This window comes from Rhizobium sp. BK456 (assembly GCF_014194045.1).
GTDB classification, from domain to species: domain Bacteria; phylum Pseudomonadota; class Alphaproteobacteria; order Rhizobiales; family Rhizobiaceae; genus Rhizobium; species Rhizobium redzepovicii.
The window spans coordinates 224,944-281,239 of the sequence record NZ_JACIAO010000011.1; the positions used below are offsets into that span (position 1 = coordinate 224,944).

50 protein-coding genes and 3 tRNA genes (1 of these 53 cut by a window edge) are annotated in these 56,296 nt (G+C 61.9%); 29 read left to right on the forward strand and 24 right to left on the reverse strand.

The annotated features are described in order from the left end of the window. From nuoG to FHX03_RS27395, 15 genes are all read left to right on the forward strand, one after another. Window positions 1-316 carry the final stretch of an NADH-quinone oxidoreductase subunit NuoG gene (nuoG, locus tag FHX03_RS27325; protein ID WP_183856355.1) on the forward strand. Its footprint begins 1,766 nt before the window's first position, so 316 of the gene's 2,082 nt are visible here — the last part of the coding sequence; its start codon lies beyond the left edge, outside the window; its stop codon occupies window positions 314-316. A 12-nt stretch (window positions 317-328) separates the two neighbouring features. Further along, window positions 329-1,372, forward strand: a complete 1,044-nt coding sequence (gene nuoH, locus FHX03_RS27330) for an NADH-quinone oxidoreductase subunit NuoH (protein WP_003587271.1) — start codon at window positions 329-331, stop codon at window positions 1,370-1,372. A gap of 40 nt (window positions 1,373-1,412) precedes the next feature. After that, the gene (nuoI, locus tag FHX03_RS27335; RefSeq protein WP_003587270.1) at window positions 1,413-1,904 is read left to right on the forward strand and encodes an NADH-quinone oxidoreductase subunit NuoI; all 492 of its coding nucleotides are present in this window, start codon (window positions 1,413-1,415) and stop codon (window positions 1,902-1,904) included. A 140-nt stretch (window positions 1,905-2,044) separates the two neighbouring features. After that, window positions 2,045-2,659 (forward strand): NADH-quinone oxidoreductase subunit J, encoded by a 615-nt coding sequence (locus FHX03_RS27340; RefSeq protein WP_003573901.1) that lies wholly within the window; start codon window positions 2,045-2,047, stop codon window positions 2,657-2,659. 22 nt (window positions 2,660-2,681) lie between these two features. Further along, a complete protein-coding gene (gene nuoK, locus FHX03_RS27345; RefSeq protein ID WP_183856357.1) occupies window positions 2,682-2,990 on the forward strand; it encodes an NADH-quinone oxidoreductase subunit NuoK in 309 nt (102 codons plus the stop codon). Window positions 2,991-2,997: 7 nt separating this feature from the next. Then, window positions 2,998-4,998 carry an NADH-quinone oxidoreductase subunit L gene (gene nuoL / locus FHX03_RS27350; protein WP_097627210.1) on the forward strand — a complete coding sequence of 667 codons (2,001 nt, stop codon included), beginning with the start codon at window positions 2,998-3,000 and terminating at the stop codon, window positions 4,996-4,998. Then, on the forward strand, window positions 4,998-6,509 hold the full coding sequence (locus FHX03_RS27355) for an NADH-quinone oxidoreductase subunit M (protein ID WP_097627212.1): 1,512 nt from the start codon (window positions 4,998-5,000) through the stop codon (window positions 6,507-6,509). Before nuoL ends, FHX03_RS27355 begins: the two co-directional genes overlap by 1 nt. Window positions 6,510-6,527: 18 nt before the next feature. Then, entirely contained in the window at window positions 6,528-7,973 is a 1,446-nt protein-coding gene (gene nuoN / locus FHX03_RS27360; protein ID WP_003587266.1) for an NADH-quinone oxidoreductase subunit NuoN, read from the forward strand. Continuing rightward, a complete protein-coding gene (locus FHX03_RS27365) occupies window positions 7,973-8,737 on the forward strand; it encodes a biotin--[acetyl-CoA-carboxylase] ligase (RefSeq protein WP_097627213.1) in 765 nt (254 codons plus the stop codon). The genes nuoN and FHX03_RS27365 overlap by 1 nt, the downstream gene beginning before the upstream one ends. Window positions 8,738-8,754: 17 nt before the next feature. Further along, window positions 8,755-10,425 carry a ribonuclease J gene (locus FHX03_RS27370; protein WP_097627215.1) on the forward strand — a complete coding sequence of 557 codons (1,671 nt, stop codon included), beginning with the start codon at window positions 8,755-8,757 and terminating at the stop codon, window positions 10,423-10,425. A gap of 2 nt (window positions 10,426-10,427) precedes the next feature. Further along, window positions 10,428-10,832, forward strand: coding sequence for a methylmalonyl-CoA epimerase (mce, locus tag FHX03_RS27375; RefSeq protein ID WP_097627217.1), 405 nt, complete (start codon window positions 10,428-10,430; stop codon window positions 10,830-10,832). 131 nt (window positions 10,833-10,963) lie between these two features. Further along, complete coding sequence (locus tag FHX03_RS27380) at window positions 10,964-11,239, forward strand: DUF1467 family protein (protein ID WP_097627219.1); 276 nt, start codon at window positions 10,964-10,966, stop codon at window positions 11,237-11,239. 593 nt (window positions 11,240-11,832) lie between these two features. Next, window positions 11,833-13,155, forward strand: coding sequence for a proline--tRNA ligase (gene proS / locus FHX03_RS27385; protein WP_064838076.1), 1,323 nt, complete (start codon window positions 11,833-11,835; stop codon window positions 13,153-13,155). A gap of 15 nt (window positions 13,156-13,170) precedes the next feature. Continuing rightward, a complete protein-coding gene (locus tag FHX03_RS27390; RefSeq protein ID WP_097627221.1) occupies window positions 13,171-14,475 on the forward strand; it encodes a lipoprotein-releasing ABC transporter permease subunit in 1,305 nt (434 codons plus the stop codon). 14 nt (window positions 14,476-14,489) lie between these two features. Then, window positions 14,490-15,173 carry an ABC transporter ATP-binding protein gene (locus tag FHX03_RS27395; protein WP_097627223.1) on the forward strand — a complete coding sequence of 228 codons (684 nt, stop codon included), beginning with the start codon at window positions 14,490-14,492 and terminating at the stop codon, window positions 15,171-15,173. Between the two features lie 8 nt (window positions 15,174-15,181). Here the strand turns inward: FHX03_RS27395 and FHX03_RS27400 are convergent, their stop codons facing one another. Further along, window positions 15,182-15,646, reverse strand: a complete 465-nt coding sequence (locus FHX03_RS27400) for a DUF5680 domain-containing protein (protein WP_183856359.1) — start codon at window positions 15,644-15,646, stop codon at window positions 15,182-15,184. 503 nt (window positions 15,647-16,149) lie between these two features. Between FHX03_RS27400 and dnaE the strand changes: the two genes are divergently transcribed. Next, a complete protein-coding gene (gene dnaE / locus FHX03_RS27405; protein WP_097627228.1) occupies window positions 16,150-19,647 on the forward strand; it encodes a DNA polymerase III subunit alpha in 3,498 nt (1,165 codons plus the stop codon). A 58-nt stretch (window positions 19,648-19,705) separates the two neighbouring features. On the opposite strand, the gene FHX03_RS27410 is transcribed toward dnaE, so the two are convergent. Together FHX03_RS27410 and FHX03_RS27415 are read right to left on the reverse strand one after the other, a co-directional pair. Further along, complete coding sequence (locus FHX03_RS27410; RefSeq protein ID WP_097627230.1) at window positions 19,706-20,962, reverse strand: L,D-transpeptidase family protein; 1,257 nt, start codon at window positions 20,960-20,962, stop codon at window positions 19,706-19,708. A gap of 92 nt (window positions 20,963-21,054) precedes the next feature. After that, window positions 21,055-22,347: a DNA polymerase IV gene (locus FHX03_RS27415; protein ID WP_097627284.1), complete on the reverse strand. Its 1,293-nt coding sequence runs from the start codon at window positions 22,345-22,347 to the stop codon at window positions 21,055-21,057. A gap of 75 nt (window positions 22,348-22,422) precedes the next feature. Between FHX03_RS27415 and FHX03_RS27420 the strand changes: the two genes are divergently transcribed. After that, window positions 22,423-23,010, forward strand: a complete 588-nt coding sequence (locus FHX03_RS27420; RefSeq protein WP_097627232.1) for a GNAT family N-acetyltransferase — start codon at window positions 22,423-22,425, stop codon at window positions 23,008-23,010. Here the strand turns inward: FHX03_RS27420 and FHX03_RS27425 are convergent. Together FHX03_RS27425 and FHX03_RS27430 are read right to left on the reverse strand one after the other, a co-directional pair. Beyond that, window positions 22,985-23,653: a hypothetical protein gene (locus FHX03_RS27425; protein ID WP_097627289.1), complete on the reverse strand. Its 669-nt coding sequence runs from the start codon at window positions 23,651-23,653 to the stop codon at window positions 22,985-22,987. The genes FHX03_RS27420 and FHX03_RS27425 overlap by 26 nt on opposite strands. An 11-nt stretch (window positions 23,654-23,664) precedes the next feature. Next, a complete protein-coding gene (locus FHX03_RS27430; RefSeq protein ID WP_097627234.1) occupies window positions 23,665-23,973 on the reverse strand; it encodes a DUF3572 domain-containing protein in 309 nt (102 codons plus the stop codon). Window positions 23,974-24,105: 132 nt separating this feature from the next. Here FHX03_RS27430 and FHX03_RS27435 point away from each other — a divergent pair, with 132 nt between their 5' ends. Both FHX03_RS27435 and FHX03_RS27440 read left to right on the forward strand, forming a co-directional pair. Next, window positions 24,106-24,477, forward strand: a complete 372-nt coding sequence (locus FHX03_RS27435) for a response regulator (protein WP_003547430.1) — start codon at window positions 24,106-24,108, stop codon at window positions 24,475-24,477. A gap of 18 nt (window positions 24,478-24,495) precedes the next feature. Continuing rightward, window positions 24,496-25,869: a PleD family two-component system response regulator gene (locus FHX03_RS27440; protein ID WP_097627236.1), complete on the forward strand. Its 1,374-nt coding sequence runs from the start codon at window positions 24,496-24,498 to the stop codon at window positions 25,867-25,869. Between the two features lie 746 nt (window positions 25,870-26,615). Here the strand turns inward: FHX03_RS27440 and rpmG are convergent. From rpmG to FHX03_RS27485, 9 genes are all read right to left on the reverse strand, one after another. Then, window positions 26,616-26,783: a 50S ribosomal protein L33 gene (gene rpmG, locus FHX03_RS27445; RefSeq protein ID WP_003587245.1), complete on the reverse strand. Its 168-nt coding sequence runs from the start codon at window positions 26,781-26,783 to the stop codon at window positions 26,616-26,618. A gap of 92 nt (window positions 26,784-26,875) precedes the next feature. Continuing rightward, the gene (locus tag FHX03_RS27450; protein ID WP_054181885.1) at window positions 26,876-28,060 is read right to left on the reverse strand and encodes an MFS transporter; all 1,185 of its coding nucleotides are present in this window, start codon (window positions 28,058-28,060) and stop codon (window positions 26,876-26,878) included. A gap of 254 nt (window positions 28,061-28,314) precedes the next feature. Further along, window positions 28,315-28,767, reverse strand: coding sequence for a DUF983 domain-containing protein (locus FHX03_RS27455; RefSeq protein WP_183856361.1), 453 nt, complete (start codon window positions 28,765-28,767; stop codon window positions 28,315-28,317). A 71-nt stretch (window positions 28,768-28,838) separates the two neighbouring features. After that, window positions 28,839-31,211 (reverse strand): ribonuclease R, encoded by a 2,373-nt coding sequence (gene rnr / locus FHX03_RS27460; RefSeq protein ID WP_131711060.1) that lies wholly within the window; start codon window positions 31,209-31,211, stop codon window positions 28,839-28,841. A gap of 1 nt (window position 31,212) precedes the next feature. After that, a complete protein-coding gene (topA, locus tag FHX03_RS27465) occupies window positions 31,213-33,867 on the reverse strand; it encodes a type I DNA topoisomerase (RefSeq protein WP_183856363.1) in 2,655 nt (884 codons plus the stop codon). A 171-nt stretch (window positions 33,868-34,038) separates the two neighbouring features. After that, window positions 34,039-35,181 (reverse strand): DNA-processing protein DprA, encoded by a 1,143-nt coding sequence (dprA, locus tag FHX03_RS27470; protein WP_183856365.1) that lies wholly within the window; start codon window positions 35,179-35,181, stop codon window positions 34,039-34,041. Further along, window positions 35,181-35,801, reverse strand: a complete 621-nt coding sequence (gene plsY / locus FHX03_RS27475; protein WP_183856367.1) for a glycerol-3-phosphate 1-O-acyltransferase PlsY — start codon at window positions 35,799-35,801, stop codon at window positions 35,181-35,183. Before plsY ends, dprA begins: the two co-directional genes overlap by 1 nt. Window positions 35,802-35,860: 59 nt before the next feature. Continuing rightward, window positions 35,861-37,150 carry a dihydroorotase gene (locus FHX03_RS27480; protein ID WP_183856369.1) on the reverse strand — a complete coding sequence of 430 codons (1,290 nt, stop codon included), beginning with the start codon at window positions 37,148-37,150 and terminating at the stop codon, window positions 35,861-35,863. Continuing rightward, window positions 37,147-38,103: an aspartate carbamoyltransferase catalytic subunit gene (locus FHX03_RS27485; protein WP_003587231.1), complete on the reverse strand. Its 957-nt coding sequence runs from the start codon at window positions 38,101-38,103 to the stop codon at window positions 37,147-37,149. The genes FHX03_RS27480 and FHX03_RS27485 overlap by 4 nt, the downstream gene beginning before the upstream one ends. 179 nt (window positions 38,104-38,282) lie before the next feature. Here FHX03_RS27485 and FHX03_RS27490 point away from each other — a divergent pair, with 179 nt between their 5' ends. Then, on the forward strand, window positions 38,283-39,941 hold the full coding sequence (locus FHX03_RS27490) for an acyl-CoA dehydrogenase family protein (RefSeq protein WP_183856371.1): 1,659 nt from the start codon (window positions 38,283-38,285) through the stop codon (window positions 39,939-39,941). Between the two features lie 284 nt (window positions 39,942-40,225). Here the strand turns inward: FHX03_RS27490 and FHX03_RS27495 are convergent, their stop codons facing one another. Both FHX03_RS27495 and FHX03_RS27500 read right to left on the reverse strand, forming a co-directional pair. Continuing rightward, window positions 40,226-40,435 (reverse strand): type II toxin-antitoxin system VapB family antitoxin, encoded by a 210-nt coding sequence (locus FHX03_RS27495; RefSeq protein ID WP_183856373.1) that lies wholly within the window; start codon window positions 40,433-40,435, stop codon window positions 40,226-40,228. A 141-nt stretch (window positions 40,436-40,576) separates the two neighbouring features. Further along, complete coding sequence (locus FHX03_RS27500; protein WP_183856375.1) at window positions 40,577-43,474, reverse strand: ribonuclease E/G; 2,898 nt, start codon at window positions 43,472-43,474, stop codon at window positions 40,577-40,579. A gap of 625 nt (window positions 43,475-44,099) precedes the next feature. Here FHX03_RS27500 and FHX03_RS27505 point away from each other — a divergent pair. The 3 genes from FHX03_RS27505 to prfB all read left to right on the forward strand — a co-directional run bounded on the left by FHX03_RS27505 (window position 44,100) and on the right by prfB (window position 49,431). Beyond that, window positions 44,100-45,374, forward strand: a complete 1,275-nt coding sequence (locus tag FHX03_RS27505) for an N-acetylmuramoyl-L-alanine amidase (RefSeq protein WP_183856377.1) — start codon at window positions 44,100-44,102, stop codon at window positions 45,372-45,374. Window positions 45,375-45,739: 365 nt separating this feature from the next. Then, window positions 45,740-48,199 carry a penicillin-binding protein 1A gene (locus tag FHX03_RS27510; RefSeq protein WP_097627261.1) on the forward strand — a complete coding sequence of 820 codons (2,460 nt, stop codon included), beginning with the start codon at window positions 45,740-45,742 and terminating at the stop codon, window positions 48,197-48,199. 100 nt (window positions 48,200-48,299) lie between these two features. After that, a protein-coding gene (prfB, locus tag FHX03_RS27515; protein WP_165503911.1) for a peptide chain release factor 2 occupies window positions 48,300-49,431 on the forward strand; the annotation gives its coding sequence in 2 pieces (ribosomal slippage) (window positions 48,300-48,368 and window positions 48,370-49,431; 1,131 coding nt in all). Between the two features lie 55 nt (window positions 49,432-49,486). Here prfB and FHX03_RS27520 read toward each other — a convergent pair. The 3 genes from FHX03_RS27520 to FHX03_RS27530 are packed head-to-tail and all read right to left on the reverse strand — an operon-like array spanning window position 49,487 to window position 51,828. Further along, the gene (locus FHX03_RS27520; protein WP_097627265.1) at window positions 49,487-50,506 is read right to left on the reverse strand and encodes an alpha/beta hydrolase family protein; all 1,020 of its coding nucleotides are present in this window, start codon (window positions 50,504-50,506) and stop codon (window positions 49,487-49,489) included. Between the two features lie 34 nt (window positions 50,507-50,540). Then, entirely contained in the window at window positions 50,541-51,050 is a 510-nt protein-coding gene (locus tag FHX03_RS27525) for a hypothetical protein (protein WP_097627267.1), read from the reverse strand. A 4-nt stretch (window positions 51,051-51,054) separates the two neighbouring features. Continuing rightward, window positions 51,055-51,828, reverse strand: a complete 774-nt coding sequence (locus FHX03_RS27530) for an NAD kinase (RefSeq protein ID WP_049734088.1) — start codon at window positions 51,826-51,828, stop codon at window positions 51,055-51,057. Between the two features lie 155 nt (window positions 51,829-51,983). Between FHX03_RS27530 and FHX03_RS27535 the strand changes: the two genes are divergently transcribed. Continuing rightward, a tRNA-Thr gene (locus FHX03_RS27535) sits at window positions 51,984-52,059 on the forward strand. A 111-nt stretch (window positions 52,060-52,170) separates the two neighbouring features. Continuing rightward, a complete protein-coding gene (locus tag FHX03_RS27540; RefSeq protein ID WP_097627268.1) occupies window positions 52,171-52,506 on the forward strand; it encodes a hypothetical protein in 336 nt (111 codons plus the stop codon). 33 nt (window positions 52,507-52,539) lie between these two features. Here FHX03_RS27540 and FHX03_RS27545 read toward each other — a convergent pair whose 3' ends face one another. Continuing rightward, window positions 52,540-52,677: a hypothetical protein gene (locus FHX03_RS27545; RefSeq protein ID WP_165503910.1), complete on the reverse strand. Its 138-nt coding sequence runs from the start codon at window positions 52,675-52,677 to the stop codon at window positions 52,540-52,542. Window positions 52,678-52,741: 64 nt separating this feature from the next. Beyond that, a complete protein-coding gene (locus FHX03_RS27550; protein WP_097627269.1) occupies window positions 52,742-52,948 on the reverse strand; it encodes a hypothetical protein in 207 nt (68 codons plus the stop codon). A 154-nt stretch (window positions 52,949-53,102) separates the two neighbouring features. On the opposite strand from FHX03_RS27550, the gene FHX03_RS27555 reads away from it, so the two are divergent. Then, entirely contained in the window at window positions 53,103-53,843 is a 741-nt protein-coding gene (locus FHX03_RS27555; protein ID WP_097627270.1) for a hypothetical protein, read from the forward strand. Window positions 53,844-53,850: 7 nt separating this feature from the next. Here FHX03_RS27555 and FHX03_RS27560 read toward each other — a convergent pair whose 3' ends face one another. The 3 genes from FHX03_RS27560 to FHX03_RS27570 are packed head-to-tail and all read right to left on the reverse strand — an operon-like array spanning window position 53,851 to window position 55,644. Beyond that, window positions 53,851-54,543 (reverse strand): AprI/Inh family metalloprotease inhibitor, encoded by a 693-nt coding sequence (locus FHX03_RS27560; RefSeq protein ID WP_097627271.1) that lies wholly within the window; start codon window positions 54,541-54,543, stop codon window positions 53,851-53,853. A gap of 37 nt (window positions 54,544-54,580) precedes the next feature. Beyond that, window positions 54,581-55,471 carry a 23S rRNA (guanosine(2251)-2'-O)-methyltransferase RlmB gene (gene rlmB, locus FHX03_RS27565; protein WP_183856379.1) on the reverse strand — a complete coding sequence of 297 codons (891 nt, stop codon included), beginning with the start codon at window positions 55,469-55,471 and terminating at the stop codon, window positions 54,581-54,583. Next, complete coding sequence (locus tag FHX03_RS27570) at window positions 55,468-55,644, reverse strand: hypothetical protein (RefSeq protein ID WP_165503909.1); 177 nt, start codon at window positions 55,642-55,644, stop codon at window positions 55,468-55,470. Before FHX03_RS27570 ends, rlmB begins: the two co-directional genes overlap by 4 nt. 30 nt (window positions 55,645-55,674) lie before the next feature. Between FHX03_RS27570 and FHX03_RS27575 the strand changes: the two genes are divergently transcribed. The 3 genes from FHX03_RS27575 to FHX03_RS27585 all read left to right on the forward strand — a co-directional run. Continuing rightward, a tRNA-Tyr gene (locus tag FHX03_RS27575) sits at window positions 55,675-55,759 on the forward strand. Between the two features lie 24 nt (window positions 55,760-55,783). Next, a tRNA-Gly gene (locus FHX03_RS27580) sits at window positions 55,784-55,857 on the forward strand. A gap of 346 nt (window positions 55,858-56,203) precedes the next feature. Next, window positions 56,204-56,296, forward strand: a 93-nt coding sequence (locus FHX03_RS27585; protein WP_018010120.1) for a GTP-binding protein, incomplete at its 3' end; no start/stop codon positions are given.

Below are 56,296 nucleotides of genomic sequence, written 5' to 3' on the forward strand. Positions count from 1 at the left end.
CGACGCCCGCGAGGACTGGGCCATCATCCGCGCCCTTTCCGACGTGCTCGGCAAGAAGCTTCCCTTCGATTCGCTGAGCGAATTGCGCGTCCGGCTCTATGCCGCTTTCCCGCATTTCGCCGCCATCGACGAGATCGCCGAAACCGATAGCGCCCAAATTGCCGCAGTTGCGAAAAAAGCCGGCAAGATGAACAAGTCAGGGTTTGCGTCGCCGGTGAAAGACTTCTATTTGACGAACCCGATAGCGCGGGCCTCGGCAGTGATGGCGGAGTGCTCGGCATTGGCCCGCAACAACTTCAAAGTCGCGGCAGAGTAAGGGCAGGGGACTATGGATTCTTTCTTTTCGACCTATGTCTTGCCGGCGATCATCATGATCGGTCAGTCGCTGCTGCTTCTGGTCTGCCTGCTCGTCTTCATCGCCTATGTTCTGCTCGCCGACCGCAAGATCTGGGCGGCCGTGCAGCTGCGCCGCGGCCCGAACGTCGTCGGCCCCTTCGGCCTTTTCCAGTCTTTCGCCGACCTTCTGAAATTCGTCTTCAAGGAGCCGATCATTCCGGCCGGCGCCAACAAGGCGGTGTTCCTGCTTGCCCCGCTGGTGACGGTGCTTCTGGCACTGTCCACTTGGGCGGTGGTGCCGCTTGCCGACGGCTGGGTGATTGCCAATATCAATGTCGGCATCCTCTACATCTTCGCGATTTCCTCGCTCGAGGTCTACGGCATCATCATGGGCGGCTGGGCTTCGAACTCGAAGTATCCGTTCCTCGGCGCGCTGCGTTCGGCCGCACAGATGGTGTCCTATGAAGTCTCGATCGGCTTCGTCATCGTCACCGTGCTTCTCTGCGTCGGTTCGCTGAACCTGACCGATATCGTCAATGCGCAGCATACCGGCCTCGGCACCATGCTCGGCCTGCCGGCGTCGTTCCTCGACTGGCACTGGCTGTCCCTCTTCCCGATGTTCATCATCTTCTTCATTTCGGCGCTCGCCGAAACGAACCGTCCGCCCTTCGACCTTCCGGAAGCCGAATCGGAACTCGTTGCCGGCTTCATGGTCGAATACGGCTCCTCGCCATACATGATGTTCATGCTCGGCGAATATGCGGCCGTCTGCCTGATGTGCTCGCTGACGACGATCCTCTTCCTCGGCGGCTGGCTGCCTCCGGTCGACATCTGGATCCTCAACTGGGTCCCGGGCATCATCTGGTTCATGCTGAAGGCCTGCTTCGTGTTCTTCATGTTCGCGATGGTCAAGGCTTTCGTCCCGCGCTATCGCTACGACCAGCTCATGCGCCTCGGCTGGAAGGTTTTCCTGCCGCTGTCGCTCGCCATGGTCATCATCGTTGCATTCGTGCTGAAGCTGATGGGATGGGCATGATGACGCCCTCTCTCGTTTCCGGCAAAATTGGAGGTTGAAGATGGGAAGCTTGTCCAGCTCCATCAGCTCGCTGTTCCTCAAGGAATTCTTCGGCGCGTTCTTTCTGTCGATGCGCTATTTCTTCCGCCAGAAGGCGACGATCAACTATCCCTTCGAAAAGGGACCGGTTTCCCCGCGTTTCCGTGGTGAGCATGCGCTGCGCCGCTATCCGAACGGCGAGGAACGCTGCATCGCCTGCAAACTTTGCGAGGCGATCTGTCCTGCCCAGGCCATCACCATCGAGGCCGGTCCGCGCCGCAACGACGGCACCCGCCGCACGGTGCGCTACGACATCGACATGGTGAAGTGCATCTATTGCGGCTTCTGCCAGGAAGCCTGCCCCGTCGATGCGATCGTCGAAGGGCCGAATTTCGAATTTGCGACGGAAACCCGCGAAGAGCTCTATTTCGACAAGGCGCGCCTTCTCGACAACGGAGACCGTTGGGAGCGCGAAATCGCCCGCAATATCGCGATCGACTCGCCGTACCGCTGATCGAGTTTTGAAATGCCGCAAGGGAGCTTTGCTGCTCCGGTCGCGGTCAATATGCACAGGAGCTTTGCCGGTCAGCCGCGCAAACTCTATCGGGCAGAAAAACTCCCGGCTGCCCGGGGGAAGATGAAAAAGGCACCAACATGGGTCTGCAGGCTCTATTTTTCTATCTTTTCGCCTTTGTCGCGGTGGCGTCGGCGTTCATGGTCATCTGGGCGAAGAACCCGGTTCACTCGGTTCTGTTCCTGATCCTGGTGTTCTTCAACGCGGCCGGCCTCTTCCTGCTGCTCGGTGCCGAATTCCTCGCGATGATCCTGCTGGTCGTCTATGTCGGCGCCGTCGCCGTGCTCTTCCTCTTCGTGGTGATGATGCTCGATATCGACTTCACCGAGCTCAGGGCAGGGGTTCTCGAATATGCGCCGATCGGCGGCCTGATCGGGATCATTCTCGCAGCCGAGCTGATCGTCGTCATCGGCGGCAGCGTCATCTCGCCTGAGATCGCCAAATCCGTCGCCATGCCGATCCCGGCGCTCAGCGAGCGCACGAATACGGCTGCTCTCGGCGACGTGCTTTACACCAACTACGTCTATTTCTTCGAGATCGCCGGTCTGGTGCTGCTGGTCGCGATGATCGGCGCCATCGTGCTGACGCTGAGGCACCGCACCAACATCAAGCGTCAGAATATCCCGAGGCAGGTTGCCCGCACGCCCGCCACCGCCGTCGAGGTGGTGTCGGTCAAGCCCGGGCAGGGCGTCTAAGGCAGGTCAAGGAACAAAGAACATGGTCATCGGACTTTCCCACTACCTGACGGTCAGCGCCATCCTCTTCACGCTCGGGGTGTTCGGCTTCTTCCTGAACCGGAAGAACGTCATCGTCATCCTGATGTCGGTCGAACTGATCCTGCTTTCCGTCAACATCAACATGGTCGCCTTCTCCTCCTTCCTGAACGACATCGTCGGCCAGGTTTTCGCGCTGTTCATCCTGACGGTGGCGGCTGCCGAAGCGGCGATCGGTCTTGCAATTCTCGTTGTCTTCTACCGCAACCGCGGCTCGATCGCGGTCGAAGACGTCAATATGATGAAGGGCTGAGTGGCTCATGTTCCTCTATAAGGCTATCGTCTTTCTTCCCTTGATCGGTGCGATCGTCGCCGGCCTGTTCGGCCGCGCCATCGGCGCCAAGGCTTCGGAATATGTCACCAGCGGCCTGATGATCATCGCCGCCATCCTCTCCTGGTACGTCTTCTTCACCGTCGGCATGGGCCACGGCGAAGGCGGCCCGATCAAGGTCGAGGTGCTGCGCTGGATCCAGTCCGGCGGCATCGACGTCTCCTGGTCGCTGCGCGTGGATACGCTGACCTCCGTCATGCTGATCGTCGTCAACACGGTCTCGACGCTGGTTCACGTCTATTCGATCGGCTACATGCACACCGATCCGCATCGCCCGCGCTTCTTCGCCTATCTCTCGCTCTTCACCTTCGCCATGCTGATGCTGGTGACGGCCGACAACCTGGCGCAGATGTTTTTCGGCTGGGAAGGCGTCGGTCTTGCCTCCTATCTGCTGATCGGCTTCTGGTTCAAGAAGCCGTCGGCAACGGCTGCGGCGATGAAGGCCTTCATCGTCAACCGCGTCGGCGACTTCGGCTTCGTGCTCGGCATTGCCGGCGTCTTCGTGCTGTTCGGTTCGATCAACTTCGACACGATTTTCGCCAATGCCTCGAACTTCGCCCCGCATGAAGGCGGCGGCGAGGCGAGCGAAGTGATCCTCAACCTCTTCGGCATGCAGCTCGACAAGGCGCATGCGCTGACCGGCGTCTGCCTGCTGCTATTCATGGGCGCCATGGGCAAGTCGGCGCAGTTCCTGCTGCACACCTGGCTCCCTGATGCCATGGAAGGCCCGACCCCGGTCTCGGCCCTCATCCATGCCGCCACCATGGTCACCGCCGGCGTCTTCCTCGTCGCCCGCATGTCGCCGCTCTTCGAACTGTCGCCGGACGCACTCGTCGTCGTCACGGTGATCGGCGCGATCACCGCCTTCTTCGCGGCGACGGTCGGCCTGGTGCAGAACGACATCAAGCGCGTCATCGCCTATTCGACCTGCTCGCAGCTCGGCTACATGTTCGTGGCGCTCGGGGTCGGGGCCTACGGCGCGGCAATCTTCCATCTGTTCACGCACGCCTTCTTCAAGGCGCTGCTTTTCCTCTGCGCCGGCTCAGTCATCCATGCCGTCGATGGCGAGCAGGACATGCGCTACATGGGCGGGCTTTGGCCGCATATCAAAGTTACAGGCGGCCTGATGATCATCGGCACGCTGGCGATTACCGGTGTCGGCATTCCCTTCACGCCGATCGGCTTTGCCGGCTTCTTCTCCAAGGACGTGATCATCGAGGCGACCTATGCTTCGCATTCGCCGGTCGCAGGCTTTGCCTTCTCGCTGCTGGTCATCGCGGCTCTGTTTACGAGCTTCTACTCCTGGCGCCTGATCTTCATGACCTTCTTCGGCAAGCCGCGCGCTTCGCACGAAGTGATGCACCACGTTCATGAATCGCCGCAGGTCATGCTGGTGCCGCTCTATCTCCTCGCGATCGGCGCTGTGCTTGCCGGCGTGATCTTCGAAGGTCGCTTCTACGGCGAGGAATATGCCGAGTTCTGGAAGGGCGCGCTCTTCACCGGCGCCGAGAACGAACTCGTCGAACAGTTCCATCACGTGCCGGCGCTCGTGGGCCTGAGCCCCTTCATCGCCATGCTGCTCGGCTTCGCCCTTGCCTGGTACATGTATATCCGTTCGCCGCAGACGCCGCGCACCCTCGCCAGGCAGCACCGGGTTCTCTATCAGTTCCTGTTGAACAAGTGGTACTTCGACGAACTCTACGATTTCCTCTTCGTCCGCACCGCCAAGGCGCTTGGCCGCTTCCTGTGGAAGAAGGGTGATGTCGGCGTCATCGACACCTACGGCCCGAACGGCGTGGCCGCCCGGGTCGTCGCCGTCACCGACCGCGTCGTCCGCCTGCAGACCGGTTACCTCTATCACTACGCCTTCGCCATGCTGATCGGCATTGCGGCGCTTGTTACCTGGATGATGCTCGGGAGTTCCTTCTGATGACCGATTGGCCTATTCTTACAACGGTCACCTTCCTGCCGCTCGTCGGCGTGGTGCTCCTGCTCTTGATGAACGGCGAGAGCGCGAGCGGCCGGAAGAACGTGCTGTGGATCTCGCTGATCACCACCGTCTTCACCTTCGTCGTCTCGCTCTTCATCTGGATCGGCTTCGACAATGCCAATCCGGGCTTCCAGATGGTCGAGAAGCATGACTGGCTCGGCACCGGCATCGGCTATCATGTCGGCACCGACGGCATCTCCATGCTGTTCATCATTCTGTCTACCTTCCTCATGCCCTTCTGCGTGCTGGCGAGCTGGCTTTCGATCGAGAAGCGCCTGAAGGAATACATGATCGCTTTCCTCATCCTGGAAACGATGATGGTCGGCGTCTTCGTCTCGCTCGATATCGTGCTGTTCTACGTCTTCTTCGAGGCGGGCCTCATTCCGATGTTCCTGATTATCGGCGTCTGGGGCGGCAAGGACCGTGTCTATGCGAGCTACAAGTTCTTCCTTTATACGCTGCTCGGCTCGGTGCTGATGCTGCTCGCCATCATGGCGATGTACTGGCAGGCCGGCACGACCGACATTACCGCGCTGCTCGCCTATAAGTTCCCGCCGGCGCTGCAGACCTGGTTATGGCTTGCCTTCTTCGCCTCCTTTGCGGTGAAGATGCCGATGTGGCCGGTTCATACTTGGCTTCCCGATGCGCACGTTCAGGCGCCGACGGCGGGCTCGGTGATCCTGGCCGGCGTGCTCTTGAAGCTCGGCGGCTACGGTCTGATCCGCTTTTCGCTCGGCATGTTCCCGGTCGCATCCGATTATTTCGCGCCGTTCGTCTTCGCGCTGTCGGTCATCGCCATCATCTACACCTCGCTGGTGGCGATGATGCAGGACGACATCAAGAAGCTGATCGCCTATTCCTCGGTGGCGCACATGGGCTATGTCACCATGGGCATTTTCGCCGCCAACATGCAGGGTGTTCAGGGCTCGATCTTCCAGATGCTCTCACACGGCATCGTCTCCGGCGCGCTCTTCCTCTGCGTCGGCGTCGTCTACGACCGCACCCACACCCGGGAGATCAACGCCTATGGCGGCCTCGTCAACAACATGCCGAAGTATGCCGTCGCCATGATGGTCTTCACCATGGCCAACGTCGGGCTTCCCGGCACATCGGGCTTCATCGGTGAATTCCTGACGCTGCTGGGTGTCTTCCGGGTCAACACCTGGGTCGCGCTCTTTGCCGCCACCGGCGTCATCCTTTCGGCCGCCTATGCGCTCTGGCTTTATCGCCGGGTGATCTTCGGCGCGCTCGAGAAGGAAAAGCTGAAGGCGCTGCTCGATCTCTCCAGACGCGAACAGCTGATCCTCTACCCGCTGGTCGCACTGACCATCTTCTTCGGCGTTTACCCGGCCCCGGTCTTCGATGCGACGGCCGCCTCGGTGGATCTGCTGGTCAACAACTACACGGCCGCCGTGCACGCAGCGCAGAATATTGCGCTGTCTATGAATTGATGACGGGACTTATCGGACATGACCGCTGAAACAATTCTCCTCAGTCTGCATCTTTCCGCGCCGGAGCTCATCCTCGCGGTCGGCGCCCTTGTCCTGTTGATGGTCGGCGTCTTCTCAGGCGAGCGGTCTGGCCTCGTCGTCACCGGCCTCGCCATCGTCCTGCTGCTCGCCGCCGGTCTGTGGCTGCTCTTCGTGCCGGCGGAAGGCCTTGCCTATGGCGGCGTCTACATGGCCGACGGCTTCTCGCGCTTCATGAAGCTGGTAGCGCTCATCGGTTCACTGGTTGCCCTGTTCATGACGATGGGCCATGCCAGGGAAAATCAGCTCGACAAGTTCGAGTTCCCGGTTCTGCTGGTGCTGGCGACCCTCGGCATCCTGCTGATGATCTCGGCCAACGACCTGATCTCGCTCTATCTGGCGCTGGAACTGCAGTCGCTGGCGCTCTATGTCGTTGCCGCGATCAACCGCGACAGCCTGAAGTCGACCGAAGCCGGTCTGAAATATTTCGTCCTCGGCGCGCTTTCCTCCGGCATGCTGCTCTACGGCATGTCGCTGGTCTACGGTTTTACCGGCCACACCCACTTCTCCGAGATCGCCCAGGCGCTTTCGGTCGAGGGTGCGCGTTCGCTCGGTCTGATCTTCGGCCTGGTCTTCATCCTCGCCGGCATCGCTTTCAAGATCTCCGCCGTTCCCTTCCATATGTGGACGCCGGATGTTTATGAAGGCGCGCCGACGCCGGTCACCGCCTTCCTGGCCGCAGCCCCCAAGGTTGCCGCCATGGCAATGATGACCCGCATCGTCATCACTGCCTTCCAGCCGGTTCTGGCCGACTGGCAGCAGGTCGTCGTCTTCATCTCGATCGCTTCGATGCTGCTCGGCTCCTTTGCCGCGATCGGCCAGAAGAACATCAAGCGGCTGATGGCCTATTCCTCGATCGGCCACATGGGCTATGCGCTGGTCGGCCTTGCCGCCGGCAATCAGACCGGTGTTTCCGGTGTCATGCTCTACATGGTCATCTATATGGTCATGACCCTCGGTACCTTTGCGATCATCATGTCGATGCGCCGCAAGGACGGCACCGTGGTCGAGGAGGTCAACGATCTCGCCGGCCTCTCCACCACCAACCCGTTCATGGCGGTGGTGCTGACGGCGCTGATGTTCTCGCTTGCCGGCATTCCGCCGCTCGCCGGCTTCTTCGCCAAATACTTCGTCTTCGTCGCTGCCATTGAAGCCAAGCTGTATGCGCTTGCCATCATCGGCGTTCTCGCCTCGGTCGTCGGCGCTTACTATTATCTGCGCGTCATCAAGCTGATGTGGTTCGATGAGGCGACCGGCGAATTCGCCCGCGTCTCCGGTTCGTTGCGTCTGGTCTTCGGTCTCTCCGGCCTCTTCGTCACCGCCTATGTCCTAATCGGCGGCCCGATCGGCGGCGCGGCAGAGCTGGCCGCCGCGACGCTCTTTTGATGGCTTCCGACGGACGGCGCCGGATATCGCTCGGCGATTTCAGGCACGAGGCTCTGTCGGAAACATCGTCCACCAACAGCGAATGCCTTGCCCGGGCTCGGGCGGGCGACGGCGGCAATCTCTGGGTGACGGCCGAACGGCAGACCGGCGGACGCGGCCGCCGCGGCCGGCTCTGGGTGTCCGAACGCGGCAATCTTTACGCCTCTCTATTGCTGATCGATCCGGCGCCGATGGAGCGCCTGAGTTCCCTGCCGCTTGCCGTCGCCGTTGCCGTGCACCAGGCGATCCGCCATGTGCTGCCGCCGGGCGCCGAGCCGCTCGAGGTCAAATGGCCGAACGACATCCTCATCGGCCGCAAGAAGACCTGCGGCATTCTCGTCGAAGGCGAGAGGCTACCGGACGGCCGTTACGCTCTGATCGTCGGCATCGGAATCAATGTTTCGGTCATGCCGGATAATCCGCTCTATCCCGTCACTTGCCTGCGTGACCATGCAAGTGCGGCGTCGCCGGAAGAACTCTTCGCCCATCTCTTCGCGGCGATGGCGGATGTGCTTGATCAATGGGACGAGGGCCGGGGCATCGCCGAGATCACAGCACTCTGGCGCGCGATCGCCTGCGGCATCGGCGAAAAGATCACGGTGAATTTGCCGGACAGATCGATTTCCGGACAATTCGCCGGAATTGATGATAATGGCTTGTTGATGCTCGATACCGGCACTGGCAGGATAATGCCCATTGCTGCCGGTGATGTGTTTTTTGGATAGCGGAAAAAACGAAAATTATGGCGAAACAGGACGAGTTGGTATTCCTGCCTCTGGGCGGCGTTGGCGAGATCGGCATGAATCTCGCTCTTTATGGCTACGGCCCGCCCGAGCATCGCCAATGGATCATGGTCGATTGCGGCGTCACCTTTCCCGGCCCCGACCTGCCGGGCGTCGACCTCGTGCTGCCCGATATCCGCTTCCTCGCCAGTGAGCGCAAGAATCTCAAGGCGATCATCATCACGCATGCGCATGAAGACCACTATGGCGCGCTCGCTGATCTCTGGCCGGGCCTGAACGTGCCGGTCTATGCCTCGGGCTTTACCGCTGGTCTGCTCGAAGCCAAGCGCAATTTCGAAAAGGCCAGGATCGGCGAAGTGCCGGTGACGCCGTTCAAGGCGGGCGACACGATCAATGTCGGCCCCTTCAGCATCGAAGGCGTTGCCGTCAACCATTCGATCCCCGAGCCGATGTCGCTGATGATCCGCACGCCGGCCGGCAATGTCATCCATACCGGCGACTGGAAGATCGACCACGAGCCCTCGCTTGGCCCCCTGACCGATGAGACGCGGTTCCGCCAGCTCGGCGACGAGGGCGTGCTGGCGCTGATGTGCGATTCCACAAATGCGCTGCGCGACGGTGTTTCGCCCTCCGAAAAGGATGTCTCGGAAAGCCTGCGCAAGATCATCGAAGATGCCGAGGGCCGGGTGGCGATCACCACCTTCTCGTCGAATGTCGGGCGCATCCGCACCGTCGCCGAGGCGGCCGAGGCGGCTGGCCGCGAAGTGCTGCTGCTCGGCAGCTCGCTGAAGCGGGTTGTCGACGTCGCCCAGGATATCGGCCTGATGGAGGGCGTGAAACCCTTCATCTCCGAGGAAGAATACGGTTACATCCCGCGCGATAAGGTCGTCGTCATCCTGACCGGCAGCCAGGGCGAGGCACGGGCAGCGCTTGCCAAGCTCTCCCGCGACGAGATGCGCAATGTTGCCTTTGCGGCAGGCGATATCGTCGTCTTTTCCTCCCGCGCCATTCCCGGCAACGAGAAGGCGATCCAGGACATCAAGAACGGCCTCGTCGAGCAGGGCGTACACATCATCACCGATACCGAGGCGCTGGTTCACGTTTCCGGCCATCCCCGCCGCAACGAGCTGCAGCGGATGTATGAGTGGACGCGGCCGAAGATCGTCGTGCCGGTGCATGGTGAGGCGACGCATCTGACGGCGCATAAGGAACTTGCCGAGCAATCCGGCATCGCCATCGTGCCGAGGGTGCGCAACGGCGACATTCTGCGGCTGGCACCCGGCCCCGCCGAGGTGATCGGCCAGGCGCCGCATGGCCGCATCTACAAGGACGGCTCGCTGATCGGCGATTTCGACGAGATGGGGATCGGCGAGCGCAAGAAGCTCTCCTATGTTGGCCATGTCGCAGTCAGCGTCGTGCTCGACGCCCGTTATGACATCGTCGGTGATCCCGATCTCGTTTCGATCGGCCTGCCTGTCTACGACGACGAGGGCGAAGAGATGGAAGATACGCTCTTCGATGCGGCGATCAGTGCTATCGAAAGCATTCCGCGCGCCCGTCGCAAGGATATCGACATGGTGCAGGAGGCCGTGCGCCGCGCTATCCGCGCCTCTGCCAACCATGCCTGGGGCAAGAAGCCGATTGTCACCGCCTTCGTCACCAAGGTCTGACCATGCTTGGCCGGGTAAACCACATCGCCATCGCCGTTCCCGATCTGGAAGCGGCGACGGCCGCCTATCGCGACACGCTGGGTGCTGCCGTATCGCAGCCGCAGGCTCTGCCGGAACACGGCGTCACCGTCGTCTTCGTCGAATTGCCGAACACGAAGGTCGAATTGCTGCAGCCGCTTGGGGAAACCTCGCCGATCGCAGCCTTCCTCGAAAAGAACCCGTCCGGCGGCATGCACCACATCTGTTATGAGGTGGACGATATCCTGCTTGCGCGTGATCGGCTGGTCGCGGCCGGGGCGAGGGTGCTCGGCGACGGCCAGCCGAAGACCGGCGCGCATGGCAAGCCGGTGCTTTTTCTGCATCCCAAGGATTTCTTCGGCACGCTGATCGAACTCGAACAGGCGTGAAGCCTGCGGCAGAATGCCCTCAAGGCGGCCAAGCGCTTCATCGGCTTTGAGTTGGCTGCCATTCCGCCGTATAAGGGCGCCTAGCTCAAAGTGACAGAACGTCTGTCGGCGCGACACCACCGGGAACCCCAATGCTCCAGATATTTCTTCAGGGATTTGCCGTCTACTTCATCATTTGGTGGATGACGCTTTTCGCTGTCCTGCCGATCGGTCTGCGCACCCAGGCCGAGGACAATGATGTCGTGCTCGGCACCGTTCCAAGCGCGCCGAGCCGCTTTCGTGCCGTCTTCACCTTTTCGCTGACGACGCTGATCTCGGCTCTGGTCTACGGCACCTGGTATGTCTGCGACACCTATTTCGGCTGGGGCTTCGATGCCCTTCCACAACTCGGGCCGAGCTTCTATTAAGATCAAACTTTTGCCCAAACTTTGGGCATATGTATATCATTAAAAAGCGACCTTCGTCATACCAGCGTCATGGTGTTGCGGCAAAAGAGCTGCCGTTACGGAATGAGCATCATTCCCTTACGGTAGTTGGCTGGATTTTTGGGGTCGGATGAAGCCGAAAAGCCAAAAAAAAACAAGGCTAAAAGCCTTGTTTTAAGTATCGCGTGATCTGTAACCGTTGCCGGGGCAGCGACGAGCGCGCCTAAGATCTGATCCTCCCAAGACTTGACCGCGAATTCGGCAAGAATTTATCCTTCCTGCCTGTTTTGTGAGCTAAAGCTAGCTCAAACATTGGGCTTTGTCATTAGCTTTTTTTGCATTTTTGCTACACTCTAGCAAAATTTTTCTGTTGACAAGATTTTCGTTTAAGTCCTTATAAACACGCGCTTTTTCATGCCCTGTCATTTTGCGGGGCCGAACATGCGCGTGCGGGAGGTTGCCGGCATCAGTTGCGGGTTTCCTTCCTGCCGCGAAGCGGCTATGAACGCTCCCGACATTAACCATTGTCTTTCGATTCCGCCTGCTGCGGGATCTCAACTGCTTCGGAATCCGCCATGCGTCTGTCCCGCTATTTCATGCCCATCCTCAAGGAAAACCCCAAGGAGGCGGAAATCGTCTCCCACCGGCTGATGCTGCGCGCCGGCATGATCCGCCAGCAGTCGCAGGGCATCTATTCCTGGCTGCCGCTCGGCAAACGCGTGCTCGACAAGGTCAACGCCATTATTCGCGACGAGCAGAACCGGGCCGGCGCAATCGAGTTGTCCATGCCGACCCTGCAATCGGCCGAACTCTGGCAGGAAAGCGGCCGCTACGACGCCTATGGCAAGGAGATGCTGCGCATCAAGGACCGCCAGGATCGGCCGATGCTCTATGGTCCCACCAATGAGGAGATGGTGACGGATATTTTCCGCTCCTCGGTCAAATCTTATAAGGACCTGCCGCTCAATCTCTATCACATCCAGCTGAAGTTTCGCGACGAGATCCGTCCGCGCTTCGGCACGATGCGCTCGCGCGAATTCATGATGAAGGATGCCTATTCCTTCGATCTGACGCGCGAAGGGGCGGAGCATTCCTATAACAAGATGTTCGCCGCCTATCTCAGAACCTTCGATCGGCTCGGCCTGCGCGCCATTCCGATGCGCGCCGATACCGGCCCGATCGGCGGCAATCTCAGCCACGAATTCATCATCCTCGCCGATACCGGCGAATCCGAGGTCTTCTGTCACAAGGATTTCGTCGGCTTCGATATTCCCGACGACCGCACTGATTTCGACAGCGTCGAGGGCCTGAAGTCGATCTTCGACAAGTGGACCTCGCTCTATGCGGCGACTTCGGAAATGCACGACGAGGCGGCCTTCAACGCCGTCCCCGAAGGCGAGCGCCTGTCGGCGCGCGGCATTGAGGTCGGCCACATCTTCTATTTCGGCACGAAATATTCCGAGGCGATGGGCGCGAAAGTGCAGGGCCCCGACGGCAAGGAACACTTCGTTCACATGGGTTCCTACGGTATCGGCCCGACACGCCTTGTTCCCGCCATCATCGAAGCATCGCATGACGACAACGGAATCATCTGGCCGGCCTCGGTCGCGCCCTTCGATATCGTGGTGATCAACATGAAGGCGGGCGATCAAGCCTGCGACGATACTTGCGAGCTGATCTATGCGGCGCTCACCAAGGCCGGCAAGGATGTGCTCTACGACGATACCGACGACCGGGCCGGCACGAAATTCGCGACCGCCGACCTGATCGGCGTACCCGTCCAGATCATCGCCGGCCCGCGCGCGGTCGCCAACGGCGAGGTCGAAGTGAAGGACCGCAAGACTGGCGCCCGCGAAACGATGACCATCGAAGCGGCGATCAACAGGTTCGTGGCTTAAGGAAACGGAGGCGAAATGGCAGAGGCAGCAGTGGACCGGAGTTCGAAATCCGGCTTGGGTCCGGCTGGCAAGCCATTTTCCACTTTCGAACGCCTCGTGGCGTGGCGCTACCTGCGCGCCCGCCGCAAGGAAGCTTTTATCTCAGTGATCGCCGGCTTTTCTTTCGTCGGCATCATGCTCGGTGTTGCGACGCTGATCATCGTCATGGCCGTCATGAACGGCTTCCGCACCGAGCTCGTCTCGCGCATCCTCGGCATCAACGGCCATATGATCGTCCAGCCGTCCGATGGCCCCTTCACCGATTATGCCGACCTTTCCAGCAGGCTCGCTGCCGTACCGGGAGTGAAGATGGCGCTGCCTTTGGTGGAAGGCCAGGTGCTCGCCTCCGCCCAGGCCGGTGGTAGCACCGGCGCGCTGGTGCGCGGCGCCCGCGCCGAGGACCTGACCAAGCTCAAGACGATCTCCGGGAACATCAAATCCGGCGACATGGTCGGTTTTGCCTCCGGCCAGGGCGTGCTGATCGGCACCGGCATGGCCAACCAGCTCGGCCTGAGCGTCGGCGACCTCATCACTCTGACCTCGCCGGATGGTGACATTACACCGATGGGCGTCAGCCCGCGCGTTAAGTCCTATAAGATCTCCGGCCTCTTCGAGATCGGCATGTCGGAATATGATTCTTCGATCATCTTCATGCCGCTCGAGGAAGCGCAGCTTTATTTCAATGCCGAGGGACTGGTGCAGTCGATAGAGCTTTTCGTCGATCACCCCGACGATATCGACACTCTGCGGCCCAAGGTGGAGGAAGCGGCCGGCCGCCAGATCAACCTCACCGACTGGCGCCAGCGCAACCAGACCTTCTTTTCGGCGCTGCAGGTCGAGCGCAACGTCATGTTCATGATCCTGACGCTGATCGTGCTTGTCGCGGCTCTGAACATCATCTCCGGCCTGATCATGCTGGTGAAGGACAAGAGCAGCGATATCGCCATTCTGCGCACCATGGGCGCCAGCGCCGGCGCGATCATGCGCATCTTCTTCATGACCGGGGCGGCGATCGGGATCGTCGGCACTGTTGCCGGCGTGCTGCTCGGCGTTCTCGTCTGCGTCAACATCGAATCCATCCGTCAGTTCTTCTCCTGGATTTCAGGCACGGTGATCTTCAATCCGCAGGTCTATTTCCTCAGTCAGCTGCCGGCCGAGATGCAGCTCAGCGAAACGATCTCGATCGTCATCATGGCGCTGACGCTCTCCTTCATCGCGACCATCTTTCCGGCCTGGCGCGCGTCCAGGCTCGATCCGGTGCAGGCCCTGCGCTACGAATAAGGAATGCCGCCTTTATGAAACGCAACGTCGTTCTCAAGCTTACCGGCGTCGAGCGCCATTACGGGCAGGGCGATACGCTGCTGCCGATCCTGAAGGGCGCGGATTTTTCGATGTCGAAGGGCGAGATCGTCGCTCTCGTCGCTCCCTCCGGCACCGGCAAATCGACCCTGCTGCATATCGCCGGCCTGTTGGAGCATCCGGACGGCGGTGAAGTCAACATCAGCGGCCATGCCTGTGACGGCCTGAGCGATGAGAAACGCACCGCGATCCGCCGCAGCGAAATCGGCTTCGTCTACCAGTTCCACCACCTGCTGCCGGAATTTTCCGCACTTGAGAACATCATGATGCCTCAGCTAATCGCCGGGCTGTCCTGGAAGGAAGCCGGAGAGCGGGCCGGCCAGCTTCTCGATTACATGCGCATCGGCCACCGCGGCGCCCATCGCCCTGGCGAACTCTCCGGCGGCGAGCAACAGCGCGTGGCGATCGCCCGGGCCGTCGCCAATGCGCCGACCCTGCTGCTTGCCGATGAGCCGACCGGCAATCTCGACCCGGAAACGGCAAGCTACGTCTTCGATGCGCTGGAGGCGCTGGTGCGCCAGTCCGGCCTCGCGGCCCTCATCGCCACCCACAATCACGAACTCGCCCGCCGCATGGATCGGCGTGTGACCATCTCGGATGGCAAGATCGTCGATTTCTGAAACTGAGGTCAGGGGATGACTAGCCCGCCGCGATAATCGAGCATATAGGCTTTCCGGTCATCGACCATGATGCATTCATTGCCGCTGAACCGCTCGCAGTTCCCTTCGCTGTGATCGATGTAGCGGCCGAACGCATGATCGAATTCCATTCCGTCGAGAAAGCGCCCCTGCTGATACATGGCTGAAAGTGCCGCCTTGATCACCGCGCCGGCGGCAGCGCCGTCGATGAGCTCAGGGACAACGATCCAGCCGAAATAATTCATCACCCAGACAGGCTCCCCGGCAAACCAGACAACCTCCTGTCCCGCGAAATCGGTGCCGCCAAAGTAGCTGTCGAGATAGCGCCAGTCGCCGCACTCATAGCCGATATCGTGGGCACCCGGCCGGCAGGGCACGCGCGGCACACCGCCGCCGACATAGGTCGCAGCCTTGGCCTCCACGACGAATTCATTGAGCATTGCAATGTCGAGCATATCCCGTTCTCCTCTCGGCCGGATGCTGGCAAATATGCTGCGGCATGTAAAGAACAGAAACAGAACAAAAACGGCAAGCAAGGCGGGTCGCTGCGAGAGGCGCACTGCCGTTTGAGTAGCCTGTCCGATCCGTCACCGATCGCGAGAGAACAGGCGCAGCCCATCGTATCGCTTGGCACTCTCATCGATTCGCGATTCGCGTCCTGGATTTTAAAACGCAAGAAAGAAGGAAAAGATTCCTGTTGACAATGGAACATAAATCGAACAAATTGAAAACATAACGAGTAAATGAGAGCCAAATGACTGACATGATCCGTGATATCGCAGCATTCACCTCCATCGCAATGTTCGTCGCCAGCTTCTCGCTCATCGTCATGGCGATCTAAAGTTTTCAGGGGACCGCATGGCCATCATGCGGTCCGCAAGCGGGACTTGTTCTGGACATCATCGCCCTCTATGCCGACAATGCGTCCGACTCATTCGGGTGATTGGGAAGGCATGACATGGCGGATACGGCAAAGGGTTCTACGGGCGAGGCGATCGGCGGCACGCCGGGCTTCATCCACCTGAGGGTCCACTCCGCCTATTCGCTTCTCGAAGGCGCCTTGCCGCTGAAGAAGATCCTCTACAAGGCAACCGGCGACAGCCAGCCGGCGATCGCCATCACCGATACCAACAATCTGTTCATCGCGCTGGAATTCTCCCAGAAGGCGATGGACGACGGCCTGCAGCCGATCATCGGCTGCCAGGTCTCGATCGACATGGAAGACGGGCTGGAAACGGAAAAGCGCGGCGGCCAGCAGGCGCTGGTCAAGCTGCCGTCGATCGTTCTTCTCGCCGCCACGGATGCCGGTTACGAACGACTGGTCGATCTCGTCAGCCGCGCCTATCTCGGCGGTGAAAGCAACCAGGCTATCCATATCCGTGCCTCCTGGCTGGAGGAGGCCGGCACGGAAGGGCTGATCGCCCTGACCGGCGCCCTGACCGGGCCTGTCGACGCGGCGATCAAGGAAGGCCATCCCGCGCAGGGGGAGGCCCGGCTGCTTGTGCTGAAACGTCTCTTCGGCGACAGGCTCTACGTCGAATTGCAGCGGCACGGCACTTACGACAAACGTCACGAACAAAAGATCATCGGCCTCGCCTATAGCAATGACCTGCCGCTGGTTGCGACCAACGAGGCCTTCTTTCCGACACGCGACGATTACGACGCCCATGATGCGCTGATGGCGGTCGCCCACAATGCCATCGTCTCCGACGACAGCCGCTTTCGCCTGACCCCGGACCATTATCTGAAGAGCCGGGCCGAGATGGCCAAGCTCTTCGCCGATCTGCCGGAAGCACTGGAAAACACGATCGAGATCGCCAAGCGCTGCTCCTTCGTGCTGAAGACGCGAAAGCCGATCCTGCCGCGCTTCACCGGCGCGACTGACGACGCCGAGGAGGCTGAACGCGCCGAGGCGAGCGAACTGCGCCGCCAGGCTGTGGAAGGGCTGGATATGCGGCTTTCGACGCTCGGCATGTCACCGGGCTACGAGGAAAAGGATTATCGCGAGCGGCTGGATTTCGAACTCAGCGTCATCGAGCGCATGCGTTTTCCCGGTTACTTCCTGATCGTTGCCGACTTCATCAAATGGGCCAAGCAGCACGACATTCCGGTCGGTCCCGGCCGCGGTTCGGGCGCGGGTTCCCTGGTTGCCTACGCTTTGACGATCACCGACGTCGATCCGCTGCGGTTTTCGCTGCTCTTCGAACGCTTCCTCAATCCGGAACGCGTCTCGATGCCGGACTTCGACATCGACTTCTGCCAGGACCGCCGCGAAGAGGTGATCCGCTACGTCCAGGCCAAGTATGGCCGCGAGCAGGTGGCGCAGATCATCACCTTCGGTTCGCTGCAGGCGCGCGCCGCCCTTCGTGACGTCGGCCGCGTGCTTGAGATGCCTTATGGGCAGGTCGACAAGATCTGCAAGCTGGTGCCGAACAATCCGGCCAATCCGACGCCGCTCTCCAAAGCGATCGAGGAGGAGCCGAAGCTGCAGGAGGAGGCGGCGAAGGAGCCCGTCGTCGCCCGCCTGCTCGACATTGCCCAGAAGATCGAGGGGCTTTACCGCCACGCCTCGACGCATGCCGCCGGCATCGTCATCGGCGACCGCCCGCTTTCCAAGCTGGTGCCGATGTATCGCGATCCGCGCTCGGACATGCCGGTTACCCAGTTTAATATGAAGTGGGTGGAGCAGGCCGGCCTCGTCAAATTCGACTTCCTCGGCCTGAAGACGCTGACGGTGTTGAAGGTCGCCGTCGATTTCGTCGCCAAGCGCGGCATCAAGGTCGATCTCGCGGCCATTCCTCTCGACGACAAACCGACCTACGAGATGCTGTCGCGCGGCGAGACGGTCGGCGTGTTCCAGGTGGAAAGTGCCGGCATGCGCAAGGCGCTGATCGGCATGAAGCCGGACTGCATCGAGGACATCATCGCGCTGGTGGCGCTCTATCGCCCGGGTCCGATGGAGAACATCCCGACCTACAATGCCCGCAAGCACGGTGACGAAGAGCTGGAATCGATCCATCCGATGATCGACCACCTGCTCAAGGAAACCCAAGGGGTCATCGTCTATCAGGAACAGGTGATGCAGATCGCCCAGGTCCTGTCCGGTTACTCGCTCGGAGAGGCCGATCTTCTGCGCCGCGCCATGGGCAAGAAGATCAAGGCCGAGATGGACCAGCAGCGCGAACGCTTCGTCGTCGGCGCCGTCAAGAACGGCGTCTCGAAGCCGCAGGCCGACAATATCTTCGAACTGCTGGCGAAGTTCGCCAATTACGGCTTCAACAAGTCGCATGCCGCTGCTTACGCGATCGTCTCCTACCAGACGGCCTATATGAAGGCGCATTATCCGGTCGAATTCCTCGCCGCCTCGATGACGCTCGACATGTCCAACACGGAAAAGGTCAATGACTTCCGCCAGGATGCCAAGCGGCTAGGCATCGAGGTGATCGCACCCTCGGTGCAGACGTCCTTCCGCCATTTCCAGACCGGCGACAACCGCATCTATTACGCGCTGGCCGCCCTCAAGGGCGTCGGCGAATCCGCCGTCGACCATATCGTCGAGGTGCGTGGCGACAAGCCCTTTGCCGGCATCGAGGATTTCTGCCTGCGCATCGATCCGCGCCAGGTCAACCGCCGTGTATTGGAAAGCCTGATCTTTGCCGGCGCCTTTGATTGTTTCGGCACCGATCGCGCCCAGCTTTCAGCCGGCCTCGACCGCATCCTCGGTTATGCCCAGCGCGCCCAGGAGAACAAGCTGAGCGGCCAGTCGGATATTTTCGGCAGCACGCTGACCTCGGGGCCCGAGAAGATTTCCCTTCCACCGTTTTCGCCCTGGCTTGCCTCCGAGCGGCTGCTCAAGGAATTCCAGGTGCTAGGCTTCTATCTCACCGCCCACCCGCTCGATTCCTACAACAACCTCCTGCAGAAGATGCGGGTGCAGACCTTTGCCGAATTTTCCCAGGCGATCAAACAGGGCGCCTTCAATGCGCGCCTCGCCGGCACCGTCATTTCGAAGCAGGAGCGCAAGACCCGCACCGGCAACAAGATGGGCATCATCGTCTTTTCCGATTCTTCGGGCCAGTTCGAGGCGGTGCTGTTTTCGGAAATGCTCAACCAGTACCGCGACGTGCTGGAGTCGGGAAAATCCTTCGTGCTGACCGCCACCGGCGAGGAGCGGCCGGAGGGGATTGGCCTGCGCATCCAGACGATCCAGTCGCTGGAGGAAAAGTCGCTGCAGATGCAGAAGGCGCTGCGCGTCTATATCAGAGATTCCGGGCCGCTGAAGATGGTCGCCGGCCATCTCAACGCCAGGGGCGATGGCCTCGTTTCCTTCATCGTCATCAAGGAGGAGGGCAAACGCGAGGTGGAAGTGGCGCTGGCTGAGAAATACCGCATCACGCCGGAGATCGCCGCCGCTCTTCGCGCCGCCCCCGGTGTTGTCGATGTCGAGCTTGTCTGATCATCTCGGGGTGATGCACATCACCCTGGGCGATTTGATCATCCCGGGGTGATTGCGATCAACCCCGGGTGATGGTGATGAAATCCGTGCCTTCGCCGGTATCCCGGCCAAGGCCGGTATCGGAGATCGTCAGCGTCGAGCCGGGTGCGATCAGCGCCTCGATCCTGTGCCGGGTCTCCTCCGGGATCGTGATGCGGTTGAGCGACCGGGCGATCGGCCTGCCGCTGACGATCGAGCTTTCCTGATTGGTGACGCCGAGCCGCTTCATCGTCTCGCGGGAGAGATTGTTTTCGAGCGTGATGCCGAGCCAATCCGCCGAACCGGCCTTTTCATCGAGTGCATGCAGCGTGAAGAAATGCGTGCCAAGCGCCAAGCCCTGATCGGCGATCGTCACCGGCGCTTCGAAGATCGGCTTGAACGCCCGGCGCACCATGATGACGCCGTTCGGCGGCTCGCCCTTGCCTGTTGCGGCATAGACCGATTTCAGCAGCGTGTCGGAGATGAGGCTCCTGTCGCCGGCAAATTCCGCCGGCCGCAGCGTCTTGAACGCCTTGATCGCCTGCACGGTCGCCGGCCCGAGCAACCCGTCCGGAACGCCGGCGGAAAAGCCGAGCTGGTTCAGCAGCGTCTGGATGTCGATCACCGTCTCGCGCAACGTGCGGCGGGTGATCAGCATGCTGATCGGTTCGGATGGCCGCTCCGCTTCGGGCGCTGCAACCGGCGGTGCTGCCGGCATCGGCATCGCAGCCGTGTCGTTCATCGCCACCTGCACCGGCGTGCCCGGGCTGTCGGGCATCGAAGGCCGCAGTTCGACATCCGAAAGCAGAAGCATCGGCGCCGGCGCCTGCGGATGGAAAAGGGTCGGATGGTCGATCGGCTGCGGCACCACTTCGCCATCGCTGATGATGACGGGAATGCCGGGCTCGGTCATCCCGTATAGCTTTTTTGCAAAGGCGCCGGGCATGCGCACGCAGCCGTGCGAGGCCGGATAACGCGGCACGGAATTGGATTCATGCAACGCAATGCCCGACCATGTCAGCCTCTGCATGAAGGGCATTGGCGCGTTCGAATAGAGATTGGATTCGTGGTATTTCTGCTTTTCGAGCACCGAGAAGATACCGCTCGGCGTCGTATGTCCGTCCTTGCCGGTCGAGACTTTCGAGGTCGCGACGACCTCGGTGCCGTCATAGACCGCAAGCGACTGCTTGTCCTTCGAGACGATGATCTGCAGCGTGCGCGCGTCCGCGGCCAGAGCAGGGTGCACGAGTGCGGTGGCCGACAGCAAGCCGAGGCCGAAGACGAGACGCGAGAACATGATAGCCAACCATACGCAATACTTGCCCGGCACATTATGGGACGAAGTTTAAGGAAGATTTTATAGGTCGCACGGCGCTCACGCCTCACGCTTTAGTGATCGCGCTTGCCGCTGCCGAAGGTGTAGCCGGTCTCGACGGTGTTCTTGCCGAACTTGTCGCGCAACTTGTCCATCGCCGCTTCGGCGGCCGCCCGCCGGCCCGATTGCCGGTCGATGAGATCGGGCGGATCGGCGCGGGCGGCATCGCCGAGATCGGTGACGCCGATGCCGATCAGCCGGAACTTCGTGCCGTCGGTTTCTTTTTCGAGAAGCTCAAGCCCGACGCGAAAGATCCGGTCGGCAAGCTGGGTCGGGTCTTCGAGCTTGCGGTTGCGCGTGCGTAACTTGAAGTCGGCGGTCTTCATCTTCAGGACCACTGTCTGGCCGGCGATGTCGTTTTTCTTCAGTCGCCAGGAGACCTTTTCCGAGAGATTGCGCAGGATCGGCACCAGATCGTCATAACGCCAGATATCTTCGAAGAAGGTGGTCTCCGATGAAACGCTCTTGGCCGCATCATTGAGATGCACTTCACGGTCGTCGATGCCGCGCGAAAGCCGGGCGAGCCGCTGGCCGATGCTGCCGTAGCGGCGCATCAGGTCGTTTTCCTCCATCTGCTGCAATTGGCTAATGGTGCGGATGCCGTCCGCTTCCAGCGTCGCCGCAAAGGCCTTGCCGACGCCCCAGATCGTAGTGACCGGACGCGGCGCCAGAAACTCGACCGCTTCCTCACGCCCGATGACGGAAAAGCCGCGCGGCTTCTGCAGGTCGGAGGCGACCTTGGCGAGGAATTTGCAATAGGAAAGCCCGACCGACACGCTGATGCCGATCTCCTTTTCGACCCGGCGGGCGAATTTGGCGAGTGTACGGGCCGGCGGATCGTGATGCAGCCTCTCGGTACCGCCGAGCTCCAGGAAGGCCTCGTCGATCGACAGCGGCTGCACCAGCGGCGTCAGATCCTGCATCATGGCGCGCACCTGGCGCCCGACTCGGACGTATTTTTCCATGTCCGGCCGGATGACGATCGCCTGAGGGCAGGCTTCCAGCGCCTTGAACATCGGCATCGCCGACCGCACGCCGTGGATGCGGGCGATATAGCAGGCGGTGGAGACGACGCCGCGTTTGCCGCCGCCGATAATCACAGGCTTGTCGGCAAGATCCGGATTGTCGCGTTTCTCGACGGCCGCATAGAAGGCGTCGCAATCGATATGCGCAAGCGTCAAGGCATAGAGCTCCCGATGGCGCACCAGACGCGGGCTGCCGCAGGACACGCAACGGCGCGCCTCGCCCTTCTGCTCGGCAAGGCAGTCGCGACAGAAGCCGGGTGTCTTGTCGGGCGCGGGCGTCATCATGAGAACAAAGGTTGAACGCCGTGACACTACGCCTTAAGCTTCCGAGTCTCAAGAGAGGCGGGAGCTTTGCCTATGGATAACGATCTTCGTTTCGAACCGGTAACGGCAGAACGCTGGGACGATTTCGAAACCCTGTTCGGGCCGCAGGGTGCCTTCTACAATTGCTGGTGCCTCGCGTTGCGCCTGCCGCATGCGATCAGAACGAAGATGGCGGCCGACGAGCGCAAGGCGCATATGCACGACCGGATCAAGGCCGGGCCGCCGCCGGGCATTCTCTGTTATGCCGGTGGCGCGCCGGTCGCCTGGGTCCAGATCGGGCCGCGCCATGACGTGCCGCAGTTCAATTCTTCGCGCACGGTCTCGCGGCCGTTGGAGGAGGGCGATGCGGACGATCCGTCGATCTGGGCCGTCAGCTGCTTCTTCCTGCTACCGCGCTTGCGCGGCAAGGGCATGAGCCATCGCCTGCTTTCCCTAGCGATCGATCACGCCCGGCGCCAGGGCGCGCGGCTGCTCGAGGCCTGTCCGATCGATCATGTGAAGCAGTCGAAATCGGTGACTCTCTGCATCGGCTCGACGGCGATCTTCGACGCGGCCGGTTTTGAGACGGTGGCTCGGCGCAAGGACGGCCGTCCGCTCATGCGGCTGGAACTGCAGGGCTGAAAGCGCCGGCAAGGAAATGCGCCTCGATCAGCGCGGCGGCATCAGTCCAGTCGCTGACGCGGGTGATGCCGTCGGCGGCCGCCGGCGCGAAACGATGGACGGGAGAGTCGGGCATCAGGTGAATCAGCAGGCAATCGGCAACATGTTCCCTAACGGAATGCAGATTGCGCGCCATATCATCGATGAAGACGACGGGAAGGGAGCGGCTGGCATGCAATGCGTGAACGATCGGCCCCTTAGGCTCTTCGCTGGCAAGCAGTGGAAAAAGCAGGCCGATCCGGTCGAGGAGGCGGCGGCGCTGATCCTGGAACCGCGGCTGCATGGCCGTCAGGAACAGCACGTCGGCGGCCTCAGAAAGCCGGCCGAGCGTTTCGACGACGCGATCGAGCGGCGTCTGCCACAGCTCCTGCGCCTCGAAAAACTCCTCGATCAGTCGGCTGACCTGCTGATCCTCGATCTCCGCGCCATCCGTCTGCGAGACGATGTTGCCGTGGAGCCGGAACGAGCGCGGCAGGAACGCATGACCCTGGCTTTCAAGAAAAAGCTGGAAGGGGCCGATGAACTGCAGCACGACATCGTCGACGTCGCAGACGATCAGCGGCCGTTTGCCGAGCCGGATATGCGAGATATCGAGTTCCCCCATGCCGGTCACCGTCAATATTCCCCGGAATCGAGGCCCGGCGAAGAGAAATGCTGCCAGGCGGCAGTGACCGCTTCCGGGCTGATGCCGCTCGCCGCGCAAAAAGCCATCGCCGTCGGTTCGTGGTTCATCAGGAAATCCATCATGCCGGCGAGAAAGCTGGGGTCGTTGACGGCGCTGCGCACCTGGCCGGGCGCGACACCGGTCAGCGCAAGAAATCGGCCGAACATGTCGGGGTCGTCGGCAAGCCAGCCGAGCACGGCGATCGCGGTCGCGTGCGGGTCGGCGGCCTGTTGTTTCGAAGTCTTGAAGTTGCTTTGCATTTTGAGGGGTAAGTTACCTTTTCTTCAACCAAATGCCGCTAGCGTGCGCTATCGGTTTCACGGAGCTCTTGTCCGCATGTGCCTTTCTCATGGGACGAACCGCTGCGCGAACGGACGTAGGGACAGCTTGTCATGCCCAAACAGGTGATGATTGTAGAAGATAACGAGCTCAACATGAAGCTCTTTCGCGACCTCATCGAGGCGTCCGGCTATACCACGATCCAGACCAGAAACGGCATGGAGGCGCTCGATCTGGCGCGCAAGCATCGCCCCGACCTCATCCTGATGGATATTCAGCTTCCCGAGGTCTCCGGCCTCGAAGTCACGAAATGGCTGAAAGAAGACGACGAGCTGCACGTGATTCCCGTCATCGCCGTCACGGCTTTCGCGATGAAGGGCGACGAGGAGCGGATCCGCCAGGGCGGCTGCGAAGCCTATGTTTCCAAGCCGATCTCGGTTCCGAAATTCATCGAGACGATCAAGACCTATCTGGGCGATGCCTGACGCATCGGAAAGACAGCTATGACTGCGCGAATACTGGTGGTTGACGATATTCCGGCCAACGTGAAGCTGCTCGAAGCGCGGCTGCTTGCGGAGTATTTCGACGTGATGACCGCGGCCGACGGCTACACGGCGCTGGCGATCTGCGAGCGCAACCAGGTCGATCTGATCCTGCTCGACATCATGATGCCCGGCATCGATGGTTTCGAGGTCTGCGAGCGGCTGAAGGCCAGCCGCAAGACCGCCCATATCCCTGTCGTCATGGTCACGGCACTTGATCAGCCGGCCGACCGCGTCCGCGGCCTGAAGGCCGGCGCCGACGATTTCCTCACCAAGCCCGTCAACGACCTTCAGCTGATTTCACGGGTGAAGAGCCTGCTGCGGCTGAAGACGTTGAGCGATGAACTGCGCATCCGCGCCGACACCGCCCATACGATGGGCATCGACGACCTCATGCGGGCAGGCGAGGGCCGTGCCGACGAGACCGGTCAGATCCTGCTCGTCGACGGCCGCGCCAATTCGCAGGAGCGCATCATCAAGGCGCTGAAGCCCGTCGCCGACGTGCTTGCCCTTTCCGATCCGCAGGCAGCGCTCTTCGAGGCGGCCGAAAGCCCGTTCGACCTCGTCATCGTCAACGCCAATTTCGACGATTATGATCCGCTGCGCCTCTGCTCGCAGCTGCGCTCGCTGGAGCGCACGCGCTTTCTGCCGATCCTGATCATCACCGAGCAGGGCGCGGACGAGATGGTCGTGCGTGCGCTCGATCTCGGCGTCAACGACTACATTATCCGCCCGGTCGATCCCAACGAGCTTGTTGCCCGCAGCCTGACGCAGATCCGTCGCAAGCGCTGCAACGACCGCCTGCGCGCCAGCGTCAAGCAGACGATCGAGCTTGCCGTGACCGATCCGCTGACCGGCCTTTATAACCGGCGCTATCTCGACAATCACCTGAACGTGCTCTTCAACCGTTCGATGGCGCGCGGCCGGCCGCTTTCGGTGCTGATCACCGATATCGACCGCTTCAAGCAGGTGAACGACACCTATGGTCATGACGGCGGCGACGAAGTGCTGCGGGAGTTTGCCAATCGTGTCCGCTCGACCATTCGCGGCGCCGATCTCGCTTGCCGCTACGGCGGGGAGGAATTCGTCGTCGTCATGCCGGATACCTCGCCGGAAATTGCCGCCGCTGTCGCCGAGCGCCTGCGGGCGGCCGTCGAAAACGCGCCCTTCAGGCTGAAACACGCGGGAGAGGCGCTGAATGTCACCGCTTCCTTCGGCATCGCGTCGCGCGTCGGTTCGGTGCTGACCCCGGATCAGCTGATGAAGCAGGCCGATCTTGCGCTCTACGAAGCCAAGAATACCGGCCGCAATCGCGTCGTCGCTGCCGCGGCCTGACGAATCAGCTGTCGCCTTATGTGCCGTTTATGGGTTTTCCACCGTGGTAAGCGGACTATTACCGATTTTTAATGCTCGCCCACACAGCGCGGCGTGAAAAATTTGCAGTCAAATAGCCCAAAAATGGATTTCCGGCTTTGCTGCGGATGCGCCGCTGCCCGATAGTCTTGAAGGCGTCCGGCCATAGCTAAAAATAAAACCCCGACTATAAAAACCGCCTTCGGCCGATGGGCGGAAATAGAGTCCCGCCGCACCACATCACGTAGGGGGAGGGCAGGTGTAGGTTATTACGTTATATTGTCGAATTTCTTGGGTGGGTCAGCGTCTAGGCTTCATCCCTAAGCAGAGGCGATAAATCTTTGTATGTACCAAAACTGGACTTTTAACCATAGAATCAAGTCCGCAAAAATCATCATTAAGAATTTGTTGATTTTCTTTCATTTTTGCGCAAATTATCGGCTCATAAGAGAAGCGCTCCCGCTGAGGAGTTGTCGATACCCCATGATGCTCAGGTCCGCCGCATCTCCTGGGTCGTGGGGTCGGTCGGCTAGTAGGCAAGTTATAGCGGTTCCTCGTGCCGTTTTGCATGCTGGCCGACCCCCTTTCAAGAAAACGCCGCCACTTCCCGAAGATGGAAGGGCGGCGTTTTTCTGTTTGCGCTGTCATTTTCAAGAGGGCCAATTCGGGCAATAAAAAACGCGCAACCCGAGGGCGCGCGCTTTTTGCGAAATCCGGCAACCAAGTGATTACTTGATCTTGGTTTCCTTGAACTCGACGTGCTTCTTAGCAATCGGGTCATACTTCGTCTTCGTCATCTTGTCCGTCATCGTACGGCTGTTCTTCGTCGTGACGTAGAAGAAACCGGTGTCGGCTGTCGACAGCAGCTTGATCTTGATTGTTGTAGCCTTGGCCATGGTCGTCCTGCCTTTAAGAAAATGAAAGCCGTGGAAGCCGGATGGGCTCCACGGCAAATTCTGGCGCGAAACTACGAATCCCGCCCGAAAAGTCAAGTCCGTTTTCGAATGAACATCAGTCTGATGCCGGAAAGTAGGGCGTAGAGGCCGAAGAATGCGGCAATCGCCCAGGCAAAACCGTTATTTCCGGCGACATCGATCGCCGCACCGATTGCCTGCGGCCCGGCCACGGTTCCCATCGCATAACAGAAGACGAAGGCGGCATTGGCCGCCGCAAGGTCGGAGCCCGTCAGCCGTGAGCCGAGATGACTGAGGCCGACCGTATAAAGGCCGGAGACGCAGCCGCCCCAGAAAAGCAGGAGCCCGGCCATCAGCAGCCAGTTGTCAACCAGCAGCGGCAGCATCATCGAACCGACGAAGCCCATCAGCGCCATGCCGGCCAGAAGCGGCCGCTTGTCGGGAATGCGGTCGGAAAGCAGGCCGAGCGGGATCTGGAAGATGACATTGCCGACGCCCATCATGGTAAGCAGAAGTGCGGCCTGCGATTCGGTGAAATGGGCGCGTACGGCAAAGATCGGGAACAGGGACAGGCCGCCCGCTTCGACCGCGCCGAAGATGAAGACCGCCGCCGTTGCCGTCGGCACCAGGAAGACGTAGCGCATGAAATGCAGCTCCGGTTTTTCCTCGAGCACCGGGCTCTCGTCGCGGGCAATGAAGATCGGAATGGCGGCCAGCAGGATAGCGCCGGCGCCGATCAGGAAGGGGAAGATGCCGTCGCTGCCGAGGATCGAAAACAAGAGCGGCCCGGCCGCAAAGCCGAGGGAAAGCACGGTCGCATAGATGCCGAGCACGAAGCCGCGTTTGGACGGCGGCGAGGCGGCATTGATCCAGAATTCGGAAAGGATGAACAGCGTCGTCGTTGCGCCGTGAAAGGCGAAACGCAACGGAAACCACATCCAGAAATCCTGGGCATAATAAAACCCAAGCGCGCTCAGCGCCGAAATCAGCACCGCCCAGAGCATAGTCGGCGCAACGCCGTATTTATGCGCGAGCCTGGTGGTGATGGGTGCGGCGGCCATCGCCGCGACGCCTGCCATCGCCGTGTTCAGCCCGATCAGTGTAGACGAGATGCCGCGTTTTTCCAGGATGATGCTAAGAAGCGGGAGCCCGAGGCCGATTGCTATGCCAACGGCTGAGATCGACGAGATGGCTGCCACCAGAGAAGGCCAATGGATTTCCTCGACATCGCCCGGTGTGCCGTTTCTCGGCTGAGACATTTATCCATCCTTAGAAAGCTGCGCGAGCGAATCGGCCGGTCCCCGTCGGACAGATAGACACAGACGTGCCAAATCCGGGTGACGGATGCCGCTTCGCAGTATTTCCGATGTGAGTGACCATCTGCGGAATGTAAAGCCCGTTCGGCCAAGAAATGCTTACCATGTCGGGTTGAGGATCGTCGGCTGCCGCATTTGGGTGGTGGTCGGTGGAGCGCTGGCACTACACGGTAAATATGTCTGGAAGGTGAAAGTGATCACTCCGGGGGTCCGGGGATGTCATAATCGTCCGGACCATCGCTCTCGCCGCCGAAACCGTGCATGCGCAGCGCCCATTGCAGGCCGATGACGCCGCCCTTGATCGGCTGGATCGAGGCGAGCGCGGTGATGACGGTGATCGGTGCCCAGATGGCAATATGCACCCATATCGGCAGCACGAAGGTCATGTCGGTCAGCATGTAGCCGCCGACCACGACGTGTCCGAGAACGAGGATGACGATGTAGGGCGGCAGGTCGTCGGCGCGTTGGTGATGCATCGCCTCGCCGCAGGCCGCGCAATGATCGACCGGCTTCAGGAAGGCACGGAAAAGTTTGCCGCTGCCGCAGGCCGGGCAGCGGTTCACCAGCCCGCGCAGGATGGAGCGTCCCAGCGGACGCTCGGCCTCGGGCCTGTCGCCATAGCGGACGACCGGTTCGGTCGGTGTTCTCATCGCATCTTCCTCTTCAGGCCGCATAGGCTGGTGAATCTCGCCCAATGCCGCTTTCGGACAGCCGGAACATTTCAATGCCGCCCGCGCGGTGGCCTCGTTCCCGGCTTCTTGCGAAGCTGGCCCCGGTCGCGGCGGCCGGCTTTGTGGAAGGAGCGCACCGCCGCCGGCATCGCGCGCCCTTCGCTGACCATCTCGAACCGAAGCGCGCCGGCAAGCGGGATTGCTTCGGCAAGCTTCACCGTGACGTTGTCGCCAAGGCGATAGCCGAGCCCCGTACGTTCACCCGAGAGCGCCTGATGCGCCTCGTCATAGATGAAATAGTCGGTGCCGAGCGTCGATATCGGGACGAAACCGTCGGCGCCATACTCCGGCAGGGCGATGAAAAGCCCGGATTTCGTAACACCCGAGACCCGCCCGGCAAATTCCTCGCCGACGCGTCCGCTCAAATGATGCGCGATCAGCCGGTCGACCGTCTCACGCTCGGCCGCCATCGCCCGGCGCTCGAAGGTCGAAATTTCCGCGGCGATATCGTCGAGCGCTGCCTCTTCCTCTGTCGTGATGCCGCCTTCGCCGAAGCCGAGCGAGCCGACGAGGGCGCGATGCACGATGAGATCGGCGTAACGACGGATCGGCGAGGTGAAATGCGCGTATTTCATCAGGTTGAGGCCGAAATGGCCAATATTCTCGGGGCCGTAGATCGCCTGGCTCTGCGAGCGCAGCACCATCTCGTTGACCATGGTCTGGTGCGGCGTGCCGTCGGCCTTCGCCAGAATGCCGTTGAAGTTGTTGGCGCGCATATTGCCGCCCTTGGCAAGCGGGATGCCGAGCGTCGCCAGGAACTCGCGCAGGATTTCCTGCTTGGCAAGCGTCGGCCCGTCATGGATGCGGTAGATCAGCGGCTGGCGTTTCTTTTCCAGGGTCTCGGCGGCGGCGACGTTCGCCTGGATCATCATCTCCTCGATCAGCTTGTGCGCGTCGAGCCGCGGCGGCACGTGGACCCGGTCGACGGTGCCGTCGGGCTTCAGCAGGATCTTGCGCTCCGGCATGTCGAGTTCCAGCGGCTGGCGCCGGTCGCGGCCGCGCTTCATCACCTCGTAGGCGTGCCAGAGCGGCTTCAGGATCGGCTCGAGCATCGGCCAGGTCTTGTCGTCCGGCTTGCCGTCGATCGCCGCCTGCGCCTGCTGGTAGGAGAGTTTGGCCGCGCTCTTCATCATGACGCGATGAAACGTGTGGCCGATCTTGCGGCCTTCCCCGGAAAAGCTCATGCGCACGGCAAGCGCCGGGCGGTCGACGCCTTCCTTCAGCGAGCAGAGATCGTTGGAAATGCGCTCCGGCAGCATCGGCACGACGCGATCCGGGAAATAGACCGAGTTGCCGCGCTTCAGCGCCTCGCGGTCGAGCGGCGACTTCGGGCGGACATACCAGGAGACGTCGGCAATCGCCACGGTGACGATGACGCCGCCGGGGTTGTCGGGCGAGGGGTCGAGTTCGGCATAGACGGCGTCGTCGTGGTCCTTGGCATCGGCCGGATCGATGGTGATCAGCGGCACGTCGCGCCAGTCCTCGCGATGCGACATCGTCGCCGGTTTTGCGTCCTCCGCCTCGGCGATGACGGCTGGCGGGAAGACATGCGGAATGCCGTGCGCATGGATGGCGATCATCGAGATCGCCTTTTCCGAGCCGACCGAACCCACGACCGAAAGCACCTTGGCGCGGGGCAGGCCGAAGCGCCCGAGACGGGCGACTTCGATCTCGACCAGGTCGCCGTCTTTGGCACCGCCGGTGAAGTCTGGATCGATGACCATCTCCTCGCCGCGCCGCTCGATCGGCAGCAGCCGGCCGCCGCCGCCGGGTGCTGCGCGGAAAACGCCCATCGAGGCGCCGCGGCGCTTGTCGATCACTTTGATGATCCGCGCCGTATAGGCCGGCCCGCCGCGATCGACGGCCGGGAAGATCTTCGCCAGAATGCGGTCGCCGAGGCCGGCGACCGGTGCCTTGCCCTTGCCCTGGCGGCCTGCGGGCGATTGCTGGCGGATGGCGACGGCGGGCGCGACACCCTGATCCTCGGGCCATTCCGCCGGCCGGCCGATCAGATCGCCGTCCTTGTCGCGCGTGGTGATATCGAGAACGGTGACCGGCGGCAGCGCGCCGGGGCGGATTAGCGACTTGCGGTTCTTCTGCAGCATGCCTTCTTGCTCGAGCTCCTGCAGCATGTGCTTGAGCTCGACGCGGCTGTCGCCCTTCAGCCCGAAAGCCTTGGCGAGTTCCCGCTTGGAAGCTTTCTGCGGATGATCGGCGATGAAGCGCAGGATCACCTCCCGCGACGGCAGCGCGCCGTGGACGATATTCAGCGGCTCGACGGCGGGAGCATCCTTGCCGGCACGGCCGATCTTGCCCGGGCGCTTGCCCGCAGGGTTCGTTCTGTCGCGCGGTATTCTGCTCACGTCAGCTCTTTTTCGATTTCGCGGGCGCTTTCGCCTTCGTTGCCTTTGGCTTGGCCGCCGTCTTGGTGGTCTTGGCTTCGGCCGCCGCCGCCTTCGGCTTGGCTTTCGCCTTGCTCGTCTTGCCCGCAGGCGCCTTGCCGGCCTTTTCCGTGATCAGCGCCAGCGCCTCCTCGACGGTGATGGCCTGCGGATCCTTGCCCTTGGGCAGTGTGGCGTTGACCTTGCCCCAGTTGACGTAAGGACCGTACTTGCCGTCGCGAACAGTAATGGCGCCGCCATCGGGATGATCGCCGAGCGTCTTCAGCGCCGCCGGCGTGCCGCGCGAACCGCGGCCCGGCGCCTGTTTTGCCTTTTCGGCAATGACGGTCACGGCGCGGTTGAGGCCGACCGAGAACACATCCTCGATCGTTTCCAGATTGGCATAGGAACCGTCATGCAGCAGGAACGGCCCATAGCGGCCGATGCCAGACGAGATCATCTTGCCCGATTCCGGATGTTTGCCGATATCGCGCGGCAGCGAAATCAGCGCCATCGCCTTTTCGTAGTCGATGTCCTCAGGCTTCCAGCCCTTCGGCAGCGAAGCGCGTTTGGCCTCCTTGCCGTCGCCGCGCTGGATATAGGGGCCGAAGCGGCCAGAGCGCAGCGTCAGTTCCTCGCCGGTCGTCGGATCGGTGCCGAGGTTCTTCGGTTCGTTGAGGGCGGCACCATCCGCTTCTCCGCCGTTTTCGGAGGAGAGCTGGCGGGTGTAATTGCATTCCGGATAGTTCGAGCAGCCGACGAAGGCGCCGTATTTGCCGAGCTTCAGCGACAGGTTGCCGGTGCCGCAGACCTGGCAGATCCGGGGATCGCTGCCGTCTTCCCGCTTCGGGAAGACCAGCGGCGCCAGCGCCTCGTTCAGCGAATCGAGCACATTGGTGACGCGCAGTTCCTTGGTGTCTTCGATCTGGGCGAAGAAATCTTTCCAGAAATCGCGCAGCACCTGCTTCCAGTTCAGCTCGCCGGCGGAAATCCGGTCGAGCTTTTCCTCGAGATCGGCGGTGAAGTCGTATTCGACATATTTGGTGAAGAAGCTTTCGAGGAAAGCCGTCACCAGCCGGCCCTTGGCCTGCGGGATCAGCTTGCGTTTGTCGATCGTCACGTAGTCGCGGTCGCGCAGCGTCGTCAGCGTCGCGGCATAGGTGGAGGGGCGGCCGATGCCGAGCTCTTCCATCTTCTTGATCAGCGAGGCTTCCGAGTAGCGCGGCGGCGGCTCGGTGAAATGCTGGGTCGAATTGATCTTCTGCTTGGCGAGCGTCTCGCGCGCATTGATCTCCGGCAGGCGGCCACCCTCGTCGCCGTCGTCGCTCTGCTCGCCGTCTTCCTTCTGATCGGTATAGGCGGCTATGAAGCCATCGAAGCGGATGACCGAGCCGACGGCGCGCAGCCCGGCCTTCTCGCCCTTGTTGTCGGCGGTGATTTCAGCCGTCGTGCGCTCGATTTCGGCCGAGGCCATCTGGCTGGCGATACCGCGCTTCCAGATCAGGTCGTAGAGCCGAATCTGGTCGGCGTCGAGGAATTGGCGCACGCGGTCGGGCGAGCGGTAGAAATCGGTCGGGCGGATCGCCTCGTGCGCCTCCTGGGCGTTCTTGGCCTTGGTGGAATAGAAGCGCGCCTTTTCAGGCATATAACGCTCACCGAACTGGTCGACGATGGCGCGGCGCGCCGCCTCGATCGCCTCGGGCGCCATCTGCACGCCGTCGGTTCGCATATAGGTGATGAGACCGACGGTCTCGCCGCCGATATCGACGCCTTCATAAAGCTTCTGGGCGATCTGCATGGTGCGCGATGCGGAGAAGCCGAGATTGGAGGAGGCAGCCTGCTGCAAGGTCGAGGTCGTAAATGGCGGTCCGGGATTGCGCTTGACCGGCTTGGCTTCGACCGCGTCGACGACATAGCTCGCGCCGTCCAGCAACGCCTTCAGGCGGCCCGCGTCCTCGCCGTTGCCGATCGCGCGCGGCTGCAGCCGCTTGCCGTTGGCCGAAACCAGCCTTGCCTCGAACTCGTCGCCACGCGGCGTCTTCAGCAGCGCCGAGATGTTCCAGTATTCTTCCGAAATGAACCGCTCGATTTCGGATTCGCGGTCGCAGACCAGGCGAAGCGCCACCGACTGGACGCGGCCGGCGGAGCGTGCGCCGGGCAGCTTGCGCCAGAGGACCGGCGAAAGATTGAAGCCAACGAGGTAGTCGAGCGCGCGGCGCGCGAGATAGGCGTCGACCAGCGGCACGTCGATGTCGCGCGGATCGGCCATCGCGTCGAGCACCGCCTTCTTGGTGATCGCGTTGAAGACGACTCGCTTGACCGGCTTGCCGTTCAGCACCCGCTTCTTGTTGAGCATGTCGAGGACGTGCCAGGAAATCGCTTCGCCTTCGCGATCCGGGTCGGTCGCGAGAAAAAGGCCGTCGGAAGATTTCACCGCGTCGGCGATATCCTTCATCCGTTTGGCCGAGGCCCCGTCGACCTCCCAAAGCATTTCGAAATCCTGATCGGGGAGGACCGAGCCATCCTTGGCAGGCAGATCGCGCACATGGCCGAAGGAGGCGAGCACTTTGTATCCCGAACCCAGATACTTGTTGATCGTCTTGGCCTTGGCAGGCGATTCCACCACTACAACATTCATGATGATTCTCTAAAAAAGGAAACGACGCCAGCGTTGAAACCAGCGCAACACACACCGCAACATGGATGTCGGCCCTCCGACATGGACAGGGAAATCGCTGCGGTCAAGGGGTTAGCTACAATTTTACGTCTTGCGGCTGCTGCAAAGCGGCCGGCCCGTATCGCGCAAAGCTCAATCGGAAAGCGAGATGAGACCGCCCTGATGCCGGTGCAGCCTGCCTGCGATGTCGAGTTCCAGCAGGATCAGATAGACCGCCGATGCCGACAGTCCGGTGTGGCGGATAATATCGTCGATCTCGACCGGCGTCGGCCCGAGCGCATCGATGATGCGATTGCGATCCGTATCGCCGGGCGGCATCGTCATTGCCCCGCCGTCACGCGGCGGCTCCTCCGCCATCGACGACGGGAACAGCTCGAATTGCACAAGCGGCGCCAAGGCCTCGATGACATCGGCGGGTGCGGTGACGATCGAAGCGCCGTCCTTGAGCAGGCCGTTGGTGCCATGGCAGCGCGGATCGAGCGGTGAGCCCGGTACGGCAAATACCAGCCGGCCGAACTCGCCGGCAAGGCGGGCGGTGATCAGCGATCCCGAGCGCGTTGCCGCTTCCACCACGACGAGGCCGAGCGCGATGCCGGCGATCAGCCGGTTCCGCCGCGGGAAATCACGGGCGCGGGGCTCCCAGCCGAAAGGCATTTCGCTGACCGCCAGGCCGTTGCCGCCGGTTATCTCCGCAAGCAGGCCGATATTCTCCGGCGGGTAGGGTTGGTCGAGACCGCCGGCAAGGGCCGCGATCGTGCCCGTCTCCAGGCTTGCCCGATGCGCCGATGTGTCGATGCCGCGCGCCAGGCCCGAGACGACGGTATATCCAGCCCGGCCGCAGTCGCGGGCCACCATCGCCGCGAATTTGGCGCCGGCGATCGAGGCGTTGCGCGAGCCGACGACGCCGACAGCAGGTCGTTTGGCGGCGGCAAGCGTGCCCTTGACGGCCAGCAGCGGCGGCGCGCCGTCGATCTGCTTCAGCGCCTGTGGATAGTCCGGCTCGCCGATGCCGACGAAGCGGGCGCCGAAACGATGCGCCGCCTCCAGCTCCCGATGCGCCTCGGCCTCGCTGGCGATACGGATTGCCCGCGTCGCACCGCCGCGCGCCGAAAGCTCCGGCAACGCCGCAAGCGCCGCCTCGGCCGAACCGAAATGATTGATGAGGTCGCGAAAGGTCGCCGGGCCGATATTGTCGGAACGGATGAGGCGCAGCCAGGCAATTCTCTGCCGTTCGCTCAGCACAGTGCCTTTTGGTCCCGTGCTCAGCGCATCCATTATCCCTTCGCCCCGATCTTGCTTTCCGTCCCGCCCATCAGGCGGGAGATATTCGTCCTGTGCTTCCAGTAGGAGATCAGCGTCATGATCGCCATGACGGCTGCAACCTTTTCATTGCCCAATATCCACAGCGCAACCGGGATGACAAGCATGGCGACCAGCGCCGACAGCGAGGAATAGCGGGTGGTGAAGGCGATTGCCAGCCAGACGGCGGCGAAGAGCACGACCATGATCGGTGCGACGCCGAGCAGGGTGCCGATATAGGTGGCGACGCCCTTGCCGCCCTTGAAGCCGATCCAGACCGGGAAGAGGTGGCCGATGAAGGCGAAGAAGCCGGCGATGATCGCAGCCTCCTCACCGAGAAAGTAACCGACGACCCAGGCCGCCGCCGATGCCTTCAGCGCATCGAGCAGCAGCGTCGCCGCCGCGAGCTTGCGATTTCCGGTTCTCAGCACATTGGTCGCGCCGATGTTGCCGGAGCCGATGCTGCGCACGTCGCCGAGCCCGGCGGCGCGCGTCAGGATCAGGCCGAAAGGAATGGAGCCGAAGAGATAGCCGATGACGGCGGCGGCAAGCGCGATCGGCAGCGTGATCTGCCATGACATGAGATTGGATAACATATACCGCCTCAGCCCCTCCGTGGCCTATCCCTAATATGCCGTTTTAAGGACACCGTTTCCTAAAGCGCGTGGACAAGCTTTCCCGAGACATATGTCGCGACCGCCCGCCCGCTGAAGCGCGCATCTTCGAACGGCGTGTTCTTCGAGCGAGAGAGAAGCATGTCTTTGGCGACAAGCCAAGGCTCATCGAGATCGATCAGCGCGATATCGGCCGCAGCCCCCGGCTTCAGCGTGCCGGCGGGGAGGCCGAAAATCTCAGCCGGGCGGGTGGACATGGCGTCGATCAGCCGCATCAGGCTCACTTGGCCGCCATGGTGAAGCCTCAGAGCCGCCGCCAGCGTGGTTTCGAGGCCGATCGCCCCGTCTTCAGCCTCGCCGAAGGGCAGTCGCTTCGTATCGACATCCTGCGGGTCGTGCGAGGAGACGATGATATCGATCGCGCCGCGTGCCAACGCCTCGACCATGGCGCCCCGGTCGTCTTCCGGGCGCAGCGGCGGGTAGAGCTTGAAGAAGGTGCGATATTCGCCGATGTCGTTTTCGTTGAGCGCCAGATTGTTGATCGAGATGCCTGAGGTCACCTTGGCACCGCGGCTGCGGGCGCGTTCGATCGCCTCGACCGACTGCGGCACCGAGATCATCGCGGCATGATACCGGCCGCGTGTCAGCTCTGCGATCCTGAGATCGCGTTCGAGCGGGATCAGCTCGGCTTCTCTTGGAATGCCGGAGAGCCCGAGCCAGCTGGCGAAAAGCCCCTCATGCATGACGCCGTTGGCGCCAAGATATTTGTCGCGCGTTTCGCAGCAGATGACGGCGCCGAATTCGCGCGCATAAGTCATGATCCGCCGCAGCACCTGCGTGTCGTGGACGCTGGAATGGGCGTCGGTGAAGGCGACGGCGCCTGCTTGCATCAGCAGGCCGATCTCCGTCATCTCCTCGCCGGCAAGCCCCTTGGTCAGGGCGGCGGCCGGATAAACGTTGACGGCAGCGGTGTCGCGCGCCGTCTTCTTGACGAATTCAACGAGCGCGATGTCGTCGATGACGGGATCGGTGTCCGGCATCATGATGATCGAGGTGACGCCGCCGGCTGCGGCCGCCCGGCTCGCCGAGGCGATCGTCTCGCGGTGCTCGCCGCCGGGTTCGCCGATATGGACGCGCGCATCGACGAGGCCGGGCGTGGCGACAAGGCCGGCGCAGTCGCGGATATCAGCGCCTTCGGGCGCGCCCTGGTTCTGCGCCGCGCTGCCGGCAGCCAGGATCACCCCGTTTGCGGCGATGATCGAACCCACCTCGTCGAGATTGCGCGAGGGATCGACGATGCGGACGTTCTGGAGGACGATCGGGTTGCTCATGCCTTCAATCCATCGGTTCGGGGGCCTTGGTTCTGCGATACGAGCAGCGTCTCCATCACCGCCATTCGCACCGCGACCCCCATTTCCACCTGTTCGGCGATCACGCTCTGCGGACCGTCCGCCACCTCGGAGGCGATCTCAACGCCGCGGTTCATCGGGCCGGGATGCATGACTAGCGCATCCTCTTTCGCCGCCTTCAACGTTTCGGCGTCGAGTCCGTAGAAATGATAGTATTCGCGCACCGAAGGCACGAAGGCGCCGGACATGCGTTCGCGCTGCAGCCGCAGCATCATCACCACATCGGCGTCCTTCAGTCCTTCCTTCATCGAATGGAAGACCTCGACGCCCATATCGGCGATGCCGGCGGGCAGCAGAGTGGCGGGCGCGACGACGCGCACGCGGGCGCCCATCGCATTGAGCAGCAGGATATTGGAGCGCGCCACCCGCGAATGCAGCACGTCGCCACAGATCGCCACGATGATGCGCGAGAGCTTGCCTTTGGCGCGGCGGATCGTCAGCGCATCGAGCAGCGCCTGGGTCGGATGTTCGTGCTGCCCGTCGCCGGCATTGACGACCGAGCAGGAGACCTTCTGGGCGAGAAGGGCGGCCGCCCCCGCGCTCGAATGGCGGATGACCAGCACGTCGGGGCGCATCGCATTCAGCGTCATCGCCGTATCGATCAGCGTCTCGCCCTTCTTCACCGAGGAATTGCCGACCGACATGTTCATGACGTCGGCGCCGAGCCGCTTCCCGGCAAGTTCGAACGAGGCCTGCGTGCGTGTCGATGCCTCGAAGAAGAGGTTGATCTGCGTCAGTCCGCGCAGCGTCGATGTCTTCTTCTCTCGCTGGCGGCTGATCTTGACGGCTTCGTCGGCCTTGTCGAGCAGATAGGTGATATCCTGCTCGGTGAGGCCCTTAATGCCGATGAGGTGGCGGTGGGGGAAAAAGACCATGACCCTGCCTCTTGCTGTCTCTGGCGGGTCTATAAAGAGTGCGGCCCGCCGGGGCAAGCATGCGCTGTGGGCAAAGGCTTATGTCCCCATGCATTTTCGCCAGAATTCCGATAGAGCAGAATGAACCGAATCATAACTTCCGGTTTCCCTTTGCCGGGTTCTTACACTAGAAGCGAATTATGACCTCCGCCAACCGGACTGACGAAAAACTCGCAGAACTCAACCAGCCGAGCCTGTGGTCTGGCATCAACGCCTATCGGTCCGATCCGCTGATCGTCGATCTGACGGCGGCCCTGCCGCGCGGCATTCGCGAAGACCTGGAAAACATGGGCCGCTACGTCACCTCGCCAGAGGCGCAGGAACTGGCGCGCATGGCAAACCAGGGCGCGCCGCAGCTGCGCACCCACGGTCCGCGCGGCGAGCGCCTCGACGTCGTGGAATTCCACCCGGCCTGGCATGCACTGATGCGCCGCTCCATGTCGGTCGGCCTGCATTCTTCCGTCTGGGATCCGCAGGCCGATGCCGATGCCAAGGATGAGGCCCACAAGGTTCGCGCCGCCCGCTTCTATCTGACCGCGCAGCTGGAATCCGGCCATCTCTGCCCGCTGACGATGACCAGCGCCTCCGTTGCCGCGCTCTCGGCCTCGGCCGCGGTGCAGAAGGACTGGGCGCCCAAAATCCTCTCGCGCAAATATGATTCGTCGAACAAACCCGCCATGCAGAAATCCGCCGTCACCATCGGCATGGGCATGACGGAAAAGCAGGGCGGCACGGATGTGCGCGCCAACCGCAGTGCTGCCGAAAAGGTCAGCGAAGGCATCTACCGGCTGTCCGGCCACAAATGGTTCATGTCCGCTCCGATGAGCGATGCCTTCATCATGCTGGCGCAGACGAAGGAGGGCATGGGCTGCTTCCTCGTGCCGCGGCTGCTGGAGGATGGTTCGGCCAACGGCTTGCAGTTCCAGCGGCTGAAGGACAAGGTCGGCAACCGATCCAACGCCTCTGCCGAGGTCGAGTTCACCGATACCTTCGGCTTCCTGCTCGGCGGCGCGGATGCCGGGATCCGCACCATTCTCGACATGGTGACGCTGACGCGGCTCGACTGCGCGCTGGCCTCGTCAGGCATGATGCGCGCCTCGCTGGCCGAAGCCGTACACCACACCCGCGGCCGCAACGTCTTCGGCAAGATGCTCGTCAACCAGCCGATCATGACGCGCGTGCTGGCCGACATGGCGCTCGATGTCGCCGCCGCCACCGCACTGTCCTTCCGTCTGGCCGACGCCTTCGACAAGGCGCGTGGCAATGCCGAGCAGGCAGCCTATGCCCGCGTCATGACGCCGGTCGCCAAATACTGGTGCTGCAAGATCGCGCCGGCGCTGATCTACGAGGCGATGGAATGCATCGGCGGCAACGGCTATATCGAGGAACGCCCGATCGCCCGCCATTACCGCGAAGCTCCCGTCAACGCCATCTGGGAAGGCTCCGGCAACGTCATGGCGCTCGACGTGCTGCGCGTGCTCAACCGCGGCAAGGACCTATTCGAGACGGTGTTCGCTGGTCTTGCCCGCGATCTCGGTCCGGCCGGCAAGAAGACGATCGACGTGCTGCGCGCTGCAATCGCGCTCTGCGAACAGGACGAGGGGGCCGCGCGCCTGCTCGTCGAGCAGCTGGCGCTTGCCGCCGGTGCCGCCGAACTCTATCGGCTGGGCGCTGGGCGCATCGCCGATGCCTTCATCGAGACGCGCCTTGCCGGCGGCTGGCGCTCCACCTACGGCATGCTCGATTCCCGCTTCGACGCCAGCTACATCGTCGACCTGCTCTATCCGCCGGCGGGCTGACCGCAGGCGGCGTATTGTTCACCTCGCCTCGTCGATCCAATCGATAGCGAAGCGCTGCGCCGACGGCTGCCCCTCACCCTAACCCTCTCCCCGTAAACGGGGCGAGGGGACGTGCCCCGCGAGACGCTGGCGACGGATGGAGACGTTGCGGCATATCCCCTTCTCCCCGCGCGCGGGGAGAAGGTGCCAGCAGGCGGAGGAGGGGGGTGTCGACGATCTCCCGGACCTGGCTGGCCACACTTGTCCCGCGCTGATGCACGATCCACCACCAGTGTGGATGACGATCACTGTCCGTCGTCCGGCTGGTCGCAACGTCTCACTTCCAGGTCGCCCTCCCAGCCTATGCCTGCGAGATCGGCGATCGCATTTTTCCGGCGGTGCTTCTCGATGAGGTTTCGCAAAGCCTGTTCGACGGCGGCATCTTTTGTCGCCAATCCCGTGACGATCATTGCTGCGTCGAGCAAGCCGTCATCGATATCGATCGTCGTCCGCATGACCACCTCGGCTGTACCAATATGATGAAGGTACACGCCCATCCCTTGGGGTTCAACTTCACTGAAGGTACCGTTGCCACAAGCAAAAATCCGACCGCGTCGCCGCGGCCGGATTGATCATTTACGTCCGAAAATCAGCGTTCAGAAGAAGCCACGGCGCTGCCACCAGCCGGCCTTTTTCGGCTTGCCGTCGTCGCTTTCGCCATTTTCGCTGCGGGTGGATTTCACAGTCGGCTCGGAGGAGGTGATGTTGGATTCGCGGTTGGCGCGAACTGGCTTTGCCTCTTCCGGGGCCTCTTCCTGAGCGGGCGTTTCGAGATCGGCGGAGGCCTCGACCAGCTCCGGCTCGGCTTCGGCGACAGGAGCTGCTTCTGCTACTGGCTCCTCCACAGGCGCTGGGGCGGCTTTGCGGCGGCCGCGGCCCCGGGCTGGCTTCACATCCTCGGTGACAACAGCCGCACCCTCGACAGCGGCAGCTGCGGCTTGGCTTTCGCCAGGCTGCTCGGCAACCGCTTCGACTGTTTCGGCTTCTCCAGCAGCGCCGTTGTTCGAAACGTCGTCGCCTTCGCTCTCTTCGCCGCCCTCGTCAGCGCCATTGTCTTCACCGGCTTCGCCGGCCATCAGTTCGGAACCGTCCTCGGCGCGGTTGCGGCGGCCGCCGCGCTTGCCGCGACGGCGGCGCTTGCGGCGCTGCGATTCTTCGCTCTCAGCCAGCGTCTCGGACGTGGCTTCGGTGGTTTCATCACCTTCGCCGCCCTCGTCGTCGCCGTCTTCATCCTCGTCGCCGGCTTCGCCTGCTGCCGATGCCGGCTGCTCGGCATTGCCGTTGCGGCCGCGCCGGCGCCGGCGGCGCTTGCGCTTGCGGTTGCCGTCACCTTCGCCTTCGGAGCGTGCCGCGACGGGTCGCTCAGTGGCTGCCGGCTTTTCCTCGAGTTCCTCGTCTTCTTCCTCATCCATTTCGATGACGATGTCGTCGTCGTCATCCTCGGGAATGGCTGCGAAATTGAAGAGCGTCTCGATCTTGACCGGGTTCTCCACGGCCTCGCCGCGATCGATGGCGAAATGCTGCGCCCCGACCGAACCGTCCGCATCGATGACGATAGCGACGCCGAAACGGTTTTCGTAATCGATGATTGTCTGGCGCTTGTGGTTGAGCAGGTAGAGCGCAATGTCAGGCGTGGTGCGTACGCTGATATTGTGCGTGGTATTCTTGAGCAGATATTCCTCGATACCGCGCAGGACATGCAGCGCGACGGAGGACTGCGAACGCACATGGCCGCTGCCGCCGCAATGCGAGCAGACCTGCGTCGTCGATTCGAGAACCGAGGCACGGATGCGCTGGCGCGACATTTCCAGCAGGCCGAAATGCGAGATACGGCCGACCTGGATGCGGGCGCGATCGTTCTTCAGGCATTCCTTGAGCTTCTTCTCGACAGCGCGGTTGTTGCGCTTCTCTTCCATGTCGATGAAGTCGATGACGATCAGGCCGGCGAGGTCGCGCAGGCGAAGCTGGCGGGCGATTTCCTCAGCGGCTTCGAGGTTGGTTTGCAGCGCGGTGTCCTCGATCGAGTGTTCGCGCGTCGAGCGGCCGGAGTTGACGTCAATCGAAACCAGCGCTTCCGTCTGGTTCATGATCAGGTAGCCGCCGGAGCGCAGCGTCACCTGCGGCTGCAGCATGCGGTCGAGCTGGGCTTCGATGCCGGAGCGCGAGAAGATCGGGTGAATGTCGCGATAGGGCTGAACCACCTTGGCATGGCTCGGCATCAGCATCTTCATGAAGTCTTTCGCTTCACGATAGCCTTCCTCGCCGGCAACGATGATCTCGCCGATATCCTTGTTGTAGAGGTCACGGATCGAGCGCTTGATCAGCGAGCCTTCCTCATAGACGAGGCAGGGAGCCGTGGACGCCAGCGTCAGCGTGCGCACGTTCTCCCAGAGCCGCATCAGATATTCGAAGTCGCGCTTGACCTCGACCTTGGTGCGGTTGGCGCCGGCCGTGCGCAGGATGACGCCCATGCCCTGCGGCACCTCGAGCATGCGCGCGATTTCCTTCAGGCGCTTGCGGTCGGCCGGGTTGGTGATCTTACGGGAAATGCCGCCGCCGCGCGCCGTGTTCGGCATCAGCACGGAATAGCGGCCGGCAAGCGATAGATAGGTGGTGAGCGCTGCACCCTTGTTGCCGCGCTCTTCCTTGGCGACCTGGACGAGCAGGATCTGGCGGCGCTTGATGACTTCCTGGATGCGGTACTGCTTGCGCGGCTTGCGCTGCACGCGATCCGGCACTTCCTCCATCGCGTCTTCGGCGCCGACGGATTCGATGACTTCCTCTTCGCCGTGATCGTCATCATCGTCGTCATCATCGTGGCGACGCTTGCTGGTGTCGACGTCTTCGGAGATCGAGTCTGTTTCCACCATGGCGGCCATCGCGCCGCCGGTCGAGCCGTCATCCTCGTTGTCGACGCTCGAAGCGCCTTCGGCTTCGACGTCTGTGGGAACGGCGTCCTCGGTCGCGGTCGTCTCGGCAGCCGGCTCGGCTGCCTTCTTGCGGCTGCGGCGCGGTCTGGCCTTCTTGGCCGGCGCTTCCTCAGCGGCCTCGGGCGATGCAGCGGCCTCTACCGCTGCCGGCTCTTCCGTCGCAGCAGCCGTTTCCGGCGCCTCTGCCGGCACGATGCCGACATCCGGCTGATCCTGCTTGGAAAGATCGACCATCGGCGCGGTTTCGACATGCTCGACATCTTCATCGCGGCGATGCTCCTCGGCCTCGGCCCGAAGCAGCGCCTGACGGTCGGCAAGCGGTATCTGATAATAGTCGGGATGGATTTCGGCGAAGGCCAGGAAGCCGTGCCGGTTGCCGCCGTAATCGACGAAAGCGGCTTGCAGCGAGGGCTCGACCCTCGTTACCTTTGCCAGATAGATGTTGCCGCGGATCTGCTTCTTGTGCTGCGACTCGAAGTCAAATTCTTCTATGCGGTTCCCGCGAACGACAACGACGCGCGTCTCTTCCTCGTGAGACGCATCGATAAGCATTTTGTCTGCCATGTAAGCTGTGCTCCTCGGCGTGGCCGCGAGAGCGCATTCCCGACTGCTGTTGAAACAGAAAGAATGCGGTCCACTGTAGCCGCGCCGGATAATGAAAGTCGCGCCTGATGCGAGGGGGAGGGCAGCAGCCAGACCGCAGCCGGAACCATTTCGGTCCGGGGCCTGTACACTTCAGATAAAACCTGCTGCGAAACCATCAACAACCAAGCGTGATCGACAAATACGAAGACCCGTTCGGGTCCGATGAGTTTGCTCCCTGAGAGCGTGGTGGCTGATCCACCAATGAATTCCGACAATAAGCCGGAAAATCAGGATCCAGTTCTAGGGATGAAGCGCATGAGACGGCGGACGATGACCGGTGGTGGCGCCAGGTCCTGATCTGGCTGGCAGCCTTTGCGGCGACTCTATCCCGTCAACACTTTACCCTAAAATTCGTTGTATGTTTTCTGTGTCACAATAGCAAGGGAAAAGCCAAATGTGCCATAATATTGATGGATTTCGTAACGCATAGAAACTGGGGATAAAGTGATTGCGATTCGGCGGGCCGCAAAGGGTGTTTCGTCCAGGCGACGTTCGACGCGGCCGCGTCGGCTCCATCGCAACACAGATAGGGTGTGGCGGGTTATTGTTTAAGAGGGATCGGATCGCGGCGAAATCCGCAGGGCGGCGGCGATCGACATTCGCAAGGCGGATTCTGGCAGCACTTCTGGCCGTCGGTCTGCTGCCGGCCGTTGCCGGTTCCGTCGAGGCCGGGGATCCGCTGCTTGCTTATGGCGCGCGCATCGTCGGCGACGATGCAAGGACCCGTATTGTCATCGATTTCGATCGCGAACCGCGCTTCTCGGTCCACTATATCGCCAATCCGGAACGCATCGTCATCGACCTGCCGGCGACCGCCTTCGGTTTTCCGGCCGAGGATCTCGCTGCCCGCGGCCTGTTCAAGGATATCCGCTACGGCAAGATGGACGAGGAAAGCGCCCGCATCGTTCTGACGACGGCACGGCCGGTGAAGCTGGCGCTCGCCAAGGTGCAGGCCGACGAGGCCGGCAAGGGTCATCGTCTTGTGCTCGATGCCGAGATGATCGACAAGCAGGCCTTTGCCGAACTGGTGAAGACGCAATCCTGGAATGATCGGACGTCGAGCGATGGGAGCGAGGCGGCCCAGACGACGAGCGCCATTCCGGCGCCTGAAAAACCCGCCCCCGGCGATTTCGTCATCGCCGTCGACGCCGGTCATGGCGGCATCGATACCGGCGCGATCGGGGTCGACACCAAGACCGAGGAAAAGCAGGTGACGCTTGCCTTCGCCAAGGCGCTGACCGAGCGGCTGAACAAGGAGCCCGGCATCAAGGCTTTCCTGACGCGCGAAGATGACGAGTTCCTGTCGCTTTCGCAGCGTGTGCTGATCGCCCGCCAGAACCATGCCGGCCTGTTCATTTCGCTGCATGCCGACACGCTGAAGCAGAAGGATATCCGCGGCGCTACCGTCTACACCATCTCCGACAAGGCATCCGACAAGCTCGCCGCCGACCTTGCCGAACGCGAAAACCTCTCCGACCAGATTGCCGGCAAGGAGACGGTCGCCGAGCCGCCCGAGGTCGCCGATATCCTGCTCGATCTGACCCGGCGCGAGACCCAGGCTTTCTCGATCTCGCTCGCCGAAAGCGTGCTGAATTCTTTCAAGGACCAGGTCGGCACCATCAACAACCCGCACCGTCATGCCGGTTTTCGCGTGCTGCAGGCCCCCGACGTGCCGTCGATCCTCCTCGAACTCGGGTTCCTCTCGAATGCCGACGATGAGAAACTGCTGCTCGACGAGACCTGGCGCGGCAAGATCGTCGGTCTTTTGACCGATGCGGTGAAGCGCTACCGCGCTGCCGTCATCGCCAATGGCGGCTGATGCCTGACCGACCCATAAATCCATAGGGGTTGTGGGTCGGCGAAATTAATGAAAACAAAGACTTAATGTAAGTCGCATGACTCAAAGTCTGAGCGGGATGGTTCGGATTGGCGGCGGGGGCGGGCGTTGCTTGGATGTGACAGTTCTAATGAAACGCGGCCGCAGCGGTGAATGCGGCGGGCAGAGCCCTATTTTCCTCACAATCGCGCCGTTACTCCGGCTTATGTTTCGTAAGCCTGTGGCGCGGAATCGGCTTGTGGCGGTAGCGCTCATGGAGTAAGCCGCGCAACGTGCAAATTGCCTTGATCCGTGCAATCGTTGCGTTCTGCGCCGATTGAAGATCGAAGAGACCGGTAGCTGAAAATATGGTTAGACTTTTTGGATATTTCTTCGGAATGGCCTGCGTCCTGTTTCTGGTCGCGGCGGCGGGTGTTGCCATCTATCTCGCCAACGTCGCGAAGGATCTCCCGGATTATGCCGTTCTGAACAGCTATGCGCCGCCGGTGACCACCCGTGTCCACGCCGGCAACGGTGCGCTGATGGCCGAATACGCCAAGGAAAAGCGTCTCTTTCTGCCGATCCAGGCCATCCCCGACCGCGTCAAGGCGGCTTTCCTGTCGGCCGAAGACAAGAATTTCTACAACCATCCGGGCGTTGATCTCACCGGTCTCGGCCGCGCCATCCTCGTCAACCTGCAGAATTTCGGTTCCGGCCGCCGCCCCGTCGGCGCGTCGACGATCACCCAGCAGGTCGCCAAGAATTTCCTTTTGAGCTCTGACCAGACGATCGACCGCAAGATCAAGGAAGCGATCCTGTCCTTCCGTATCGAGCAGGCCTACAGCAAGGACAAGATCCTTGAGCTCTACCTGAACGAGATTTTTTTCGGCCTGAATTCCTATGGCATCGCCGGCGCGGCACTCACCTATTTCAACAAATCCGTTACCGAACTGACGGTTGCCGAAGCCGCCTATCTGGCATCGCTACCGAAAGGTCCGGCCAATTATCATCCTTTCCGCCATCCCGAAGCTGCGCTCGAGCGTCGCAACTGGGTGATCGACCGCATGGTCGAGAATGGCTATGTCAGCCAGAGCGACGGCGAGGAAGCCAAGAAGCAGCCGCTCGGCGTCACCGCCCGCACGACCGGCCCCTCGCTTTTTGCTTCGGACTATTTCGCCGAAGCCGTGCGTCGCCAGTTGATCGACCAATATGGTGAGAAAGTCCTCTATGAAGGCGGCCTTTCGGTGCGCACCTCGCTCGATCCGCAGATGCAACTCGCTGCCCGCAAGGCGCTGCAGGACGGTTTGGTGACCTACGACGAGCGCCGCGGTTTCCACGGGCCCATCAAGCAGATCGATGCAAGCGGTGACTGGGGTAAGGCGCTTGCCGATATTCCTGCGCTCGCCGACGTCCCGGAATGGCGGCTTGCCGTCGTGCTCGCCGTCTCCGACAGCACCGTCGATATCGGCCTGCAGCCACCCAAGGATGGAAGCGGCAAGGTTTCGGCCGACCGTCAACGCGGCACGATCGACGCTAAGAACATGCAGTGGGCCTTCCGTTCGGCCGACAGCGCCCGCAAGAGCACGAAATCGCCGGTCGGCGCCGTCGCCCCCGGTGATGTCGTCTATGTCGCAAAGCTCGGCGACGACGCCTCGACCTCCTATCGCCTGCAGCAGCCGCCGAAGGTGCAGGGCGGCCTGGTCGCCATGGATCCGAAAACCGGCCGCGTGCTCGCCATGGTCGGCGGCTTCTCCTATTCGCAGTCCGAATTCAACCGCGCCACCCAGGCGATGCGCCAGCCGGGCTCCTCGTTCAAGCCCTTCGTCTACGCCGCCGCGATGGACAATGGTTATACGCCGGCCTCCGTCATCATGGACGCGCCGATCGAGATCGTCTCGGGCGGCCAGGTCTGGAGGCCGGAAAACTACGGCGGCGAATCCGGCGGCCCGTCGACGCTGCGTTCGGGCATCGAGCATTCCCGCAATCTGATGACGGTGCGCCTCGCCAACGATCTCGGCATGAACATCGTCGCCGAATATGCCGAGCGCTTCGGCATCTACGATCACATGCTGCCGGTTCTCTCCATGTCGCTCGGCGCTGGCGACACGACGGTGCTGCGCATGGTCTCGGCCTATTCGGTCATCGCCAATGGCGGTAAGCAGATCAAGCCGACATTGATCGACCGCATCCAGGACCGCTACGGCAAGACGATCTTCAAGCATGAGGAGCGTCTGTGCGAGGGCTGCAATGCCGGCGACTGGCAGAACCAGGAAGAGCCGAATGTCGTCGACAACCGCGAGACCGTTCTCGACCCGATGACCGCCTATCAGATCACCTCGATGATGCAGGGCGTCATTCAGCGCGGCACCGCCGCCGGCAAGATCGATCTCGGCGGCCGCGACGTCGCCGGCAAGACCGGCACCACCAACGACGAGAAGGATGCCTGGTTCGTCGGCTTCACACCGGATCTGGTCGCCGGCCTCTATATGGGCTTCGATACGCCTGGCCCGCTCGGCCGCGGCGGCACCGGCGGCGGTCTCTCCGCCCCGATCTTCAACGAATTCATGCAGGCCGCCGTCAAGGACACGCCGGAATCGAAGTTCGTCATCCCGCCGGGCATGAACCTGATTTCGATCGACCGCAAGACCGGCATGGCCGCCGTCGACGGCGATCCGAACACCATCATCGAGGCCTTCAAACCAGGCACCGGCCCGGCCGACAGCTTCAACGTCATCGGCATGGATAGCACCATGGCGCCGGAAGAGATCCTGAAGACCTCGCCGCAGGCAAACCAGGCCGTCCAGACCGGCACGCCCGGCCTGTTCTGACCGTCGCCGAATTTTGAACGCCCGCCGCGGCTCTTTACATCCGCGGCGGGCGTCTCTATTCAGCAGCATTTGAAGAAGACCGTTACAGAAAAGCAGGAAAATGCGAGCCGAAATCGAAAACGTGGTCGATGAAACCAAGCAGGCTATCACCCTGCTGAGGAGGCATCTTTGACTGGGACCAGGCGATAAGACGGCTGGACTGGTTGAACAACAAGGCAGAGGATCCGAACCTCTGGAACGACGCTACCGAAGCGCAGAAGCTGATGCGCGAGCGCCAGCAACTCGATGACGGCATCAGCGGCGTCAAGCAGCTGGAACAACAGCTGAACGACAATATCGAACTGATCGAGCTCGGCGAGGAAGAGGGCGACGAAGGTGTCGTCAAGGAAGCCGAGGATACGTTGAGGGCCCTGAAGGCCGAGGCTGCGCGCCGCCAGGTGGAAGCGATGCTCTCCGGCGAGGCCGACGGCAACGACACCTATCTCGAAGTTCATTCAGGCGCCGGCGGCACCGAAAGCCAGGACTGGGCGAACATGCTGCTGCGCATGTACACCCGCTGGGCCGAACGCCAGCGTTTCAAGGTCGAGCTTCTCGAAGTTCATGACGGCGAAGAGGCGGGCATCAAATCCGCGACCCTGCTCGTCAAGGGACACAATGCCTATGGCTGGCTGAAGACGGAATCGGGCGTGCACCGGCTGGTGCGCATCTCGCCTTACGACAGCAACGCGCGTCGCCACACCTCCTTTTCGTCGATCTGGGTCTATCCCGTGGTCGACGACTCGATCCAGATCGAGATCAACGAAGGCGACTGCCGCATCGACACCTATCGTTCGTCGGGCGCCGGCGGCCAGCACGTCAACACCACCGACTCGGCGGTGCGCATCACGCATATGCCGACCGGCATCGTCGTGCAGTGCCAGCAAGAGCGTTCGCAGCACAAGAACCGCGCCAAGGCCTGGGACATGCTGCGCGCCCGCATGTATGAAGCCGAGCTGAAGAAGCGTGAGGACGCCGCCAACGCCGAAGCCGCCTCCAAGACGGATATCGGCTGGGGCCACCAGATCCGCTCCTACGTGCTGCAGCCCTACCAGCTGGTCAAGGATCTGCGCACTGGCGTCGCCAGCACCGCGCCGGACGACGTGCTCGACGGCGAACTCAACGAGTTCATGGAAGCGGCTCTCGCCCACCGCATCAGCGGCGCCGCCGACGCAGTCGTTGACGACGTGGACTGATAGACAAAAGCAGAATTGAGACGAGAAAGCCCCGGAGACGGGGCTTTTTTGATGCTCAGGCGAGCCCTTTGACGGCGCTGTGCTGGAACAGCGCTGCCGACAGATCGGCAGTCTCATCATGGATGGCTGCGCGCTCGATATCAGGGGGATCGGTAAAGAGCTCTGCCGCAAAGGCCAGGCCGAGTGCGGTGCCCTCAGGCACGAAGACGTAATGCCCAAGGCCGCCGCCGAAGATTTTAAGAGTGCTGTGTCTCAGCCGCGCATGCAGCCATGCCGAACATTCCGCGGCCGGTGCCGCCCTGTCTGCGTCGCCGACCAGAATGAGGGCGGGCGCGTCGACAGCTTTCAGGCTTTCCTCGCTGAAACCGAGAACGGACCGGCCCGGCGCGCACAGGAGCGCGGCCTTGATTCTGTCGTCCCGGTAGGACTTCGACATGCGCGACCATGAATCGCGAAACACATCGCTGCTGCGAAGCAAGGTCGGGATATGATCGGCAAGATCGGGAAATTCCCTTGGTCCGCGCGTGCCACCCGGCTTCATTCTGGATGGTTCGAATTGCGAAAACTGGGCGACCGCGCCAAGAAGCAGCGCGACGCTATAGGCCCCGGCCGAAAATCCGGCGGCGAACGCGCGGGTTGTATCGATATGACAGGAGAGATTGCCGAGCCATTCATCGCTGTGGTCAAGCATGAAGCTCAGATCCGGCGCCCGCTCCCAGAGGCAGGCGAAGCCTTCGGCGCGATAGGGCTCGTTACCGGTATTGCCGTGATGGTTGACGCCGAGTGCTGCAAATCCGCGATCGGCCAGCCGTCGCGCTAGCCATTCCAGTCCGGCCGCGGATCCGCCGGTCCCATGCGACAACAGGACGAGGGGATAGGACCGGACATCCGGCCGGACGGGTGCGTCGCGGGCGACGACCGCCTTCTTGAACCAGCTTCTTTCCGTTGTATCGCTTTCCCGCGCCTCATCGGCAGCGCGGTACCACAGCGACCAGCTGATCGGTCTGGGGCCGTTTGCGTCCCAATTCGACCTGTTCTTGTCGTAAAGGACGCCGTCGCGGTAGCCGAGTTTCATCTCTTCTACTCCTTCCCGAACGATTCCCAGTGGTTCAATTCGTCGCTTTTTCGACGGTAATGTCGCCGAATTCGTCGATCAGCACGGTCCAACCATCCGGCTCGGCATTGGGCTCGGTTTTCAGATAGATCGTCGCGAACAGCCCCGGTTCCTTGATGATGCCGTTCGAATTTTCGGGGCGTATATCGGTAACATAAGGCTTCAGGTCGCTGATCTCCTGCAACTCGACGGTAGAAGCGATCGTCGGGCCGGTCTCGGTCTGGGCAATCTGCTGGAGATAGACCTTGGAGGTCCTGTCTGCCTGGCGCACGGCAAAGAGCTTGTAGTAGCCGTGGCGCTGCGTGGCCTTTGCCTGCGGGCTGGCAACACTTTCGGCGCCTGTCGGCGCCCGCTCGACATCAGGTGCGTTGCCGTCATCCTCCCAGTAGCCGGTGCTGGTCGCGAAAATCACCGATGCCGGCAGGATGGCATCCTGCGCCGGCAAGGCTGCGGCCGACCATCCGATGAGGAAAACCGTGGTCATCAATATCCGTCGCACAGCCATCGTCTCAATCCTTGAACTGCTCGGCGAGAATACGGTCGGACCAAGAGCGGTCGGGATCGGAAAGGATGCGTGCGGTCATATGCTCCGACTGGGCAATGCGGACATGCAGCACCGATTTGACCTCGGTATTGTCGGCCACCGCATTCACCGGCCGCTTCACCGGCTCGAGCACATCGATATCGACGGTCACCTTGTTCGGCAGCAGTGCGCCCCGCCAGCGCCGCGGCCGGAAAGCGCTGACCGGCGTCATGGCGAGCAGCGGCGCCTCCAGCGGCAGGATCGGACCATGGGCGGAAAGATTATAAGCCGTCGATCCGGCAGGGGTCGCGACCATCAGCCCGTCGCAGATCAGCTCCTCCAGGCGGACGCGCCCGTCCACCGTCACCCTCAGATTCGCCGCCTGATAGGATTGACGGAAAAGATAGACCTCATTGATGGCGAGCGCCGTCGAGTTGGTGCCATCGGCGTTGGCCGTCGTCATCTGCAACGGCCGGAAGACGTTTTCGACAGCGACGCAGATACGCTCCTGAAGCTGTTCGCTGCGATAGTCGTTCATCAGAAAGCCGACCGAGCCGCGGTTCATGCCGTAGACCAGCTTGCCGGAATTCATGGTGTTGTGCAGCGTCTGCAGCATGAAACCATCGCCGCCAAGCGCGACGATGACATCGGCATCGTCGGCCGGCACGTCGCCATAGATGCGAATCAACTCCTCGCGCGCGGCGAGCGCCTCCGTCGTCGGCGAGGCGATAAAGGAAAGAGTCTGAAATGAACGGCCCATGCAATGCCCTTTGTGAAGCTGCTCTAGCTAACGGATAAAGGGCTGGTGCGACAAGGACGTTTTCTATCGCCAAGCGTTTGAGGGCGGCCGACTTCTCCGCATAGACACGAATTTTTCTTTACAGAATCATAGAATCTGCTAGTTGGGCACCTATTGCCCTTGTAGCTCAGTTGGTAGAGCACCTGATTTGTAATCAGGGGGTCCCGGGTTCGAACCCTGGCGGGGGCACCATTCTTATTCTCCGATACGCTGTCCCTGGATGAACCCTGGCTGAAGGGTTGCTTCAGCGGCAGTTCAGCCGCTCCGGCGCATTGTCTCCTCATCATCAATGAGGAAGCAGCCATGAAGCTCGCACACATTATTCTCACCGCAACCATTGCCGCCGGTGCGGCTTTCGCATCGCTTGCACCTGCTTCCGCCATGCCGGCCGAACGGCCGGGTGTGACGGCCGCCCAAGGCGATATCGTCCAAATTCATGATAGCTGGCGGGGCGACCGTTGGCGTGATGACGGTGACTGGCGCGGCGACCGTGGCTGGCGCGACGACCGCAATTGGCGCCGGTCCGACTGGCGCGACGATGACCGCCGCTGGCGGCGGTGGCGTGCCGAGCGTTGGCAGGAACGCCGCGAGTGGCGCCATCGCGATCGCGCTATCCCTTTCTGGCTCTATCGCAGCTGAGGGTGATCGGCCCGGAAATCATCCGGGCCGTTTTTAATGTGTAAGGGGCTCGTTGACGCTCGCCTCGATCCTGCCGCCATTGCCGGTCTGGCCGGCGCCGGACGGCGACAGTATCGCGATGCTGAGCACGGAGACGACCATGAAGGCGACGACGGCGATCATTATGCGCATAAGCGTTCAATCCTCGTTCGATTCCGGGATTAACGCGTGATCGCCATCCGCGTTCCTGCCGGATCTATTGCACCGTTCCCGGCGTCGCAGGGCCCGGCGCCGTCGGCGACAGGGGATCGGGCTGGTGGATCGGATGCGAGGTGTCCACCCATATAATGCTGAGAATGATCCCGACGAAGACCGCGATGAAGAGGATACCGAAAATCAGCGGTCGAATAGCCATGACGGGATCGTTCCTTCTTGCTTCCGACCGGTCGTTGCGATCGGTCATCGCCCGATCATAGTGGTCCAGGAGGTCTTTCCAAGGCAAAATCGAACTTCTCCGGCATCGGTCGAGCCTTGCCCGGCTATCTCAGGCTTGCGTTTTCCCTCTGTCGCACCGGGTTGAACTGTGTCAGGGATGCCTGAAACAGTTGGGGACGGTCATGAAACGGACGGTTAGAGCATCGGTCGTTGTCGCGGCATTCATCTCGTTCGCCGGAGCCTCTGATAATGCGCGAGCTTTCGACAAGCCGATAAAAGTGGATGTCGTCGCGTTGCCGAAGGATGAGCTCAATCCCGATGCAAAGCCGAAGATCACCTGCAGCCACTATCCGGCCTTCGTGGTCAAGGAGGTCGATCTCGGCGAGGTCGGCGCCGAAAAGCTGGCGCTGCTTGCCGCCGATGCGCCTTGTGAGCGCACAAGCGAGCGCGAGCGGGTGATCGCGGACGATACCGCCGGATATCTCATGGGTGTCAGCGCCGGTTTCGTCTTCTTCCGGGCGGCGGACGGGTGGAACGGCGGGCTGCCCTTCGTCGTCTACGATGCGGCGACGGGCGAGCGACTGCTCGACGATTCCCTCGATGGCGACGATTTTGCCGCGATCAGGAGCGGGAAGGGGGAGCTGACACTCGATTTTGGCCGCGTCTACACCGCTTCCTGCTCGCTCTACCACGAAGGTGCCGACTGCGCGAAAGCGATTGCCGCCGAGACCGGCCTGGCGCCGAAGCAACTGCCGGATTGCGCCGCGGCCTACAAGGCGGAAATCAAACGCAGCCCCGACCACGCCAGCGAAATCGAGAAACTGCCGAGCGTGGTCGTCTATCCCGTCGAGCTTGCCTATGCGGCCGGCGATACGACGCGACAGCCGATGGACGGCCCGACCACTTGCAGGACGCCTGACTGAGTGGGGATCAGCGACGTACAAGCGAAAGCGGCTTGCCGCCTTCCTGCTTCGATTTGTCGAAATTGCCGTCGCTGCGCATGTCGAATCCGAGCGACGAGCCGTCACCGCCCATCAGCGTGAGGGCGAAACCCTCGATATGCCAGACCGCAAGCTTGAGCTTGGCGACATTGGCAGCGCAGTCACCGGAAAGTGACAATGGCGCGTTGCCGTCCGTCCCGACATTGCTGTCGAGCGTTACGCCGCAAAGCCTTGCTCCGTCCGGCCGCTGCATTGTCCACGTCCCGGCAAGGCTGTCGAAGGTCGGCAGGTGATCGACGCCGTCGGGGGCGGCGGTCAGCAGGTAAAGCTTGCCGTCTTCCGTCTTCAAGGGAGAGCCCTCCTTTTCGAGGAAACGGGCGAGCACCTTGCGCGTCGGATCGATCAGGATGATGCCGCCATTGCCGTCGAAATTCCACGCAGAGGCATCCGCGAGTGATGGTAACGGCTTGGTGCAGGCCTCCTGCCCGGAAATCGAATAGCCGCCGATCGCCATGTCGGTTTCGAGCGTCATCCTGCATCCCGCGCGCCCGTCTTCCGGCGCGACGAGGTAGGTCCCTGCCTGTGCTCTGAGGATATCGGGATCGATATCCTGCCCATACGCCACGCCGCAGAGGAGGAGGGCGGCTGCGCAAGCCGCGAGCGGAAAGACCAAACGGATCATGACAGTCCCCCTTGTCGCCGCTCGTATGCGGATCAGCCTATGCCTTCAGGTAAAGCCGCGCCGCATAAAGCGCGATCGCCGCCGCATTCGAGACGTTCAGCGATTTGATCGCGCCGGGCATGTCGAGACGGGCAAGTGCGTTGACGGTTTCCCGCGTCTTCTGGCGAAGCCCCTTGCCCTCGGAGCCGAGCACCAGCGCCACTTTCTCACCCGAAAACGTGCCCTCGAGCGCCGCAGGTCCTTCCGAATCGAGGCCGATGGTGGAGAAGCCGAGCTTGTGCAGTTCACCGAGCGCATCGGCGAGATTGGTCACCTGTATATAAGGTATCAGTTCCAGCGCGCCGGAGGCTGATTTGGCGAGCACGCCTGACTCGGTCGGGCTGTGTCTCTGGGTGGTGATGACGGCGCCGGCATTGAACGCGACGGCCGAGCGCATGATCGCGCCAACATTATGCGGATCGGTGACCTGGTCAAGGACGAGCAGGAGAGGGCTGTCCTTCAGCGCTTCGAGCCGGCGGACCGGCAGCGGCCGTGTTTCCAGCATGACGCCCTGATGGATCGCCTCGGGGCCGAGCACCTTGTCGATCTCCTGCGGCGAGACGATCTCGAAGGGAATGCCGAGCGTTTCGACGTCGACTTCGAGCCGCGCCAGCGCGTTCTGCGTCACGAAGAGTTTGATCTTCTTGCGCTCGGGATTGTCGAGGGCGGCGCGCACCGTATGCAGGCCATAGAGATGCACCTGGTCGGGCGCCAGCGCCGGCGGCTTCCAGTCCTCAGCCCCGCGCCTGCGTTTCTGCGGCTGAGGGGTCGGAATCTCGCCGCGTTCGCGCTTTGCGTCACGGTGGGCGCGCCGCAGCGTGGCGTAGTGCGTATCCTTGGCCGATGCGTCTGTCGCGGCCTTGCCGCCAGGTTTTTTGTCTTTGCTCATGCGGCTTTATAGCCATGGCGCTCGCCGCCGCATAGGCTTTCTTTCATATGCCGGCTTTCGGTGGCGAATGAAATTTTTCGTGTTTTTTCCGTTGTCATCGTGTTGACAGACTGAAATGCTCCGGTCATATACGCGGCGCAGACGACGGGCGGCATCGCTTCGAAGTCTGACAAACTTGGTCTTCTAGATCCGGACGAAAAACTGGAGAGATGCCCGAGTGGTTAAAGGGGACGGACTGTAAATCCGTTGGCTCAGCCTACGTTGGTTCAAATCCAACTCTCTCCACCATTCGTCATCGGATCGGACCACCCCGCGGGTATAGCTCAATGGTAGAGCAGCAGCCTTCCAAGCTGAATACGCGGGTTCGATTCCCGCTACCCGCTCCAGTTCTCCAAAGCTCGTTCATGGGCCCGATGCTGCCGCGATAATTCCGCGCGTAGATCTTTCGGAACAGGCTGGCGACAGCGGCTCTCGACTGACAGGCGAGGGCGCTCGGCCCCGGGCGCCCGTGCTTCATCTCCCGCCGTCCACGCGATTTTCTGCAAGGATTTCAGTGATTTTCCCCTGCATTCCGGCGAATCGCCTTGCAGCCGGCGAATTGTCCCCCATATGCGCTGTCACACCAAGAATGGCGTCTGCAATTAAGTCTTGCGCAATGTCGCCGAAAGCCTTAAACGGCGGCACTAAACCGGTTCGCCGGGGCCCACCATTTCGTTCACAGGAAGCATTCAAATGGCAAAGAGTAAGTTTGAGCGCAACAAGCCGCACGTCAACATTGGCACGATCGGCCACGTTGACCACGGCAAGACGTCTCTGACGGCAGCG

Excerpts from the sequence above, each read along its gene's own strand:
- nuoH (WP_003587271.1), top strand. The coding sequence starts at position 329 with ATGGATTCTTTCTTTTCGACCTATGTCTTGCCGGCGATCATCATGATC.
- nuoI (WP_003587270.1), top strand. The coding sequence starts at position 1,413 with ATGGGAAGCTTGTCCAGCTCCATCAGCTCGCTGTTCCTCAAGGAATTC.
- FHX03_RS27340 (WP_003573901.1), top strand. The coding sequence starts at position 2,045 with ATGGGTCTGCAGGCTCTATTTTTCTATCTTTTCGCCTTTGTCGCGGTG.
- nuoK (WP_183856357.1), top strand. The coding sequence starts at position 2,682 with ATGGTCATCGGACTTTCCCACTACCTGACGGTCAGCGCCATCCTCTTC.
- nuoL (WP_097627210.1), top strand. The coding sequence starts at position 2,998 with ATGTTCCTCTATAAGGCTATCGTCTTTCTTCCCTTGATCGGTGCGATC.
- FHX03_RS27355 (WP_097627212.1), top strand. The coding sequence starts at position 4,998 with ATGACCGATTGGCCTATTCTTACAACGGTCACCTTCCTGCCGCTCGTC.
- nuoN (WP_003587266.1), top strand. The coding sequence starts at position 6,528 with ATGACCGCTGAAACAATTCTCCTCAGTCTGCATCTTTCCGCGCCGGAG.
- FHX03_RS27365 (WP_097627213.1), top strand. The coding sequence starts at position 7,973 with ATGGCTTCCGACGGACGGCGCCGGATATCGCTCGGCGATTTCAGGCAC.
- FHX03_RS27370 (WP_097627215.1), top strand. The coding sequence starts at position 8,755 with ATGGCGAAACAGGACGAGTTGGTATTCCTGCCTCTGGGCGGCGTTGGC.
- mce (WP_097627217.1), top strand. The coding sequence starts at position 10,428 with ATGCTTGGCCGGGTAAACCACATCGCCATCGCCGTTCCCGATCTGGAA.
- FHX03_RS27380 (WP_097627219.1), top strand. The coding sequence starts at position 10,964 with ATGCTCCAGATATTTCTTCAGGGATTTGCCGTCTACTTCATCATTTGG.
- proS (WP_064838076.1), top strand. The coding sequence starts at position 11,833 with ATGCGTCTGTCCCGCTATTTCATGCCCATCCTCAAGGAAAACCCCAAG.
- FHX03_RS27390 (WP_097627221.1), top strand. The coding sequence starts at position 13,171 with ATGGCAGAGGCAGCAGTGGACCGGAGTTCGAAATCCGGCTTGGGTCCG.
- FHX03_RS27395 (WP_097627223.1), top strand. The coding sequence starts at position 14,490 with ATGAAACGCAACGTCGTTCTCAAGCTTACCGGCGTCGAGCGCCATTAC.
- FHX03_RS27400 (WP_183856359.1), bottom strand. The coding sequence starts at position 15,646 with ATGCTCGACATTGCAATGCTCAATGAATTCGTCGTGGAGGCCAAGGCT.
- dnaE (WP_097627228.1), top strand. The coding sequence starts at position 16,150 with ATGGCGGATACGGCAAAGGGTTCTACGGGCGAGGCGATCGGCGGCACG.
- FHX03_RS27410 (WP_097627230.1), bottom strand. The coding sequence starts at position 20,962 with ATGTTCTCGCGTCTCGTCTTCGGCCTCGGCTTGCTGTCGGCCACCGCA.
- FHX03_RS27415 (WP_097627284.1), bottom strand. The coding sequence starts at position 22,347 with ATGACGCCCGCGCCCGACAAGACACCCGGCTTCTGTCGCGACTGCCTT.
- FHX03_RS27420 (WP_097627232.1), top strand. The coding sequence starts at position 22,423 with ATGGATAACGATCTTCGTTTCGAACCGGTAACGGCAGAACGCTGGGAC.
- FHX03_RS27425 (WP_097627289.1), bottom strand. The coding sequence starts at position 23,653 with ATGGGGGAACTCGATATCTCGCATATCCGGCTCGGCAAACGGCCGCTG.
- FHX03_RS27430 (WP_097627234.1), bottom strand. The coding sequence starts at position 23,973 with ATGCAAAGCAACTTCAAGACTTCGAAACAACAGGCCGCCGACCCGCAC.
- FHX03_RS27435 (WP_003547430.1), top strand. The coding sequence starts at position 24,106 with ATGCCCAAACAGGTGATGATTGTAGAAGATAACGAGCTCAACATGAAG.
- FHX03_RS27440 (WP_097627236.1), top strand. The coding sequence starts at position 24,496 with ATGACTGCGCGAATACTGGTGGTTGACGATATTCCGGCCAACGTGAAG.
- rpmG (WP_003587245.1), bottom strand. The coding sequence starts at position 26,783 with ATGGCCAAGGCTACAACAATCAAGATCAAGCTGCTGTCGACAGCCGAC.
- FHX03_RS27450 (WP_054181885.1), bottom strand. The coding sequence starts at position 28,060 with ATGTCTCAGCCGAGAAACGGCACACCGGGCGATGTCGAGGAAATCCAT.
- FHX03_RS27455 (WP_183856361.1), bottom strand. The coding sequence starts at position 28,767 with ATGAGAACACCGACCGAACCGGTCGTCCGCTATGGCGACAGGCCCGAG.
- topA (WP_183856363.1), bottom strand. The coding sequence starts at position 33,867 with ATGAATGTTGTAGTGGTGGAATCGCCTGCCAAGGCCAAGACGATCAAC.
- dprA (WP_183856365.1), bottom strand. The coding sequence starts at position 35,181 with ATGGATGCGCTGAGCACGGGACCAAAAGGCACTGTGCTGAGCGAACGG.
- plsY (WP_183856367.1), bottom strand. The coding sequence starts at position 35,801 with ATGTTATCCAATCTCATGTCATGGCAGATCACGCTGCCGATCGCGCTT.
- FHX03_RS27480 (WP_183856369.1), bottom strand. The coding sequence starts at position 37,150 with ATGAGCAACCCGATCGTCCTCCAGAACGTCCGCATCGTCGATCCCTCG.
- FHX03_RS27485 (WP_003587231.1), bottom strand. The coding sequence starts at position 38,103 with ATGGTCTTTTTCCCCCACCGCCACCTCATCGGCATTAAGGGCCTCACC.
- FHX03_RS27490 (WP_183856371.1), top strand. The coding sequence starts at position 38,283 with ATGACCTCCGCCAACCGGACTGACGAAAAACTCGCAGAACTCAACCAG.
- FHX03_RS27495 (WP_183856373.1), bottom strand. The coding sequence starts at position 40,435 with ATGCGGACGACGATCGATATCGATGACGGCTTGCTCGACGCAGCAATG.
- FHX03_RS27500 (WP_183856375.1), bottom strand. The coding sequence starts at position 43,474 with ATGGCAGACAAAATGCTTATCGATGCGTCTCACGAGGAAGAGACGCGC.
- FHX03_RS27510 (WP_097627261.1), top strand. The coding sequence starts at position 45,740 with ATGGTTAGACTTTTTGGATATTTCTTCGGAATGGCCTGCGTCCTGTTT.
- FHX03_RS27520 (WP_097627265.1), bottom strand. The coding sequence starts at position 50,506 with ATGAAACTCGGCTACCGCGACGGCGTCCTTTACGACAAGAACAGGTCG.
- FHX03_RS27525 (WP_097627267.1), bottom strand. The coding sequence starts at position 51,050 with ATGGCTGTGCGACGGATATTGATGACCACGGTTTTCCTCATCGGATGG.
- FHX03_RS27530 (WP_049734088.1), bottom strand. The coding sequence starts at position 51,828 with ATGGGCCGTTCATTTCAGACTCTTTCCTTTATCGCCTCGCCGACGACG.
- FHX03_RS27540 (WP_097627268.1), top strand. The coding sequence starts at position 52,171 with ATGAAGCTCGCACACATTATTCTCACCGCAACCATTGCCGCCGGTGCG.
- FHX03_RS27545 (WP_165503910.1), bottom strand. The coding sequence starts at position 52,677 with ATGCGCATAATGATCGCCGTCGTCGCCTTCATGGTCGTCTCCGTGCTC.
- FHX03_RS27550 (WP_097627269.1), bottom strand. The coding sequence starts at position 52,948 with ATGACCGATCGCAACGACCGGTCGGAAGCAAGAAGGAACGATCCCGTC.
- FHX03_RS27555 (WP_097627270.1), top strand. The coding sequence starts at position 53,103 with ATGAAACGGACGGTTAGAGCATCGGTCGTTGTCGCGGCATTCATCTCG.
- FHX03_RS27560 (WP_097627271.1), bottom strand. The coding sequence starts at position 54,543 with ATGATCCGTTTGGTCTTTCCGCTCGCGGCTTGCGCAGCCGCCCTCCTC.
- rlmB (WP_183856379.1), bottom strand. The coding sequence starts at position 55,471 with ATGAGCAAAGACAAAAAACCTGGCGGCAAGGCCGCGACAGACGCATCG.